This is a genomic window from Microcoleus sp. B3-D2 (genome assembly GCF_036705345.1).
Lineage (GTDB): Bacteria > Cyanobacteriota > Cyanobacteriia > Cyanobacteriales > Microcoleaceae > Microcoleus.
In genome coordinates this window covers 115,344-173,014 of record NZ_JAUBUG010000002.1, presented here as the reverse complement: position 1 = coordinate 173,014, position 57,671 = coordinate 115,344, and the positions used below count along the sequence as shown (strand labels likewise).

The 57,671-nt window shown below is 47.1% G+C and carries 33 protein-coding genes and 1 pseudogene (1 of these 34 only partly in view); 15 read left to right on the top strand and 19 right to left on the bottom strand.

Annotated features, from left to right (window positions below; translation table 11 throughout):
- The 3 genes from QUB14_RS01665 to QUB14_RS01655 all read right to left on the bottom strand — a co-directional run.
- A protein-coding gene (locus QUB14_RS01665; protein WP_333214446.1) for a PAS domain S-box protein crosses the window boundary here: on the bottom strand, positions 1–725 show its start. It extends 4,297 nt beyond the left edge of the window; 725 of the gene's 5,022 nt are visible here — the first part of the coding sequence; its start codon is at positions 723–725; its stop codon lies off the left edge, out of view.
- Between the two features lie 681 nt (positions 726–1,406).
- Positions 1,407–2,627, bottom strand: a complete 1,221-nt coding sequence (locus tag QUB14_RS01660) for a hybrid sensor histidine kinase/response regulator (RefSeq protein WP_333214444.1) — start codon at positions 2,625–2,627, stop codon at positions 1,407–1,409.
- A 251-nt stretch (positions 2,628–2,878) separates the two neighbouring features.
- Entirely contained in the window at positions 2,879–9,373 is a 6,495-nt protein-coding gene (locus tag QUB14_RS01655; protein WP_333214442.1) for a PAS domain S-box protein, read from the bottom strand.
- A 770-nt stretch (positions 9,374–10,143) separates the two neighbouring features.
- Here QUB14_RS01655 and ppsA point away from each other — a divergent pair.
- The 3 genes from ppsA (at position 10,144) to QUB14_RS01640 (ending at position 21,688) form a co-directional block, all read left to right on the top strand.
- A complete protein-coding gene (gene ppsA / locus QUB14_RS01650; RefSeq protein WP_333214440.1) occupies positions 10,144–12,621 on the top strand; it encodes a phosphoenolpyruvate synthase in 2,478 nt (825 codons plus the stop codon).
- Positions 12,622–13,066: 445 nt separating this feature from the next.
- A complete protein-coding gene (locus QUB14_RS01645) occupies positions 13,067–13,387 on the top strand; it encodes a DUF6464 family protein (protein ID WP_333214438.1) in 321 nt (106 codons plus the stop codon).
- A 1,302-nt stretch (positions 13,388–14,689) separates the two neighbouring features.
- The gene (locus QUB14_RS01640) at positions 14,690–21,688 is read left to right on the top strand and encodes a DUF4347 domain-containing protein (protein ID WP_333214436.1); all 6,999 of its coding nucleotides are present in this window, start codon (positions 14,690–14,692) and stop codon (positions 21,686–21,688) included.
- Positions 21,689–21,735: 47 nt separating this feature from the next.
- Here the strand turns inward: QUB14_RS01640 and QUB14_RS01635 are convergent, their stop codons facing one another.
- A complete protein-coding gene (locus QUB14_RS01635) occupies positions 21,736–22,293 on the bottom strand; it encodes an NUDIX hydrolase (protein ID WP_333214434.1) in 558 nt (185 codons plus the stop codon).
- A 90-nt stretch (positions 22,294–22,383) separates the two neighbouring features.
- Here QUB14_RS01635 and QUB14_RS01630 point away from each other — a divergent pair, with 90 nt between their 5' ends.
- On the top strand, positions 22,384–23,712 hold the full coding sequence (locus QUB14_RS01630; protein ID WP_333214432.1) for an AMIN domain-containing protein: 1,329 nt from the start codon (positions 22,384–22,386) through the stop codon (positions 23,710–23,712).
- 200 nt (positions 23,713–23,912) lie between these two features.
- Here the strand turns inward: QUB14_RS01630 and QUB14_RS01625 are convergent, their stop codons facing one another.
- On the bottom strand, positions 23,913–24,509 hold the full coding sequence (locus QUB14_RS01625; RefSeq protein WP_333214430.1) for a DUF3172 domain-containing protein: 597 nt from the start codon (positions 24,507–24,509) through the stop codon (positions 23,913–23,915).
- 288 nt (positions 24,510–24,797) lie between these two features.
- On the opposite strand from QUB14_RS01625, the gene clpS reads away from it, so the two are divergent.
- Positions 24,798–25,079, top strand: coding sequence for an ATP-dependent Clp protease adapter ClpS (clpS, locus tag QUB14_RS01620; protein ID WP_190658451.1), 282 nt, complete (start codon positions 24,798–24,800; stop codon positions 25,077–25,079).
- A 239-nt stretch (positions 25,080–25,318) separates the two neighbouring features.
- Here clpS and QUB14_RS01615 read toward each other — a convergent pair whose 3' ends face one another.
- Both QUB14_RS01615 and QUB14_RS01610 read right to left on the bottom strand, forming a co-directional pair.
- Entirely contained in the window at positions 25,319–25,651 is a 333-nt protein-coding gene (locus tag QUB14_RS01615) for an RNA recognition motif domain-containing protein (RefSeq protein ID WP_006635107.1), read from the bottom strand.
- A gap of 287 nt (positions 25,652–25,938) precedes the next feature.
- Positions 25,939–27,219, bottom strand: a complete 1,281-nt coding sequence (locus QUB14_RS01610; RefSeq protein WP_333214428.1) for a hypothetical protein — start codon at positions 27,217–27,219, stop codon at positions 25,939–25,941.
- Positions 27,220–27,627: 408 nt separating this feature from the next.
- On the opposite strand from QUB14_RS01610, the gene QUB14_RS01605 reads away from it, so the two are divergent.
- A complete protein-coding gene (locus QUB14_RS01605; protein WP_333214426.1) occupies positions 27,628–29,010 on the top strand; it encodes a UDP-N-acetylmuramoyl-tripeptide--D-alanyl-D-alanine ligase in 1,383 nt (460 codons plus the stop codon).
- 164 nt (positions 29,011–29,174) lie between these two features.
- On the opposite strand, the gene QUB14_RS01600 is transcribed toward QUB14_RS01605, so the two are convergent.
- From QUB14_RS01600 to rpsB, 7 genes are all read right to left on the bottom strand, one after another.
- The gene (locus tag QUB14_RS01600; RefSeq protein ID WP_333214424.1) at positions 29,175–29,819 is read right to left on the bottom strand and encodes a Uma2 family endonuclease; all 645 of its coding nucleotides are present in this window, start codon (positions 29,817–29,819) and stop codon (positions 29,175–29,177) included.
- Positions 29,820–30,120: 301 nt separating this feature from the next.
- The gene (gene fusA / locus QUB14_RS01595; protein ID WP_333214422.1) at positions 30,121–32,208 is read right to left on the bottom strand and encodes an elongation factor G; all 2,088 of its coding nucleotides are present in this window, start codon (positions 32,206–32,208) and stop codon (positions 30,121–30,123) included.
- Positions 32,209–32,762: 554 nt separating this feature from the next.
- A complete protein-coding gene (recG, locus tag QUB14_RS01590) occupies positions 32,763–35,276 on the bottom strand; it encodes an ATP-dependent DNA helicase RecG (RefSeq protein WP_333214420.1) in 2,514 nt (837 codons plus the stop codon).
- Between the two features lie 85 nt (positions 35,277–35,361).
- Positions 35,362–35,562, bottom strand: coding sequence for a hypothetical protein (locus tag QUB14_RS01585; protein ID WP_333214418.1), 201 nt, complete (start codon positions 35,560–35,562; stop codon positions 35,362–35,364).
- Positions 35,552–36,487: a hypothetical protein gene (locus QUB14_RS01580; protein ID WP_190658471.1), complete on the bottom strand. Its 936-nt coding sequence runs from the start codon at positions 36,485–36,487 to the stop codon at positions 35,552–35,554. The genes QUB14_RS01585 and QUB14_RS01580 overlap by 11 nt, the downstream gene beginning before the upstream one ends.
- Before the next feature lie 203 nt (positions 36,488–36,690).
- Positions 36,691–37,350: a translation elongation factor Ts gene (gene tsf / locus QUB14_RS01575; RefSeq protein WP_190658473.1), complete on the bottom strand. Its 660-nt coding sequence runs from the start codon at positions 37,348–37,350 to the stop codon at positions 36,691–36,693.
- 322 nt (positions 37,351–37,672) lie between these two features.
- Positions 37,673–38,503 (bottom strand): 30S ribosomal protein S2, encoded by an 831-nt coding sequence (gene rpsB, locus QUB14_RS01570; RefSeq protein WP_006635115.1) that lies wholly within the window; start codon positions 38,501–38,503, stop codon positions 37,673–37,675.
- A gap of 435 nt (positions 38,504–38,938) precedes the next feature.
- Here rpsB and QUB14_RS01565 point away from each other — a divergent pair, with 435 nt between their 5' ends.
- From QUB14_RS01565 to QUB14_RS01550, 4 genes are all read left to right on the top strand, one after another.
- Entirely contained in the window at positions 38,939–41,143 is a 2,205-nt protein-coding gene (locus QUB14_RS01565) for a cation:proton antiporter domain-containing protein (RefSeq protein WP_333214415.1), read from the top strand.
- A 134-nt stretch (positions 41,144–41,277) separates the two neighbouring features.
- Positions 41,278–41,784 carry a hypothetical protein gene (locus QUB14_RS01560; protein WP_333214413.1) on the top strand — a complete coding sequence of 169 codons (507 nt, stop codon included), beginning with the start codon at positions 41,278–41,280 and terminating at the stop codon, positions 41,782–41,784.
- 279 nt (positions 41,785–42,063) lie between these two features.
- Positions 42,064–42,690: a DUF3038 domain-containing protein gene (locus tag QUB14_RS01555; protein WP_333214411.1), complete on the top strand. Its 627-nt coding sequence runs from the start codon at positions 42,064–42,066 to the stop codon at positions 42,688–42,690.
- Between the two features lie 3 nt (positions 42,691–42,693).
- Positions 42,694–43,893: a DUF4335 domain-containing protein gene (locus tag QUB14_RS01550; protein ID WP_333214409.1), complete on the top strand. Its 1,200-nt coding sequence runs from the start codon at positions 42,694–42,696 to the stop codon at positions 43,891–43,893.
- 175 nt (positions 43,894–44,068) lie between these two features.
- Here the strand turns inward: QUB14_RS01550 and QUB14_RS01545 are convergent, their stop codons facing one another.
- The gene (locus QUB14_RS01545; RefSeq protein ID WP_333214407.1) at positions 44,069–46,108 is read right to left on the bottom strand and encodes an abortive infection protein; all 2,040 of its coding nucleotides are present in this window, start codon (positions 46,106–46,108) and stop codon (positions 44,069–44,071) included.
- Between the two features lie 44 nt (positions 46,109–46,152).
- Complete coding sequence (locus QUB14_RS01540; protein ID WP_190658483.1) at positions 46,153–46,824, bottom strand: hypothetical protein; 672 nt, start codon at positions 46,822–46,824, stop codon at positions 46,153–46,155.
- Between the two features lie 240 nt (positions 46,825–47,064).
- Here QUB14_RS01540 and QUB14_RS01535 point away from each other — a divergent pair, with 240 nt between their 5' ends.
- Positions 47,065–48,000: an OmpA family protein gene (locus QUB14_RS01535; protein WP_333214404.1), complete on the top strand. Its 936-nt coding sequence runs from the start codon at positions 47,065–47,067 to the stop codon at positions 47,998–48,000.
- A 435-nt stretch (positions 48,001–48,435) separates the two neighbouring features.
- On the opposite strand, the gene QUB14_RS01530 is transcribed toward QUB14_RS01535, so the two are convergent.
- Positions 48,436–49,548 carry an AI-2E family transporter gene (locus QUB14_RS01530; RefSeq protein WP_333214402.1) on the bottom strand — a complete coding sequence of 371 codons (1,113 nt, stop codon included), beginning with the start codon at positions 49,546–49,548 and terminating at the stop codon, positions 48,436–48,438.
- 143 nt (positions 49,549–49,691) lie between these two features.
- Here QUB14_RS01530 and QUB14_RS01525 point away from each other — a divergent pair, with 143 nt between their 5' ends.
- Entirely contained in the window at positions 49,692–50,642 is a 951-nt protein-coding gene (locus QUB14_RS01525; RefSeq protein WP_333214400.1) for an alpha/beta fold hydrolase, read from the top strand.
- Between the two features lie 91 nt (positions 50,643–50,733).
- Here QUB14_RS01525 and cysS read toward each other — a convergent pair whose 3' ends face one another.
- On the bottom strand, positions 50,734–52,329 hold the full coding sequence (gene cysS, locus QUB14_RS01520; protein WP_333214398.1) for a cysteine--tRNA ligase: 1,596 nt from the start codon (positions 52,327–52,329) through the stop codon (positions 50,734–50,736).
- Between the two features lie 71 nt (positions 52,330–52,400).
- Positions 52,401–52,563: pseudogene (locus tag QUB14_RS01515) on the bottom strand (Uma2 family endonuclease); the annotation flags it as partial.
- A 226-nt stretch (positions 52,564–52,789) separates the two neighbouring features.
- On the opposite strand from QUB14_RS01515, the gene QUB14_RS01510 reads away from it, so the two are divergent.
- The 3 genes from QUB14_RS01510 (at position 52,790) to QUB14_RS01500 (ending at position 57,625) form a co-directional block, all read left to right on the top strand.
- Positions 52,790–54,412, top strand: coding sequence for an HlyD family efflux transporter periplasmic adaptor subunit (locus QUB14_RS01510; RefSeq protein ID WP_333214396.1), 1,623 nt, complete (start codon positions 52,790–52,792; stop codon positions 54,410–54,412).
- A 73-nt stretch (positions 54,413–54,485) separates the two neighbouring features.
- Positions 54,486–55,658, top strand: coding sequence for an ABC transporter permease (locus QUB14_RS01505; RefSeq protein WP_333214394.1), 1,173 nt, complete (start codon positions 54,486–54,488; stop codon positions 55,656–55,658).
- Positions 55,659–55,711: 53 nt separating this feature from the next.
- Positions 55,712–57,625, top strand: coding sequence for a TolC family protein (locus QUB14_RS01500; RefSeq protein ID WP_333214392.1), 1,914 nt, complete (start codon positions 55,712–55,714; stop codon positions 57,623–57,625).
- Positions 57,626–57,671: the final 46 nt, after the last annotated feature.

The following is a 57,671-nucleotide window of genomic DNA, read 5'->3' as shown; positions in this document are numbered from 1 at the left end:
AAAAACTCTTGCACTTCCACCCACCGAATTTCGCCATGTTTGGTAACATATCGACTTTGATAACAACAGGGTGTTTCTTGATTTGGTCTCCGATCTCTAAACAAATTTAAATAGTGGTATTGATCCTCAGAATGAATGTAACTCAAACAGGAAGTTCCTAAGCTTTCATCAACGGTAAATCCGGTAATTTCCGTCCAAGCCGGATTGAGAAAAGTCCAATTGCCAGCAGTATTTGTTTCAAAAACGACTTCTTTGATATTGCCAACAACCTGCTGGTATTTTTCTTGACTTTTTTGCCATTCTGCTTGCCTTTTCTGGCGGGCGATCGCGCACCTGAGCGTCCGCACCAGCAGCCGGCTGTCTACCTGTCTTTTCACCAAATAATCTTGGGCGCCGGCGGCAATTAACTCGACAGCCAGTTCTTCGTCATCGGCCGCTGTCAGAAGGACGATCGGAGTATTTATACCGCAATCTTGCAGTCGGAAAAAAGTATTAAATTTTAGGCTGTCAGGAAGTGAAATATCTAATAAAATTACATCAAAAATTTTCTCGCTTAAAATTTCTATAGCTTCCCGGAGGCGAACTACATTGGTCAGATCAATTGACTTTCCTAGTTGGGGCTCAGACAGCAGTTCTTGAATGAGTTCTGCATCTTCTGCACAGTCTTCTACTAAAAGAATTTTCAAACAAGCAGGCGTTAAAGTTGACTCAAACACAGATGTCATACCATTTTATATTTTATATTTGAGATTGGAGATTTGGAATGACTGATGACTATCGCAGTTTGGTTCTTGCGTACAGTGGCATTTTTTTACTGCTATCCTTTTGCTATTTTTTAGTAATTATAAAATCTCAGCAGCGGATGCAGCTACCTAGCTGATGATTGGGGAACTTGAACCGCACGCTTGAGAGTGCGCTGTGTGCTTGCAGACCCCGCAGATTTATTTGTAGAATTGAGTTGTTCGCTGCAAGTTTTCCGCCTCACCCGAAACCTAGTGGCCCAAAATTATCATAGTCTTACCAATATTGCAACTAAACTCTATTTTAATTTACAACCTTTGGCAGGGGAATAGCAAGGGGAAAGGCAAAAGAGCGCAGAGTAATCAGAATTTGCATTGCTGATAGCCTTTGAAACTTTAGATTTTAAATAGCGATTTAAAGCTTGCCTAAAGTGGCATTATTTTTTCAAAATGGTATTACTACTAAGCTACGAGAATTACCGTTGATTTACAAAATACGAGCTGAGATTGTGTTCGGTTAATGACCCGCAATTAGCGCCTAGTTGTATTGAGCAATGCAAGTCCTCTCTCGCTCGATGAACCAAGACTTGTATTCCTTGCTACAAACCTAATTACCAACTTCATTACGGGTGTCTAACCGGACACAATTTAACTCAGTTGAGTCGCTCAATTTTTCTGCGGTTTGGGCAGCACAACTGTAAACACGCTGCCTTGGCCGACATTGCTGCTAATAGCAATCTCACCGTTAAAAGGTTTTAAAAGTTCGATACAAGTATAAAGTCCTAGACCAGTTCCTGTCGGTTCCCCTTCGGTTTTTTCCTCGCCTTTAGGCGGCTTGGATGTGTAAAAAGGGTCAAAAAGTTTTGGCAAATCTTCAGATGATATGCCGCATCCCGTATCTGCAATATCCATGTATATGTTCGACTCGTCTTGCCGAGTCACGATAGTTATTTCTCTGCTTTTCTTTTCCCACATAGCATCCATTGCATTATTGATTAAATTATAAAATACTTGAGAAAGATAGGAATAAATTAAGGGAATACTGGCAATTTCTTCGTCATAAAAGTATTTTTTCCTAATCTTATTTTTAAAATACAGGTTGCCTTCCAATAGCTGAATTTCTCGCTGCACTAAATCGTTGATATTCACAGGGTGCAAATCTTGCTTTTGCTCGTTTCGGCTTTTCATCATCAGAGTATCCATGATCTGATTGATTTTTGTGACAGCTTGAAATATATACTTAGTATAATTAAACAGAGAGTCTTCTTGAATTTGTGTGGCTTTTGTTTCAATCAAATCGACGCTAGTCTGGATCACTTGCAGGGGACTTTTGAGGTTGTGAACCATTCCCTGGGTCAAACGTCCGATGATGGCTGTTTTTTCCTGGTTTATTAATTGCTTGGTTTTTTGTTCAACAAGTCTTTCCAGGTTTTGGTTGAGGTGGGCAAGTTCGAGGTTTTTTTCTTCGAGTTTTTTTTGCAAGCTGCGGATTGTCAAGTGGGTTTGAATCCGGCTCAAAACTTCTTCGTGCTGGAAAGGCTTAGTGATGTAGTCAACTGCTCCTGTCTGAAAGCCTTTTACTTTATCAGGCGTATCGGAAAGGGCGCTCATGAATATGATGGGAATATCTTGCGTTGACGGGTCTGCTTTCAAACGCTGGCAAGTTTCAAAACCGTCAATTCCTGGCATCATGATATCCAAAAGAATCAAGTCTGGATGGATGTAGTCAATTTGCTCGATCGCACTTTCGCCGTCTAGAGCCACTAATACTTTAAACCCGTAATTCCTTAACAACTCGAAAAGTACGTCCAGATTTGTTTGGTTATCATCGACAATTAGTATGATGCTTCTTTCGGAATTCTTATCGTTCATATTCAAGGGAAACATTCAATTTTTTTACTTTTTAGTTGTGGGTTGTGAGTTTAAATCGGATTCAAGTGATTTTCTGCAGCTCTAGAAATCCGGTTGCTTCATAGATGCTTTTATTTCCAATCACTTTTTGAGGAGCCCGCTGCGAGTCAGGGCCGCCCAAGCAAATTAAGTTGTCGCTTCGCGGGAGGGGAGAGCCCCTGATTGAGAATGGTACTCAGCGCGCGAGATTTAACTGATTTTGAGTTGTCTGTTAGCTACCGTCAATTTTAGGACAAATGTTGCTTCAAAAAATCTCGAATTTGCTTGAGCTGAAATCCTTTAGCAAGTTGGCGCAGGTGATGAACGAAAGGCACTAATGTCGCGTCAGAATGTTCGAGTTTAGCAGTTTCTTCCAGAATAGCTTCAATATCGCCCATTGCAGCCAATCTTAACAACGCCAAGACTGACTCTGAGGCAGGAGACACCATCGTTGAGTCAGCAGCAGCAATCTCAGAACAGGCTTTTGCAGTTTGATCGCTCCGCTTTTTGCTTTGTGCTCTTTCTTCGTAAACCCATTCTAGTCTCAAATGCAGGCGCAATAATTCTAAAAGCTCGTTAGTTTGAATCGGCTTGGTGAGAAAATTATCGCAACCTGCAAGTATACTCTCTTGCTTGGTAGTCTCGTAAACGTTAGCGGACAAAGCGAGGATAACCGTATCTTTTAATTCCGGCAACTGTCGCAGCCGCCTGGTAGCTTCCCAACCGTTCATTACGGGCATCAGCAAATCCATTAAAATTATATCCGGTAGAAATTCCTGTGCTTTGTGCAAGCAGTCTTCGCCGTCTGTAGCTTCTGCAATTTCAAAGCCTAAATGAAAAAGCAGCCTGTGCAACATGGCGCGATTTACTTCGTGATCGTCCACTATTAGCACTTTCCGCTGGGCGCCGATAAAACCTACAAGCTGCCTTTTTTGTTGCCGGGAGGGGAGTTCCGAACAGTGGGCGACTGCTGGCAAGTCTAGATCCAACCAAAATATGCTGCCTTTGCCGGGGGTACTTTGGACGCGAATTTGGCTGCCCATCATTTTGACTAATTTTTGGCTGATGGAAAGTCCCAGTCCAGTACCTTCGACGAAATTGTTATGATCGCCCACTTGATGAAAAGGCAAAAATATTTCTTCTAATTTATTCTGCCCGATGCCAATGCCGGTATCTTCGATTTGAAAGCGAATTGTAGGCGTAGGGGCACGATCGCCGGTCTTATCTGCTGTTATCACCTCGCGCGCTTCTTTTGTTCCCAGCGGCGGGAGCGACATTTGCTGCGCGTCTAAATTCGCGGTCAAATCGATCCTTTGAGTGCCAATTTCCGCTGCCAAATTAGAAGTTTCGCAGTTGGTTTGAGGATAATTATCGGGGAAATTTGCTGCATAACCGACTTTGAATGTAACGCTGCCGCTGTTCGTAAACTTAACGGCATTGCTGAGCAAATTAATCAAAACTTGACGCAACCTTTTTTCGTCTGCCAAAATGCCCTCTGGGAGCGCTGAAACCTGCTCGTAATTAAAGGCAATTCCTTTTTGAGCAGAGCGCATCTTGAACAAATCAATAATACTTTTAACAAAACTGGAAAAATGCAGGTTGGTCAGCGACAGCTCCATTTTACTAGCTTCGATTTTTGAGAGGTCTAAAACATCATTAATCAGCATCAGCAGGTGATTGCCGCACTGGTGAATGTTGTTAAGACTTTCCTGCTGATCTGCGGTAAAGTTTTTATCGACTTTGAGCAGTTGAATGTATCCCAAAATCCCGTTCAAAGGCGTCCGCAATTCGTGGCTCATGTTGGCGAGAAAGTCGCTTTTAGCGCGGTTGGCGGATTCGGCGGCTTCTTTAGCTAATTGCAGGGCGGCTTCTGCAAGTTTGCGATCGGCAATTTCGGTTTGTGCTTGTTCAAATAGCGTCGATTGTTGAATGGCGATCGCCAACTGCACCCCCAATTGTTTTAGGCACTCTCCCTCGAATTGCTGCCAGGGACGCGGGCCCGTGCAGTGGTGGGCAATTAACAGCCCCCACAAGTTTTCGCCTTGCAAAATCGGCACTACCAGATTCGCTCTCACATCGAGCCGAGTCAACAAAGCCAAGTGGCAGTCGGCCAGGCCGGCATTGCAAACATCTTCTGTGGCTCTAATTCTGCCGTCTAGGTAAAGAGGAACGTAGGCTGCCCCAAAACAGGGGTCATAAATTTCCGTTCCTACAATTGGTCGGACATTTTCGGCAACCGACTCGACAGCGATAAATCCGCTCCACTCCGGATTGAATTGGTAAATAATAGTACGGTCTACTTGCAAAAACTGCCGCACTTCTTCGACACTTTTGGTAAGAATTTCTTCAAGATTGAGAGAAGATCTAATGCGTTCTAGCATGGCTACTACCAAGTGTTCCCGCCTTAACTTTTGGCGCAAAATTACTTCTGATTCTTTGCGTTTTGTGATATCAGTAATTACTCCAATTAAGCCGATGTAATTACCATTACTATCTTGAATACTGTCGGCTCGCACGAGAGCAGTTACTGCTTCGTAGCTCTTAGCTCGCATGGCCACTTCGCCACACCACGAGCGACCTTGGCGAAGGCTTTTATAAATTTGTTTGTAATTTTTATGCCGGACGTAAAGCGCGGTTATATCGCCAATATCATTGAGTTCTTCCACCGTGTAGCCGTAGCGCTGAATGAAGGCTTGATTGTGGTAAATAGATCGCCCTTTCAAGTCGGCGATCACGATCGCATCGCTGGTACTTTCGACGGCTTGAGTGACCTGCAGTAAAGCTAATTCTGCTGCTTTGCGATGGCTGATATCCGTCATCGAACCCACCATCCGCAGAGGGTTTCCGGCTTCGTCCCACACTGCTTGAGCGCGGGCGAGCACCCACTTATAGCTACCGTCTTTGCACTGCAAGCGGTATTCCGCGGCGTAATGGGGGGTTTGGCGATCGAGATAACCTTGGATCGCTGCTTGCACTCGTGAGCGATCGTCTGGATGGATGCGATCGATCCATGCGCTGTAGGTGCTGTCCATTTCGCCGTCTGTGTAACCGATAATTTCTTGCCAGCGGGCTGATCGAAAAGCTTCATTTGTTTGAAGATTCAGATCCCAAATTCCGTCTTGATTGCCTTTGAGAACTAACTGCCAGCGTTCTTCACTTTTACGCAATTCTTCTTCGGCTTGTTTGCGCTGAATATGATCGCCCAACTGAGTCGCTACAGCCTTAACCAACTCTACAATACGCGGTTCCATAATCGAGCGGTCGCGCTTGCAGAATACTAAAACTGCCAGCACCTTTGAGCTAGCGTGAATTGGCACTCCGAAACAAGCTTTCAATCCGACTGATGCCGCCATTTGCGATCGGGCAAAAAGATGATTTTTGGCTAAAGAAATATCTTCAATCCATTCTACATTTCTGGTTGACCAAATCCGTCCAGGTACTGACACTCCGGCGGCGAATCTAATTTTTCTACTTTCGCGGCCGAACGTATCTAAATCGCGATCGCTAGCGTACCAAGTTTCGCTGTGTTCCAAAAAAGTACCATTAGCAGTCGGTATCCAAGCTTCCGCAAAATTCCAGCCGATCGCATTGCACAGCAACCGCAGGATATGTGGGAGGGCGCTGTGAAAATCTGCAGACTGACTAATGGCTTGAGTTGCTGCCAGCAACAGCTTTATTTCATCTTCTGCTTGCTTGCTTTCTGTAATATCAGTTCCCGTGCCGAGAATTTGTTTTAACTTACCATCTGCTGTTTTTGCAAATACAGTATCTCGGCTGACAATCCAGCGCCAAAAACCATCCTTGTGCCTAATTCTGTATTCAATTTCAAAGATATCCCCTTCCGCACCAGTTTCGACTTGCTGTAAATAATCAGGTATTTTGATTGAATCTTCCGGGTGAATTAAAGTTGACATCATCCACGGCCCGATTGCCTGAATCTCCTCTACTGTATAGCCGAGAATGCGGTATATAGAAGCGTTCGCATAGATATTTTTTTGTTCTATTAAGTCATAAACATACAACATATTAGGACTTGCTCCAGCAATTTGTTGAGCGAACCGCTGGCTTTCCCGCAGTGCTGCTTCTGTTTTTTTTCTTTGGGAAATATCGCGAACAATGCAAATGATTTCCCCGGCGGGCAGCATTGTCAGCGAGACATCTATAGGGACTTCCGAGCGGTCGCGACGGCATCCTACTGCTTCGGTGCTGTAAGAACCTTTCTGCACTAAAGTCGGCAGGACTTCTTGCTCGAACCTTTGCAGCTCTGCACCTTGGTAGAATGTTTTCCAACTTTTACCTAAGATTTCTTCGAGAGAGTCGTAACCGTAGATTTTTACTCGGGCTGCGTTGCAATAAATCACCTCTTTGTCGGCACTGAATATGGCGATACCTTCGGAAGCTTGGGCCATGGCTGCTGCTTGCCTCTGGAGGACTGACTCAGAGCGTTTGCGTTGAGTGATATCGCGGACGATCGCGATAATTTCGTCCTCCGTGCAGAAGACAATTCTCGCTTCAAAATCGTACAGTTCACCATTAACTGGCATTTGATATTCTACGACTTGAAGCTCGCCATTGTCGCTCGCTTTTAGATTGCCAGACAATATTTTTTCAGCAAAAGCAGTCGGCAATATGTCTTGTGCTTTTTTACCAATCAGTGCTTTTTGTGGTAGGATATTCTCGAAATCTTTGGCAGGTTTGAAGTCTACAAAAGTGCCGTCTGCCCGACAGCGAAATATCATGTCTGGTATCGCATTTAAAAGAGCGCGGTTGGTGGCTTCGCTCTTACGCAATTCAGCTTCAGCTTGCTTGCTAAATGTAACGTCGCGAGCCACTGCATAAATCAAACCTTCTTCTGCAAACGGCGATGCTGTCCACGACAGCCACTTATAAGTACCATCTTGGCAAAGATAGCGGTTTTCTAAGCTAATAACAGGGTGGCTTTTTTTAAGTTTTTCTAATTCCGCTACAGTAAACTCTAGGTCTTCTGGATGGACGAATTCTATCAAAGGTTTGGCTAAGATTTCTTTACTGGTATAACCTAATAAATTCGACCAAGCGGGGTTTAAGCGTTTGAAATAGCCATCAAAACCTGCAATGCAAAGTAAATCAAGGGAGAGATTAAAAAATCGATCGCGGTCTTGCTGGGTTTGTTTTAATTCCGTAACATCCATCACCAAACCGTCCCAAACTATATCGCCGTTGGCTTGCTTTTCTGGCTGGGACGCGCCTTGCAGCCATTTCACTCGATCTCCCATAACTTGCCGCCATTGGTGTTGCCAAGCTTGCTGAGTCGCCGCTGAAGTTGCGATCGAACGCTGCAAGTCTGAGATGTCGTCTGGGTGAACTGTTGCAAAAGCCAAAGTGGCATTTTCTTCTATTTCTTCTGGTTTTAAATTATATATGTGCCAACTGCCCGAAGAAACGTAAGTAAAAGATGTTTTACCATTTGCATAAAGCCGATATTGATAAATCATTCCCGGCACGTTGTCGGTCATTATTTGAAATCGAGCTTCGCTTTCCTGCAACGCGATTTGCTGGCGTTTGTATTCGGTAACATCTCGCATTGTTCCGACCAACATTTTACGACCGTCCGCTTTGTTAAAAACGGTTTTTTTGGTAGATATAATGCGTTTGTTTCCCTGACTATCGGTAAAATTTTCTTCCGTTTCCTGAGAAATACTTCTTTGCAATACTTGCTCGTCTTGTTGCCAAAAAAAAGCCGCTTGAGCTGGGGGGAAAAAATCGTATCCTGACTTGCCAATCAGTTCCGATCGCCTTTTTCCTATCAAATTGCAAAAAGCATCGTTTAAAACGATCCATCTGTGCTGCTCATCTTTGACAAAAATCGGGTCAGGAGTAGAATTAATCGTGTGATTTAAAAACTCTTCTGATGCTTTTAATTGAGCTTCGTAACGGTAGCGATCGCTCACATCCAAGACTACTTTAATCATCCGGTCGATCGAGCCGTCCCGGCCGCGAATACAGCGCAGAGAAACTCTAGTGTAAACTGTTTCTCCGTCTTTTCGACGCCACCTTTTGTCTAAAACATAGCCTTCGCTTTCCCCGGCTAAAACTTTTTTTAACGGCTGTAAGCTAGCCTGCAAGTCATCAGGAAAACCCCACTGAGCCCAATTGTTGTGCAAAAACTCTTGGCGATCATACCCCAGCAACTCGCACAAAGCATCGTTAACTTCCAAGCACTTGCATTTTTCGGGTTCTGATGGGGAAATTGGAGGAGCAATAATGGCAATTCCGACGAGAGAATTCTCGACTACCGAGCGATATTTTTCTTCGCTTTTTCGCAAAGCTTCTTGGTTGTGCTGGCGCTCGACTGCGTAGCGGAGCGATCGAATTAACACTTCGCTGTCGATGTTTCGCTTGACTAGATAATCCTGAGCTCCGGCTTGAATTGACTGCACGGCAAGTTCTTCATCGTTGCGGGCCGTCAGTACGACAATCGGAGTATTTAGGCTGTATTCTTGTATTTTGACAATTGTACTTAAGTCTTGGCTGTCGGGCAGCGAAAGGTCTAGTAAAATCACATCAAAATGTTCGCCGACCAAAAGTTGTTGCGCTTTGCTGAGGCGGTCTGTACAGCTTACTGACAGCCTTTGAGGCTCGGCTCGGCTGATATTTGTTTCTAATAATAATTCTTCGATAAGATCGGCTTCGGCTTGATTGTCTTCGACGAGAAGAACTTTAAAGCCGTTTCGCTTTGCGCCGGGGCTCAAAACTGATATCATATACCTTGTTCTTTGTCATAAGGCAGTCGAGCTAACTATTATAGCATATAAATAATTCCCTCGCCCCAAATCCCGCCACTCCAAGTTAAAAACTCTTTGGTTCAACAATTACAATCCACTCTATGCCACTGTTTTTTTGCTCTAAGTAAATCCACGCAATCAGAGGCTAAAATTTTACGGTTTTTAGGATCTCGGTTTTAGGAAAAAACTAAGCTGCTGGGTGTTGTGTTTTTTTTGCTAGCACCCCGGTCAGTCGATTTTAGATTTTAGATTTTAGATTTAGTCCACAGATGAATCGGGGAAGTTGAACTAGAACCTAAAATTTTGGGTGACTCACGGCTGCTGTCGGAAAGTCAGTATCCGTTTTTGGGCGGAGTCAGCCGATCGCGCGATCGAACCCCACCCTTTGTTGCCCTTGGATTCCGCTACCAACACAATCCAAGCTATATCCCCACACCTATGAGCGCTCAACGCCAAAAAAGCCGTGGGAACTATCTTCGCTATTCATATTTTTACCACTTCTTTTATAATACCTTACATAAACTCATTACTGCAATTTCTTTACTTTTTGCAATCAAATAAAACATCTCCACAGGCCTTGCTATTTAGCCAAAAAGTGATAGTCTTGAAATAGAGGCAATCGAAAATTCGGTTGATACAGCCTAGGAAAAAAATTGAGAATTTTTGTAACAAAATTACAATTCCCAATAAACTGTCTTTTGTTTACTGTTTTTTGACCGAAATGAGCTGAAGTTGAGAGGAAAAAAGCAATGCTCGACAATTTAGCAATTGAACAAAAACCCGGTTTAATTCCCAAAGAAAAAGCCTTAGTATTGTTGTTTGATGAAGTCGGCATCGCCGACATCCCATTAGTAGGGGGAAAAAATGCTTCTTTGGGCGAAATGATTCAACAGTTAAGCCCCCAAGGAGTTAGAGTTCCCAACGGATTTGCAACTACAGCATACGCTTACCGGTACTTCATCCAGTCAGCGGGTTTAGAAGCTAAATTGCGCGAAATTTTTGCCGATTTAGACGTAGAAGATCTGCAGAACCTGCGACAAAAAGGCAAGCAAGCGCGGGCACTGATTCTCGACACACCATTTCCGCGAGAACTCCAAGCGGCGATCGCGGATGCTTACGAAAAATTGTGCGATCGCTACGGCGATAGTACAGACGTAGCAGTGCGTTCCTCCGCCACCGCCGAAGACTTACCCGACGCCAGTTTCGCGGGACAGCAAGAAACCTACCTCAACGTCCAAGCTTGCGCTGGCGTCCTCGAATGCTGTCACAAATGCTTTGCTTCCATATTCACAGATCGCGCGATTTCCTACCGCCAACAGCGGGGATTCGACCACTTTGAAGTCGCCCTATCAGTCGGCGTCCAAAAAATGGTGCGATCGGACTTAGCATCCTCCGGCGTCATGTTCAGCATCGACACCGAAACCGGATTCAAAAACGCCGTATTAGTAACCGCCGCCTACGGATTAGGCGAAAACGTCGTCCAAGGCACCGTCAACCCCGACGAATACTTCGTCTTTAAACCAACCTTAAAACAAGGTTTTCGTCCGATTTTAGACAAACGTCTCGGCAGCAAAACCCTCAAAATGGTGTACGATATCGGCGGTTCTAAATACACCAAAAACGTCTCCGTGATCGCAGCAGAAAAAAATAAATTTGCTATACAAGATGATGAAATTCTGCAACTAGCAAAATGGGCCGTATTGATCGAAGAACACTACTCTAAAGTGCGCGGAACTTATACCCCGATGGACATTGAGTGGGCAAAAGACGGCAATACGGGCGAATTGTTTATTGTGCAAGCGCGACCCGAAACAGTACAATCTCAAAAGTCTGCTAAAATTTTGCGAAACTACAAATTGCAAGGCACCAGTGCAGTTTTAGCAAAAGGACGCGCCGTTGGCGAATCAATCGGACAAGGCAAAGCCCGCGTGATTTTAGATGTGCACAGAATCGCTGAATTTCAATCAGGAGAAGTTTTAGTTACCAACAAAACAGACCCGGATTGGGAACCGATTATGAAAAAAGCAAGTGCGATCGTCACCAATTCCGGTGGCCGCACTTGTCACGCCGCCATCATCGCCAGAGAAATGGGAATTCCCGCCATTGTCGGCACTGGCGATGCCACCCAAATCTTAAAAAACGGGCAAGAAATCACTGTTTCTTGTTCGGAAGGAGACGAAGGCAAAGTTTATGCCGGTTTGCTTCCTTTTGAAATTCAAGAAACCGCGATCGAGAATTTACCCCGCACCCGCACTCAAATTTTAATGAATGTCGGGAACCCAGAAGAAGCGTTTGGTTTATCAGCGATTCCTTGCGACGGCGTAGGCTTAGCGCGGTTGGAATTCATCATTGCCAATCACATTAAAGCACACCCGCTGGCACTGATTCACTTTGACGAATTGGTGGATGAATCAGTCAAAGAAGAAATTGCAGAACTGACAGCACTTTACCAACACAAACCCGATTTCTTCACCGACAAACTCGCCCACGGGATTGCCACAATTGCCGCCGCATTTTATCCAAATCCAGTTATCGTGCGGATGAGCGATTTCAAGAGCAACGAATATGCTAATCTTTTGGGAGGGCGGCAGTTTGAACCCAAGGAAGAAAACCCGATGATCGGGTGGCGTGGCGCCTCTCGCTATTACGACCCAAATTACCGCGAAGCTTACGCTTTAGAATGCAAAGCATTAAAGCGAGTTCGCGACGAAATGGGCTTGACAAATGTGATTCCGATGATTCCATTTTGTCGCACCCCGGATGAAGGGCGAAAAGTGTTAGCCGAGATGGCAAAACACGGTTTAGTTAAGGGCGAGAACGGCTTGCAAGTTTATGTGATGTGCGAATTGCCGAGCAATGTCATATTTGCTGACGAATTTGCCCAAGTTTTTGACGGATTCTCGATCGGCTCTAACGATTTAACTCAGCTAACATTAGGATTAGACCGGGATTCTGCTTTAGTCGCGCACATTTTTGACGAACGGAATGAAGCTGTCAAGCGAATGGTAGAAATTGCTATTAAAGCCGCTAAGAAGTACGGCCGCAAGATTGGGATTTGCGGTCAAGCGCCCAGCGATTATCCTGAGTTTGCTCGTTTCTTAGTTGAGTTGGGAATTGATTCGATTAGTTTGAATCCCGATTCGGTTTTGAAGACTTTGTTAGATGTTGCTAAGGTGGAAGGTGCGGGTTCGTTGATGGATTTAGCGGGGGATGTTGCTAAGGTTTAACCGTTTGGGTTTTTGAGAGCAACCGGGTTTCTCAAAGAATAGCTGCCCCATGTTCTGACTTGGTTGTTTTTGAACTCGACCCGGTTTCTCATATCTAGTCCTGTAAAATAACCGATCTCGCGTTTGTAGTGATGAATCCAAGTCCTCTGATTTTTATCAGGACTTGCAGTCGTCACTACAAACCTATTCGATTGCGGCTAATTGACTGAACATAATATCACACCCTACCTGGGCTTCTGGCTTTGTTGGGCCGTGGCGATGCGCTTTACGGAGAAAGTGGCGCCAACAGCTCGCGCCCTCCTCACGAGCCAGCAAACGGTTAACGGTTTAATAGTTTGAGACTTGGCTCGGAACTTTTGTGATTTAAAACCGTCTTTTCGGGAATGATTTTCTCTTGCCGATCGCCTAAATTAAAACAAATATTCTCCACATAAGCTCTGAAAAAGTGCTAACTGCTCTCCTGATTATTTTCATAGGTTTAGCTCCCTCGCTGCTGTCTTTGTGGGTGATGCGCTCTGCCCAGGGACAAGCTCGCGACAGAATTGCAGCGGCCAGACTTGCGGTAGCCAATAGATCCCTGCGAACTCCACTAGCAACTGCCGATCGCACTTACATACAAGGTCTCGGTTATCCGATCGGCGATATCACTTGCGAGTATAACGCCCGCTCTAATTACATTCGCTGCGCTGTCAATCCTTCAGGGCCCTGTCAAGATTGTCGGTACTACCAAGCCAGAACACTTGACGTTCGCGGTGAAAAGATATAGCTTATATTGATGCTTGTCTCTATGCCTATTTGGGGATTTAATAATCAATGAGTTAATATATACTTACGTGTAATGATTCTTGTTGGAGCTTGTTTTGGACGACCCACGCCAAAACTAAGCCATTAAAACCTAATCGAGCATTATTGCTTGGTTACAGTTGCCATAACTGGCGGATTGCGATCGGTGTTTTTCTAGTTGAGGATTTACGATCAGAAACCAAGTTTAGATGATAAATTTTGGTTGGGGGGCGAGAAACCTAGAAATAAATTGGGTTTTTAGTCTTCGGGGGGTAACTCCTGCAGTTAAGAAAATTAGCCAACAAAAATCGTAAGTAGCTGAGGTGCAGATCTCCAAATCAGTTTCTCCAAAACATCATGAAAAATTCTGCACGAAACATTGTCCCGAGCATTTATCCTAAACAGAAACCAGCTCGAAGACTCTAAGTTGGCAACTTGAGAAGTTGCTTGTGGGCGGCACTAATCTGTTTTTGCGATCGTAGCGAAACAGTCTCAAACCTAGATTGCTATCTCCAGACTCCCAGTCATGAATTTTTAAGACGCTTCGTCGATACAGGGTATGCCAATTTCAATTGAATCTCATATGTTGCACCATTTTCAAGAATAGGCTTTCCGGCCTGTTTCACAACAAGTGAATTTTCTTATGGGCTGGGCAGGAGAACCCCCCATAGAAGGCTTATTGAGAATGGTACAAGATCTCAGTTGAATAACACTTCGGGCACGGCCGCCATAATTATGTCACGGCTATAACTCCCTAATTAATGTCTGGTTGCTATTGTGAACAGGGCTTGCACACCAAAACCAAAGAAACCTAGTTGTTTACCGGGAGCGAGGGCTGCAAAGAAGTCTTTTCGTCCCTCAAACCAGGTTTATACATCTAGAAATAGTGAATTTTCTCTGCAGATTAAAGTGCATTAGACGATGTACAGAAAACCTCATTAAGGCAATTTTTGAGAACTCGTGTTATTATCTACTGCGCTATGTAAGAGATAAGCGTGTAACAGATACACTCGCTAACAGAAAAGAAAAAAGCCGAAGGCAAAATATCACCCGATAGAGAGATTATGGGGATTTAACCCCCAAATCCTCAGCGCTTCTGCAGGCGATATTGGCAATGCTATCAAATATCAATATAGCACTGCTTTGTGCTGAGTAAAATTCGCTTTTTGCTCTTGCTCCGAGTCAAGCAGCAGAGCCTCTTACTCTGCAATTAAACCTTTTCAATAGGTGATAATGATCATCGGGAAATGGGTACATCATCTACAATCCGTGAGGCAATTTGACCATGCAAAGCATCTGCAACAAACCAATTTTTATCGCCCCCAAAATATGTGACTCCACCGCAAGGATTGCGGGCGCTAACTCCCAATCAACAGCAACTTATCATCAGAAAAAACCAATAAAACAAGTAAAAACAGAGGAGTGTTTCCTGTCCCAGAAACTTCGTGGCGACATCAGAATTGGGCATCCCCACAGAGAATTTTTGCGAGCAACCGAGTCTGTGGGCGCCCGGACTCTAAAAAATGTACTGTTCCTCGATGCCAGAGTACAGAACGGCGACAGCTTGGCAAGAGGATCAACAGCCGATACAGAGGTATTTGTACTGGACTCGACGCGGGATGGAGTCGAGCAAATTACTAGAATTTTGGCTAATTACAGCGATTTAGACAGCCTTCAGATAGTTTCTCACGGTCGAGAAGCGGGGGTGCAGCTAGGGTCGATCGAACTCTGCAACGACAACTTAGAAACCTACAGCCATTTGTTACACCAGTGGGGAAAAGCCCTCAGCGAGAGAGGAGATATCTTGTTATTCGGCTGCAGCGTCGCAGCGGGGGAAAGTGGCGAGGCCTTCGTGCGGCGGCTGAGCTTGATGGTCGGTGCAGATATTGCCGCTTCCGACAACTTGACGGGCAGTGCCGCACTCGGCGGCGACTGGCAATTAAAATTTGCGACCGGGGAAATAAAAGCGAGAATCGCCATTGGAAAAGAAGTGCTCGAAGCCTACCCTTACGCCCTCGGCACATTAGTTAACGAAACTTTCAAAAACTCCACAGTTAGGGGGCCTTGGATTTACGGGGGAAACAACGGGGCACTGTTCAATCCCACCAGCGGGGTTCCAGCAGCCAATCAACGTATCCCCGGCATTACCGGAGGCACAGTATCCGGCGTACTTCCGGCTTTGGGCGGTTCGAGTCCCGGCGATGGCGCTCTGCAATTAACTCCAGCAGTAAACCTTCGGGAAGCCTTTGTCATCTACAACAACCCCATTCCTTCAACAGACGGTCTCAGAGTCCAGTTTGATTTTTATTCTTACGGTTCAAGCCAGCAATTTAATGCTCAGGGCCCCTCTATTAGCCCTCAGCCAGGGGACGGGCTGGGTTTCTTCTTGATTGACGGCACTGTTAGCCCAACCAGGACTGGGGGTTATGGCGGTTCTCTGGCCTACGCTCCACGAACGAATATACCCGGTATTGAGGGAGGTTATTTAGGCATTGGGCTTGACGAGTTTGGCAATTTTTCAACATCCACAGAAGGGCGCTCCGGCCCGGAGCCACCTCCGATTCCCGGCTCCTCTATTGGTTCTTTCAGACCTGATTCAGTAACGGTTAGAGGAAATCAAGCAGAAGGTTATAAGTTTTTAACAAATGCGATCGTTCCCTTCGGCATCGATAACATTCCTACGAGCATTGACTTTAGTGGCCCTGAACCCGGCAGCAGTTTTAACTTCAGCAATACGTTCACGAGCGATCGCAATTTAGCCAAAAGATCCGTTCAAATTACGCTGAATCCATCTAACGATCCGGTGAATCCCTCTCGCCTCACCGTTGCTTTCGATGAAAATTTCGACGACATCTACGAAACTACATTGATCGACATCCCCAACTTGGCCACCGAAAACGGCCCAGTACCGCCACTTTTCAAATTTGGTTTTGGCAGTTCCACCGGAGGCGCCAACAACATTCACGAACTTCAAAACGTGGTAGTTGAAACTATCAATCCTCCCAGTATCGCCGCTGAGGTTGCCACTATCAAGACCGGCCCGCAGTTCGTCAAGTCCGAAGGCAGCATTACCTACACGATTACTACAGTAAACAAGGGGCCAGCGCCCGCTACAAACGTCCTGATTCAAGACGAAATACCTTTAGAACTGCTGCGTCCGGGCGGATTGCCGCCGATTCTCAGTGCCTCCAACAACGGCACTTACGTGAACCAAACCAAGGCTGTCACCTGGCCGTTAATTCCGGTTCTCAATGCCGGCGAGACTGTGACTTACACCCTGACAATTGAGTTGCCGCCCGGTTTAACCAGCGGTAGCAGTTTTGCCAACGTTGCATTCAGCACTAGCTCGACTTTCGACCCCGACCTCAGCAACAACAGCGGTGTACTCGCGCCAGGGCAAATCGAGGCGCCTGGTGTAGTCCTTACCACAGTTGTCGATACAGTCGCGGATTTAGTTACTACCAAAAGTGGCCCTGTGACCACCTCGGCCGGGTCAAGCGTCGCCTACACGCTGACTACGACTAACAGGGGGCCCGACCCCGCTGCCAACGTGACCATCACTGACAGCATTATTCCGGGTTTGACAGGAGTCACCGTCTCGGACGGCGGCACTTACGACGCAGTTTCCGGCATTGTCACCTTCCCAGCACTGACGGCGCTGGCAAATGCGGCTACTGCGACCCGCACCATCAGTTTCATCGCCCCAGCCACCCGTACCGACATCAGCAACACGGCCCGAAGTAGCGCCGCGACTTTCGATCCGATCCTCACTAACAACAACGGCTCGGCAACCAACAAAGACGGCACTCCCACTAACTCTACGGTTACGACCAGTATTGCACCCAACGCCGACCTCGCAACCACCAAAACCGGCTCTACGAGTGCTACTGCCGGTAGCTCGGTCAGCTATACGATCGCCACAGTCAACTTAGGGCCGAGTCCTGCAGAAGCTGTAACCATCACTGACAGTATAGTTCCCGGGTTAACCGGAGTCACGGCATCTAACGGCGGCGTTTACGATCCAGCGACAGGCATTGTCACCTTCGCCCCCGTGGCAATCGCCAATGCGGAGACTGTCACCCGGACGATCGGCTTCACAGTACCGCCCACCCTAACTTCCATCAGCAACACGGCAAGAAGTACCTCCATCACTCCCGACTCCACTCCGGCCAACAACAACGGTACAAACCCCAACGCCACCGTCACTACCTCGATCGATGCTGTGGCCGATGTTGTCACCCAAAAAACGGCTCCGCCCAGCATCAAGGTGGGCGACACGCTCCTTTATACAATTACTACTACCAACAACGGGCCGAGTCCCGCGACCAACGTAGTCATCACCGACAGCCTGATTCCCGGCTTAACGGGAGTCACCGTATCCGATGGCGGAACCTATAATCCAACCACAGGGGCGATCGAGTTCCCAGCGATCGCGACTTTAGCCAGCGGCAGCAGTGTCACCCGCCGCCTAATTTTTGTACCCCCGCCTACCCTGACGAGCATCACCAACATTGTATTAAGCCGGTCGGACACTCCAGACCCGGACTTAACGAACAACAACGGTTCGACAGTCGCAGTGCCCGGTGAGGCGGGGGGCCGAGTCACCACCTCGATCGATCCTGTGGCCGACCTGGTTACGTCCAAAAGCGGTCTCACATCTGCTCCTGCTGGTAGTTCCGTAACTTATACTATAACTACCGCCAACAATGGGCCGAATGCTGCTGAAAACGTAGTGATTACAGACAGCATCATTCCCGGTTTAACGGGAGTCAGCGCATCCGATAACGGCACTTACGACCCGGTGACAGGGGTTGTCACCTTCCCAACAATTCCCAGTTTGACTAGCGGCAGCAATATCAACCGCGAGGTAACAGTAGTCGTTCCAGCGACGGGTACCATTAGCAATACTTCCCAGAGCCGATCGACCACTTTTGACCCCGAACCCAGCAATAACAACGGTTCCGAGTCCAGAGCCACTGTCACCACCGCCATCAGCGCGCAGGCAACACCCAACAAACTTCCATCAGCCAACAGTAGCAACGCTGCGCTAGCGCCCAACAGCGTTGTCCAAATTAGCGGGCTCGGAGGCAGAGACTCAGACGGCACAGTGGTTACATTCACCATCAGCACCCTGCCGCCGGCAAATCAAGGCCTCTTGTTCTTGGGCGACCCCGCAACGGGGGGAGTCGCCGTCACGGCTGGTCAAACCCTGACAGCCGAGCAAATGACGCAGTTATTCTTCCAGTCGGCCGGCAATTTTACAGGGGCAAACTTTAGCTACACCAGCAAGGACAATCTCGGTGGCAGCAGTCCTGCTGCCACAGTTTCTCTGGTGTCGCTGGCGTTCAACTACCCGCCGGTACCCACAAACTTCAGCAAGACCCTGGCGCCAAACAGCACCGTCAACCTCACAGGGCTGACGGCCAAAGACCCCGACGACTCGATCGAATTCTTCACTATCAACACCCTGCCAGCGGCAAATCAAGGCGTCCTGTTCTTGGGCGACCCCAGCCAGGGAATCCGGGTCACGGCAGGTCAAAGACTCAGCACAGCTCAAATCAGCCAGCTATTCTTCCAAGCAACCAGCGAATTCGCAGCCACCAACTTTACCTACAGCGCCACAGACAGCCGGGGCGCCATCAGTCCAGTCCCTGCTACAGCCTCCCTGCTAGCACTATTACCTCCCACCGACCAGCCACCCATCGCCAACAACACCAGCGTCGCTGTGTTGCTGGGAAGAACCGTGAACATCCCCGGACTCGGAGGAACCGACCCCGACGGTACAGTGGTTTCCTTTACCGTAAACACCTTGCCGCCAGCCAATGAAGGCACGCTGTTCTTGGGCGACCCCAGCCAGGGAGTGCGGGTCACGGCAGGCCAAAGCCTGACAGCCGAGCAAATTACCGAGTTGTTCTTCCAGGCGTCCGGCAATTTCACAGGGGCAAACTTCACCTACAGCGCTACAGACAACCTCGGCGCCACCAGTGCCGCAGTCGCCACTGTCTCTCTCATTCCCCTTAAAGAATCGCTACCGACGCCGACACCCGCGCCGATACCGACACCCGCGCCAGAACCAACACCCGTCCCAGAACCGGAACCAACGCCGACGCCGACACCCGCGCCGACGCCGACACCCGCGCCAGAACCAACACCCGTCCCAGAACCGGAACCGATACCCGTCCCAGAACCGACGCCGACACCCGCGCCTACGCCGACACCCGCCCCGATACCGACACCCGTCCCAGAACCGGAACCGACACCCGTCCCAGAACCGGAACCGACACCCGCGCCGGAACCAATACCAACACCCGCGCCGGAACCAACTCCAACACCCGCGCCGGAACCAACACCAATACCAACACCCGCGCCGGAACCAACACCAATACCAACACCCGCGCCGGAACCAACACCCGCGCCGGAACCAACACCCGCGCCGGAACCAACACCAACACCCGCGCCAACACCAGCGCCGGAACCCGCCCCAGAACCACCCCCTATATTCAACCGAGTACCCGAACCCGATACCGGTTGCGGTTGCGACCCCTTGAAAGGGCCACCGAACTTCACATTTATCCAACCCCAGCCTTCGCCCATACTCAACTTCGACTCCAACGCCGCCCAACTCATCGACATCCAAAACACGATGAGAGGCACTCCCCGAAACGATTCCTTAACAGGAAACGAAACTAACCAACTGTTTCTCTCATTTCGCGGCGACGACACAGTGTTAGGTGAAGGCGGCAGCGATATCGTTTACGCCGACCAACAGCGAGACTTCATCGCCGCCGGTAGGGGCGACGACATCGTTTACGGCGGCAAAGACAACGATGCCGTATTTGGCGGCAAACAAGACGATCGCATTTTTGGCGATCGCAATGGAGACAGATTGTACGGCGATCGCGGTGCCGACACCATAGTCGGCGACAACGGCAACAACATCGACTTAACCGACAACGACGGCGACCTGATTTTCGGCGGGTCTTCAAGCGACGCCATTGCAGGCACTCAAGGCAATGACACGATTTACTCCGGCAAAGGCCCTGACATCGCCTACGGTGGCATCGACAACGACCTGATTTGGGGTGACAAGGGCCCGGACACCCTTTCCGGCGATAACGGAGACGACTCTTTGTTTGGTGGCGTACTCAACTCCCTAGACAGTGACCCCGACGGCTTCGATTTGCTGTTGGGAGGCAATGGCAACGACGTACTTAACAGCCAAGAACAAGACGACACCTTGCTGGGTGGCAACGGCCGGGATTTGGTGTTTTCCGGCAAAGGGGGCGATCGCATTTTTGGCGAAACTGACTCGGATACTCTCTACGGCAATCAAGGTTCCGACACCATACTCGGTGACTACGGCACTCAACAAGGCAGCACAATTGCCACCGAAGAAGCCGACTTAATTTTCGGCAACGACACCGGCGACATTATCGGCGGCGGCAGCGGTAACGACAGCATTTTTGCCGGCAAAGGTAATGACTTAATTTACGGTGGCAAAGACAGCGACCGGATTTGGGGCGAACTCGGTTCCGATACCATTGTCGGCGATGAGGGAGACGACTCGCTTTACGGTGGCTTGCAAAACCAGTTAGTGTGGGATGCCAACGGCCGCGACTTGCTGTTTGGGGGAGATGGCAATGACTTTCTCAATGGTGGTGAAAGTTCCGACTCTTTGAGTGGGGGTTCTGGTAACGATACCCTTCGTGGAGGCAAGGATGACGATGTAGTACAGGGAGATGCTGGCGATGACTCGATCTACGGCGACTCCGGCAGCGATATTTTGTGCGGCGATCAGGGTAACGATACCATTAGTGGCGATCGCGGGGAAAATCTGCGAGGCGCTGTGGGTGAAGACGGGCAGCAAGACTGCATCAACGGTGGCAGCGGCGATGACCTGTTATACGCCAATGAAGGTCAAGATACTCTCAACGGTGATGATGGTAATGACACGATTTACGGAGGGAAAGATAGCGATATTCTCAATGGGGGTGTTGGGGATGACTGGCTGTTTGGTGATGGGGGAGATGATACTTTGATTGGGGGTATGGGGAACGATCAGTTTGTGTTAAGCGCTAATAGCGGTATGGATACTGTGCTCAATTTTGATGTAGGAACTGATAAGTTTGTCCTGGCTGGTGGCTTTAGTTTTGAGGCTTTGCAAATTAACTTTACGGCGAATGCCACACTGCTGCAAGTTGCGGAGACTGGTCAGGTTTTGGCTCAGGTTTTTGGGGCTAATAATTCTCTGACTTCTCGGGATTTTCTGAGTCTTTCTCGTTAATACCAAAGCGCCGTAAACAGCGTGTAAGGTTTCATTCACACAGCACCTTACCGCTGTTTATTCAAAAAATCCAGTCCTAAAAAAATAGCTGCGATGCTTCCGGCTACACAAATTTCTCGGTTTTTTATTTTCCCCAAAAGTTCAGCAATGGGGACTAAAACTACTTCAATATCTTCTGTAATATCTAATTGTGTTTTGGTGGCAAGCTTGACCTTTTTAGCAAAGTATAGGTAGATAGAATTGGTGTCTTTTACAGGGTTATCATATAAGGTTGCTAGTTCCACAATTTCTTCAGCAACATATCCCGTTTCTTCGGCAAGTTCCCTGGTTGCTGCCGATTTCCCGCTCTCTTCAGCAGGGTTGAAAGATCCAGCAGGCAGTTCCAGCAAAATTTCGCCTACTCCGTGCCTGTATTGGCGCACTAATACAAGTTCTTGCTGCTCTGTCGTGGCAAATACGAGGGCGATATTGGGTCGGACATTAACAAAAAAGTCGTCTATAATTTGTCCGCTTGGCAATTCTATTTCATCTTGTCTAACCTGACACCACTGGTTGTTAAGAACGAAGCGCGATCGCAATAATTTCCATTTAGTTAAATTTTTCATATCGCCATAATGCTAAACTTTCAGCGTCATCCGAAGGCACAAATTTCCCATCCATAATCTATTTCCGATCAAAAACTTCACCCAGCCACCATGCCATATAAAAAATTACTCACCAGATTTGGGGAAGACTTACAAAAATTGACTGTTAATTCTCTACCAGCGGGATTGTTTGCGATCGAGTCACTGAGTCTGAGTCTAGCAGTGGTCGCCGCAGTTGCGACGGTGCCGGCAACACTGGAACCAGCAAATGCTTCTACACTCACAAGTTGGAAATTCGATCCGGCGACAAATCAGCTAGAAATTACTCTTCCAGAGGGAATGACGCCCCAGTATTCTCTACTAAATCCCAGTCAGATTGCTGTGGATTTGCCCAATACGGACATCGGAGTAGATGCAACTCAGCTATACCCAGAAGGCACAGTGCGTTCTGTGGGGGTTAGTCAAGTTCAACCGGGAAGGGCGAGAATTCTGGTCAATTTGGCTCCCGGAGTCGGTTTTAGCGGGGGGAAAGTTCAATTCCAAAGAATTGGGGTAGAAAATCGCTGGGTGTTACGCCCTTCGATCGAACCGACTCGGAGCGTGGAAACTCCCGGAACTCAACCCCAGCCTGCAATACAAGTACCGCAAAACCAGTCGCCGACAGATTCCAACTCAACTGCTGCCACAGAGGTCGATCGACCTGAATCTCCTATTTCCCGGAATCCCGCTACAAATTCTTCGCCGCCACCAACTCCAAATGACCAAATACGACCGCTAAGAGTGCCTTTAGTCAATGTTCGCCTTGAGGAACGCCGTCGAGTACAAGCTGCTGCTCTACCCCGCCTAGAGCCTCAAATAACCGCTGCTGCTGCAACCCAGCAGCGGACGCTTACCTTTGGTGAACCACTTCCTCGCGGACGATCGAATGCTCCTTTGCAGGCTGCGGCTGGGGCGAATGTCTTGTTGCCGGCGGGCACGGAGCTAAGTTTGCTATACCCGGGCGATCGGGCTTTGCGGCTGCAAGCGAAGCCCAGCCCACAGGAAGTGCTGCTGCTGCAAGGGGGAATTCTCGACAGTCGCGGTAATACGATCGTACCTGCTAATACGCCAGTCATCGGTCGGTTTGAAACAACCAACCTCGGCAGTCGATTTGTGGTCGAAGCTATTAGTCTCAACGGTCGCAATATTCCTCTCTTGGCTCGCTCGGAACCCGTGGGAGGCCGACGAGCTCAGCCTTCCGATCGCAGTTTGTTGCGAAATACTGGTATTGGTGGCTTAGCTTTGTTCTTGCTGAGCGGCTTTTCCGGCATCGGTTTGTTGGTTGGAGCAGCAGGTGGTGTTGCTACCACTTACGTGGCTGCTCCTCAACCGGCTACGATTCAACCCGGTCAAATTTTGCAAGTTCAGTTAACGGAAGATTTCCCCCAGTTTGGTTTTTGAAGGAAGAAGGAAGAGGGAAGAAGGAAGAGGGAAGAAGGAAGAAGGAAGAAGCAAGACTTTCTTCTTCGCTCGAACCTCTTCGTTCTATATTTACTTAGAGCAGTTTTCCATTCTCTGAAGTAAAGTAGGGACTTAAGCCAAGCCTAAGTCCCTACCCCATATCTGAAATTGACTCAACTGAAAACCGCTATATCGGCGATTTAGAAATTTTGACCTTCCGTGGTTGGAGCTATCGAACCCGGTTGGTTGAGGAACAGGTTTTTAGCGCCGTCGTTTTGGTAGATACAGTTAATTTCGGGTTGAGCTTCCAGCGGGCCGGTGAACCCAAAGGTGTTCATGCGATTTTTGCAATCCCGCACTTGGTCTTGGCTGATGAGTTTTCTTTGTTCCAGAATTGCCCAGTTATTGGTTCGCAGGACGCATCCGGGGCGCATACTCGGCTGCGAAATGTAGACGTTGAAGGGGTTGAGGGTGACGTAGAGGCGCATATCTGTCACCATCGCGCTTGCTCCAAACTGCACGCAAAGTTCTGGGTTCGGGGCGCTGCGATCGATAAATTCACGGGAGGCTACGTTCTCAGGACTAATTGTAGCTGTAGAGCTAAAGGCAATGCCAATCCCAATTCCCAGAATAAAGACGGCTGTTAAAATCCCTAGGGTGGCAGAATTGAGGAAAGAGGGTTTACCGGACTGAGGTTGACGCCGCGACTGTCCGCCAAATGAGCCGGAGTCTTCCTCTCCCCGGGATGGGTCGCCGCTGAATCTGTCGTCGTTGTAGGATTTAGGTTTGCGTTTCATATAAGGTTCCCTCAGTTCTGGAGACTCAACAGGTAGTAGTTTGTTATTTTTAACCGATATCGCCTTTCTAATATTATGGCGCTAGGAAGGTGGTTGCGGAGGGCCCAGGACGCCCCCTCTGGGTTTGGTGGTGCCGTTCACAACTCGCGATCGACCCAGGGGCTGCCTTGTCTGAATTTTCAGATTTCAATAAAATAGCTGAAAGTGACATACTCTTGCACAGCGGAGGAATCCGGCTCAAGATTGTTGACAAATTTTAACATTTTACAAGTCAGGAGGTATAGATTAGTGTCTGTCGAAATTATTCAAAAGCCTTCCACAGTCCGCAAGCTTGCACCGCGCTACCGCGTTCTGCTGCACAATGATGATTTCAATCCTATGGAGTACGTGGTGCAGACTTTGATGGCTACGGTACCGAGTCTGACTCAGCCACAGGCGGTAAATGTGATGATGGAAGCCCATACTAACGGGATGGGATTGGTGATTGTTTGCGCTCTCGAACACGCTGAGTTTTACGCTGAAACGCTCAATAACCACGGATTGAGCAGCACCATCGAACCTGACGATTAGAACCTGACGGTACTGCAACGGATTCGCCCAGTTGGTTTCCGGCTCATACCGTCAACCCTCATACCAAAAAGCCAAGGGTTCGGCCCTTGGCTTTTTGGTATATTTAATCCGGTAGATATGGAAATTTGAAGAGCATAGGTTTTTCGGAACGGCCGGAAGTGGTTCCGAGCTAGGTGAGCTCGATCGCCACTTTCAACTCTCCAATCTCAAATCTTTATCCGAAGAAACTAAAGAGGAAATTAATAACGTCCTCCTCCGCCTCCTCCTCCGCGAGCAAATTTTCCAGGACCGCCGCCGCCCCGGTTGCCGCCACCCCGGCCGCCTTCATCTTCGCGGGGCTTAGCTTTGTTAACTTTGAGGTCGCGACCCATCCACTCTGCTCCGTCGAGAGCACTAATGGCTGCATCTTCTTCTGCATCTGTGGACATTTCTACAAAACCGAAGCCGCGGGGGCGACTGGTTTCTCTGTCGGTAGGTAGATGTACTCGCTTAACGGTTCCGTATTCGGCGAAGACGGTGGTGATGTCTTCTTGGGTAACTTGGTAGGATAAGTTACCGACGTATATCGACATGAGGAATAACTCCAAAATTTAGACAGTGCGAAGATTTCAGTTTCGGAGAGTCCCCTGCCGATACAGAAGGGCAAGTTTTTAGACAATTCTGTAGCAATGAACAAAGCCTGCAACTGAATCTGATTCACACTTGGTACTTTAACATAGAATAGCGTCTTTTGAGTAGGTTTCAGCAGTTAATTAAGTCGTTCTAATTAAACGTAAAACTTTTAGGGTATTCATAAACCTGGTTTATCGGTGTGATGTTTTGCCTGCTGTGGAAGCAGAGAAAGTTATGCCGCCCGCTTTCACCGCAGGAAAGATACATCCACCTTGCCAAAGTTGGTACTCAAAGCTAGGTTTACGTTTTCCAGGGCTTTGACTAACCACACCACGCCTTCTCGGGTACTGCATTCGTAGTGACCGAACAAAATTGCCAGCCGCTTTTCTAGGTAGGGCTTGACTTTGCCGCAAATTAGTACGATTTTCAGCAGCAAACCAGTGGTTTGGGTCGGCCCGAGGTTTGAGATCAGGTCGATGAAGACAAAGTGGTTGGGCCGCACAGGACTCTCTACTACTAAAAAGTTCAATAACTGGCTGCAAGTTCTGATCATTAAAAATTCATTAAACTTTTGATCGTCGCTGTGGGGCAGGGTATTTTGTAGTTGCTTATACAATTTTTCGTTAAAGAGACGTTTGCCGTAGCGCTCATCGGTGACAGAAGAAATCAGGTATTCGTACAAGTCGTCTTTAAAGGAACGGTAGGACTGATGTGTGCTGGCGTTCGCCGTGAAACGGCCCGCTAGCTCTCTGTAGGTATCGGCTCCTTCTACTTTGCCGACAAATTGCTTGAGGGCAAAGAATAGTTCCGGGTCGGTCAACAGGGTCGGATTTTTTATAGGCTGTATATTTCGGCCGAAGGAAATGGAGGTTTCCCGACGCGCTATTTGAGCTTTTCTCACTTGGTGAGCAACATATTGTGAGAGGTTGATCTCAAATTGCTGCTGCTTTTGAGCTTGGATTTTTTTAATGATTTTTTGTTGTTCGTAGGTGCTGTCGTCGCTGAGGAGGCAGTGTTTGTAGAGGTAAGGGTAACGGGGAATTAAGGTTCCGAGGGCAAGGCTAGCAGGGGTTTTGCTGTTGCTGCTATCTTCATTGCTGTGAGTTATGACTTTGGCTAAGCGTTTGAGGGTGAGGTACTGTTCGCTTTCGATAAATTGATTTACTAATTTGGGGATGGAGCCTCGCCCCCCCGATCGATTGTATCCAAATAATATTTTGGGCGCTTCTTCAAACACAGCTATCAATTCAGGGATGGCGGCTTGCTTGCTGGGGTAAGTTTGCCAGCGGTTGATCAGGATGTGGCAGCAGCGGTTGAGGATGTATTTGAATTCTTGTTGAGCGTGTGCTGAGCGTGCTATTTTTTCGAGTGCGTCGGCGATCGAGCGATCGGGATATCCGACGCCCTCGATAAACAAAGTGCGAAAGCGGCCGATCAGTTCTGCCGGCTGCTCTCGTTGTACCAACTCCAGCCAGTGGTTGTAAAGTAGCTGTTCTTCTTCGTAACTCTGTCTATTGTAGTCGTTCACTGTGGATTAACCCTCCGAGGCTAGGGCAGGAGCTTTCAGCGCTCTTAGCTTAATGAATTGGCCAATGAATCCCAATAATTGAGTCAACCGAGCTGCTCGCCGGATGAGGCTTATGGGTAGAATCTGCCAGCAGCTACAGCAGATCGATATTTTTTGCTTAGTTAAACTAATTACCAACACCAGCATGACATGAATTGTTGGTAATTAGCAAGGCCTTAAATCACCATAGACTTTGTAAAGTATTGGTAAAGATTGTGAGGGGTACGGGAGAATTTCTTGGTTGCCTGACGATTTAATATTAGGATTGTCAAGGTCAATCCTGGTCGGCAGCCCCCAATCAGTTAAATGTGAGGTCGGGCGAGGTAGGATTAGCTATGAAAATAATTATTTGAAATGTGAGTGCTAGTTATGGTTTGTCGCGTAAGTATCGCCCAAATTGCTGAAATTTTAACTGTACCTTTGCCTGCTGTGTCTGAGGGCATTTTGACAGCTTTAGGGACAGGTATTGCCACCGATACGCGCACTCTTAAGGGGGGCGAAATATTTTTGGCGCTGCGGGGAGACAATTTTGACGGCCATCAATTTGTGGCAAAAGCCCGGGATTTGGGGGCAATTGCAGCGATTGTCGATCGAGAGTGGCAAGAGGAAGTGCCTAATTTTCCGCTGTTGCACGTTGACGATACTTTAAAAGCTTATCAGTCGATCGCCCGTTGGTGGCGCGACCAATTCAGTATACCTGTAGTTGCTGTTACTGGTTCTGTAGGTAAAACTACTGTTAAAGAGTTAATTGCGGCGGTTTTGTCAACGAAGGGAAATGTTCTTAAAACTCAATATAACTATAACAATGAAATTGGCGTACCAAAAACTCTGCTGGAGCTTTCACCTTCCCACAATTATGCTGTAATTGAAATGGGAATGCGCGGGAGTGGCGAAATTGCGCTGCTGTCGCAAATTGCTAGTCCTACTGTTGCGGTAATTACTAATGTAGGAACGGCACATATCGGACGCTTGGGATCGGAAGAGGCGATCGCCCAAGCTAAGTGCGAACTTTTAGCCGAAATGCCTACAGATAGCATTGCTATTCTAAATCACGATGGTGACAGATTAATCGCAACAGCAGCTAAAGTTTGGCAGGGAAAAACTTTTACTTACGGTTTAGAAGGCGGGGATTTATGTGGGGAATTCCTCAATCATGATACAATGTTAGTAGAAGGTGTGGAATTCCCCCTGCCACTGCCGGGACGCCACAATGCTGTAAATTATTTGGCCGCTTTAGCGGTAGGAAAAGTTTTAGGTATTGATTGGGAAGTTTTAAAGCAAGGTTTGTCTGTGCAGTTACCGGAGGGACGGGCGCGCCGCTACGATTTGCCGCAGGACATTGTGATTCTGGATGAGACTTACAATGCTGGTTTGGAGTCGATGTTGGCAGCCCTGAGACTGTTAGCAGATACTCCCGGAAAGCGCCGGATTGCGGTGTTGGGAACGATGAAGGAATTGGGCGATAGGGCGATCGAATTTCACCGACAAGTGGGAAGGGCCGCGCGAGATTTGCATCTGGATGCTTTGTTTGTTTTTGCTGATTTTGAGGAAGCGGCGGCGATGGCGGCTGGTGCGGCGGGTTTGCCTTTTGTGGAGGTAGAAGATATTGCGAGGGAGAATTCCCGCGAAGATTTAGCAAGGCATTTAATGGAGTTTGTCACACCGGGCGATCGTATTTTATTTAAGGCTTCTCATTCGGTGGAGTTAAATCGAGCTGTGGAGAAGTTTCGCGCTGATTTGGCTGGCGAATAATATCCTGTCCGGGTCAATAATTATAATTAAGTTCGTAGTGAGGACTAAAGTCTTCCTAAAACTCGCTCGGAGTGAACTCCTCGCTACAAACTCATGTTTTACACGATATGATATTATCTCCAAAGTGCCTGAAGCGGAGCTATTCCGAAGGGAATCGCCCTGCTTCACTCCCCTGACTGAATTTGACTCCTCACCCACTCCCGGAACAAGCGAATTAAAGCATTTTCTTTTGTAGTTCTCCTCAATTCCAAAAAGCGCAGCATCTCAACTTGCGACAAAAAAGGAAAAGTCGGAGACACATCTCTTTCTCTATATTCCTGTGCTTCCAACTGATAAATTATTAAACGATTTCCGTCGTAGCGCCAAACTTCCGGTACGCCTAAACTTGCATATAAAGAAAGTCGATCGATGGAACTGCTAGTTACGTCAATTTCCACAACTAAATCTGGCGGCGGATCTTGATTGAGATCGATTTGTTCTTTATCCCAAACCACATCCTCATTTTCGATATAGTAGCACTGATCCGGTTCCAAACCGCGAGCCAAATCCTCCCGCCTGCAAGTTAGAGAACCCAAACTGCAAATTTCAACATTCAATTCATCACTCACGCTTTCTACAAAACGTCCCAAGATTTTTTTGTACTTTTCGTGGGGTGCTGATGGAGTCATAATTTCTAAGTTTCCGCGATCGTAAGTCAGGCGAATTCCTCCCTGTTCGGCTAACTCATTCAGCAGGGATTCGTAAGTTTTCCAGCTAATGTTTTTCAGGAGAATTCCGCTACTTTGACTCGGGATCAGGGTGGCTGTCATGGCTACCTGCCTGGGTTTTAAATTATTGATTGTATATTAGGAAACATTATATTGATTGATGCGCGATCGCCCTTTTAGAGAGACTTTTGAAGGGAGCATCTCTTTTGGATAGTAAAAAGCATTTGTGAGGAGTGCGAGCGGGACGTTGGCTAGGTTGTATATCCCTAGCGAGTTCTCACAGCGAGCACTCCTGCGAAAATAAAATTGGGATACTTCTATTGACCAACGTTAAAAACTAGATTTACCTAGTTTTTAACGTTGGTGATTGACTGCGACGAATCTATTCGTCGCAGTCAATACATTACTTCGCGGCGGCTTGACGCTCTTTTGCCGCCTTAATCACTTCTTCAGCGATGTTATTCGGACAAGGAGCATAGTGCGAGAAGGACATTGAGAACTGTCCGCGCCCAGAGGTCATAGTACGCAAATCGCTAATGTAACCAAACATTTCGCTCAACGGTACATCTGCCTTGATCCGCGCTCCTGTTTGTCCTGTCTCCTGAGATTTCATCATCCCCCGGCGGCGGTTGAGGTCGCCGATCACGTCGCCCATGTAATCATCTGGTGTGAATACATCGACATTCATAATCGGTTCGAGCAACTGAGGCCCCGCTTTCGGCAAAGACTGCCGATAAGCCGCTTTGGCAGCAATTTCAAAGGCCATTGCTGACGAGTCAACGGGGTGGAAACCGCCTTCTAGAAGCGTGAATTTCAAGTCTAGGCAGGGGAATCCGGCCAAGACGCCTTTGTCGATGCAGCTTTCAAAGCCTTTTTCGACCGCTGGCCAATATTCTCTCGGCACGCTACCACCGGTCACTTTTGACTCAAACTGGAAGCCGCTTCCAACCTCACCAGGCTCGATCACATAGCCGATTTTGGCAAATTGACCGGAACCACCTGATTGCTTTTTGTGGGTGTATTCGTCTTCGAGGCGCTTGGTAATCGACTCGCGGTAGGCTACCTGTGGTTCGCCGACTTCTACTTCGATGCCGTGGGTGCGCTTGAGAATGTCTACTTTGATGTCGAGGTGTAACTCGCCCATCCCCTTGAGAATCGTTTCGCCGCTTTCTTGATCCGTCACCATGTGGAAGGATGGATCTTCTTGCACCATCTTGGTGAGGGCTGCTCCCATTTTTTCTTCGCCGCCTTTTTGTTTCGGTTTGACCGAAATCGAAATAACGGGATCTGGGAATACCATCGGCTCTAGGGTGGCGGGATTTTTGGGGTCGCAGATGGTGTGTCCGGTGCGGACGTTTTTCATACCGACGATCGCCACAATGTCTCCTGCTTGCGCGGATTCAATTTCTTCGCGAGAGTTGGCGTGCATCTCCACCAAACGGCTGACGCGCTCGGTTTTGCCCGTGGCGGTGTTGAGTATGGTGTCGCCCTTGGACAGAGTACCGGAGTACAGGCGAGTGAATGTTAGAGCACCGTAGCGATCGTCCATGATCTTAAACGCGAGTGCCCGCAGTGGCCTGTTGGGATCGACTATCGCAAACTCGCCGGTTTCCTCGCCCTCGAGATCGACTTCTGGCTGCGGTGTGACTTCCATCGGGTTTGGCAGGTAGTCAACTACGGCATCGAGAACCAACTGCACGCCTTTGTTTTTAAACGATGAGCCGCAGTATGTGGGGAAAAATGCCCGATCGCGAGTACCTTTGCGAATGCAGCGCTTGAGGTCTTCGAGGCTCGGCTCGTTGCCTTCGAGATACTGTTCCATCACAGTGTCGTCTTGCTCGACGGCCAGTTCGATCAACTTTTCGCGCCAAGTTTCGACATCATCGACCATATCGGCGGGGACATCTTTAATTGTATAGTTCATCGGATCGCCCGAGTCATCCCAGATCCAGGCTTTGCGGGTCAGCAAATCGACTACGCCGCAAAACTTTTCTTCTATGCCGATCGGCAATACCATCACCATCGGTTTAGCTCCGAGGATTTTATCAACTTGCTTGACAACGCGGTAAAAATCTGCACCGGTGCGATCGAGCTTATTGATGTAGATGACGCGAGCGACTTTGGAATCGTTAGCGTAGCGCCAGTTGGTTTCAGATTGCGGTTCAACTCCACCCGAACCGCAGAACACACCAATGCCACCATCGAGAACCTTCAAAGAACGGTAAACCTCGATCGTAAAATCGACGTGTCCCGGAGTATCAATGATGTTGAGTTGATGCTCGTTCCAGAAGCAGGTGGTAGCAGCGGACTGAATCGTAATACCGCGCTCTTGCTCCTGTTCCATGAAGTCAGTAGTCGCCGCGCCTTCGTGAACTTCACCAATTTTGTGGATTTTACCTGTCAGCTTCAGGATTCTTTCTGTTGTGGTGGTCTTGCCAGCATCTACGTGGGCGAAGATGCCGATATTTCGATAACGAGTGAGATCTTTCATAATTACTGTTGAGATTAAATGCGACGAACCGTCGGCGACCACCTGCAAGCGTAACCAGCGAGGAATCAATGTTGCCTTAGGCGCCAGTACAGGCTAGATTTCCTTTCCCCTGTTTCTGGCAGAACTATCTTAATTTTGACACTTCTTCGTCAATCCTGCGAAGGATTCTTGGTGGAATAACTACCCCAAGCCTGGCTCCTCATAAAAATAGCGTAGATTAAGGCCAAAATCCTCTCCTAAAGTAGTTTGGGTTGAGGCACTCGTTTCTAACAAACTCGTGTTTTTGACGTTTCGATCGAGCTGATATTTGGCAGCAGTCTCAGCAAAAAAGTATAAACCGCGTTTCCTGACAAAAAACCTAGGGTTTTACGTGAGTTTAGGGGAACAAAACCGGTTTCTGACATTAGTGACATTAAATAAGTAGCTGCAAATAAACCGCCCTATGGGGAGGAGGACGGGTGAGTGCAGCAATAAACTGGCGGCTTTGATATATCTTTGCTTAACCCGCCACTACAAAATATTATTAAAAACCCCGTTGCTGCGTCCAAAACTATCTAAGTCAAAATCGACCCGCTCATCATCCGCTGATATCTCCGCTCCAATTCATCCCGCACCACCGGCCACTGATTCAAACTTTCATCATTCTCAATTACCATTTGAGCCGCCGCCCTCGCCAACTCCAAAACCTCCTGATCCTCCACCAAACTCGCCAAAGCAAAATCCGGCAAACCAGACTGCCTAGTTCCCAAAACCTGACCAGGCCCGCGCAATCTCATGTCCATTTCCGCAATAAAAAAGCCATCTTGAGATTGTTCTAAAACCTTCATTCTCTGCATGGCTTCCGCCGTTTTGGAACCGGGCATTAACAAACAATAAGAACGGTTGCTGCCCCGACCGACTCGACCCCGCAACTGGTGCAGTTGCGAAAGTCCAAAACGCTCAGAATTTTCAATTAGCATTACCGTGGCATTCGGCACGTCTACTCCCACCTCGACCACAGTAGTAGATACTAAAATATCAGTTTCTTTGTCTCGAAACTTAGTAATTGCTTCATCTTTGTCGGCACTGCTCATCCTACCGTGGAGCAAACCCACCTTAAACTCAGGAAATACACTTTTTTCAAGTTTCTCTTTTTCCTCAATTGCCGATCGCACGTCCAACTTTTCCGACTCCTCCACTAGCGGCAGCACCACATAAACTTGACGCCCGCTAGCCACTTCCCGCCGAATCAAATCGTAAGCTTGAATGCGTTCTTTTGCAGACAGTACAGTGGTTTGAATTGCCTGCCTACCGGGGGGAAGTTCATCAATCTGACTCACATCTAAATCCCCGTGCAGCGTCAGCGCCAGCGTCCGGGGAATGGGAGTTGCAGTCATTGTCAAAACGTGAGGGGCTTCGCCTTTTTGCTGCAATTTAGCACGCTGCTGCACGCCGAATCTGTGCTGTTCATCAATTACCGCCAAGCCCAATTTATGGAAATTAACTGTATCTTGAATCAGCGCGTGAGTTCCCACTAAAACAGGCAATTCTCCGGTTTCTAATTGGTTGTGAATTTCCCGGCGCTTGGCTATTTTTGTGGAACCAGTTAACAGTTCCACAGACAAGTGCATCAAGTTAAACCAACCTACCAATTTGCGATAGTGCTGTTCTGCTAAAACTTCTGTCGGTGCCATTAAAGCGGCTTGATAGCCGGATTGAATTGCTGCTAGCATTGCCACGACGGCGACTACGGTTTTGCCGGCGCCCACATCGCCTTGAACTAATCTGTTCATCGGTTGCGACGAAGCTAAATCGTTGAGGATGTCGTTAATTACTCTTTCCTGAGCATTAGTCAAGGCAAAAGGCAAGATTTCATAAAAATGTTCGATCAATTTGCCAGTAGGAAGGATGACTGCACTAGCTTGAGCTTTCCTTTGGGTTTGGCGGCGCTTTAAAAGTCCTAATTGCAGGTAGAAAAATTCGTCAAAGACTAAGCGGCGGCGGGCGGCGGCCAAACAATCTCGATCGAGCGGAAAGTGAATATTAGTTACGGCATCGGCTAAACCCATTAAACCGTAACGCTCGCGCAAATCTTCCGGTAGGGATTCTGGCAACATTTTTGCCGCCGGCATTGCAGCCAAAATCGATCGCCTCACCGAACCAGCATCGACCCCCTCCGTCAGCGGATAAACTGGTATCAGGCGACCGACTTTCATCGATTCGATCGCACCGCCGGAGTCGTCTAATACTTCTAACTCAGGATTTTCTAAAGTAATTCCATATTTACCCTGCTTCACCAACCCAGAAGCTGCTAGCACCGCACCTGTACAATACTCGCGCTTCTTGAATTCTTGCCAACCGCGATTGCTGTAGCGAGGGCCTGCAAAAAAACGACTAATTTTTATTTCTCCGGTGCGGTCTTTTAAAATTACTTCTAATATGGTTAACTTCTTATTTTTCGGACTAGAAAAGCAATTGCAGCGCTTTACTTCAGCGATTAAAGTGACAGTTTCCCCGGCTACTAGCTCGCGAATTTGTACTTGCTTTGCATAGTCGATGTGGTTGCGGGGATAGTAGTAAAGCAAGTCATATACAGTGTATAAACCCAGTTTTGCCAAGCGGTTGCCGTTGGCGGGGCCGATGCCGGTGACGCGGGTTAACTGTTGGTCGAGAGTCAGGCTGGGCGGTGGGGGTGCTGTACTCAGGGGTACTGTTCGGGGAACGGAAACTGCTGGGGCGGTTGGTTCAGAAGCGTTAGCGTTTGCGGGTCTGACTTGTGCTGCTTGTTCTTGCTGGTGGCGAGTTTCTTGTTCCCAAACTTGCTCCATTTGCCTCAAAAAACTGACCGTAATGGCGATCGAATGTTGGCGCTGTTCGAGATCTTTCTGAGGGTAGGTGTCAAATTCAGCGGCTAGGTGTCTAGCTCGATCGCGCGAAGAAGCCGCCACCGAACCTGCCAACTGTCTCAAACTCATGCCCAGAAACTCGCTGAAGCGGTATTGACTGCCTTGGATGTCGTTAAATCCGCGATCGGCTTCTACTGAAAGAGCTTTTTGCAATCGCTGCCATTCGGGTCGATCGATAGTCATATCAATTTTAGATTTTAGATTTTAGATTTTAGATTTTAGATTTTAACTTTTTAAATTTTAACTTTTTAAATTTTAACTTTTTCTTTTAAGAAGCTTCCACCAAAAAAGTATAACACCGAGAAACCCGCTTTCTTAAAGAAACCGGGTTTCCCAATAGCCTAAAAGTTTTACGTTTTTCCTTCTTCCCTCTTCCTTCTTCCTTCTTCCCTCTTCCTTCTTCCTTCTTCCCTCTTCCTTCTTCCTTCTTCCCTCTTCCTTCTTCCTTCAACGTCCGATCAATCTTCAAACCAACTCGATCGCCAAGCCGACTCAGCCTCCACCACAGCGAGTTCCCGCTGCTTTTTCTGGTAATCGCGGCCCAGGGAGTTCAACTTTACAGACAGGTTACGAATTTGCTGGCGCCAAGCCGAGGTTCCCGCATCGGCAAACTCTATTTCCGACAGCCGCAGTTTAATCGCTGTAATGTGCAGCGCCCTACTACCCAAGGTTTCTGCCAATTTTTGCGATGCTGATGAGGCATCAGTTTCAATGATTAAGTTTAATAAGTTAGGCGGCCCGGCAACACTATCGCCGGAGGATTCAGCACCAGAAGCAGCTTCTAGAACCGGTTCTGGCAATTGACTCGGCAAGATTCCCGACTGTTGCAGCAAGCGGTTGGTGTCGCGAGAAAGCAGCTTGAGTATATGGACGATCGACTTTTCAATAATATTTTGCCAGCGTGCCAAACTTTCTGGGGAATTGGCACTTGGCAATTGATAATTTGCCAATGAAAATAGATAGTTAATCGCGGAAACTTGGTTTTTTTCCTTTTGGTCTTCTTCCTTTTCGTCTTCTTCGTCTTCCTCTTCTTCCTCTTCGTCTTTGTCGAAGTCGTCTTCCTCTTCCTCTTCCTCTTCCTCTTCCTCTTCCTCTTCCTCTTTCTCGGCTTCTGATTCAGTCACCAGCGATCGCAATTTTTCCTCCGACGCCGCAGCCAAAGCCCTTACAGACTGCTGCATTTTTTGCCTCCCCTCGAAGGACAATTTGAGAAACGACTCCGGTACTGCTTGAGTGCAAAGGTGATAGCAAGCCAAAATTAACTGCTGCCGCACCGCTTGTCCCAACGCAGTTAAATAACCTTCGTAGGTACTGCGAAACTCCAAAGTCAAGGCTGCTAAAGCCTCTTCGAGTCCTGCCAAATCTTGCTCTATTCGCTCTTTTGGTCGCACCATATCTCTCGTATAAAATTAAAAATAGGACTTACGCAAGTTTTAAAGTATTACAATTTTTACGCTATCTGTCTGTAGTAGCAAGGTTTGCAGTCTACCTCCTACAAATATAGTCTGTCCATACGTCCTGTAAAAATTAAAAATTAAAAATGCAAAAAATTGATTTTTCACATTTTTAATTTTTAATTTTTAATCTTAATTTGGGATTATTGAGCACCCATTTGGGCTGCCACTTCATCGGCAAAGTTAGCTTCTACCTTTTCAATGCCTTCGCCCAAGACAAAACGCACGAAGCGGCGCACTTGGACATTTTCTCCAATTTGGGCGATCGTTTGTTTCACCAACTCTTCCACCGAGATATTCTGATCTTTAATAAAAGGCTGATCCATTAAAGATAACTCTTTCATGCGCTTCTCAATCCGCCCTTGAACAATCTTTTCTTTGATGTTTTCCGGCTTGTTGCCCAAGTCATCTTTGCCCATTTCAATTGCCTTTTCTCTTTCGACAACTTCGGCGGGGATATCTTCAACTTTCACGTATTCCACATTCGGGCAAGCTGCAATTTGCATCGCAATATCCCGCACCAACTTTTGGAATTCTTCGCGACGTGCCACAAAATCTGTTTCGCAGTTAACTTCCACCAGCACTCCCACGCGGCCGCCGGTGTGAATGTAGCTGCCTACAAGTCCTTCTGAGGCGACTCGTCCACCTTTTTTACCTGCCGAAGCCAGACCTTTTTTCCGCAGCCACTCAATGGATGTTTCCATATTGCCTTCGTTTTCAACGAGGGCTTTTTTGCAGTCCATCATGCCCGCGCCAGTTTTTTCGCGCAGTTCTTTAACAAGTTTTGCAGATATGTCCGCCATCTTCTTTAAGTTCCCAATCAAAATTAGTTATTAGTCATTAGTCATCAGTCATTAGTCATCAGTCATTAGTCACTAATTTTAATGTTAATGATTAGACCAGAGTGAAGAAATACCCAGTCGATTTTAGTACCGACTTTGTAGGTGTAGCGCCAGAATTAATTCGGGCCCTGACACAATGAATGCTTTTGCCAGAACTCTACTAATGACTTAGACTCGTGCTATGTACAATTAAAAATTAAAAATATCCAACTAAAAATAATAATTATTTTTAATTTTCAATCTTTAATTTTTAATTGCCTGGTGTCAGATTCCGAGGGCAATACTAGCTCTCGGTTTCTTCGCCGTCAGCGTCAGCGGCGTCGTCGGGATCTACATAATCGGGGTCATCCAATTCTTCGATTTCGACATCATATTCCGCGCCTTCGTAGCCACCTTCGTAGTCGTAGTCTTCCTCAGAGTCACCGCCCTGCTGACCGTGACGACCTTCGTAGATGGCATCAGCCAACTTGCCGACAATCAGCTTGATCGATCGAATAGCATCGTCATTCGCCGGAATCGCAATGTCAACCAAATCCGGGTCGCAGTTGGTATCCAACAGAGAGACGATCGGAATTCCCAACTTTTGGCATTCCAACACCGCATTATACTCGCGGCGTTGGTCTACCAGCACCACTCCGTCGGGAATCTTCCGCATAGATTTAATCCCGCCCAGATATTTCTGGAGTTTTGCCATTTCTCGGCGCAGTACCGAAGCTTCTTTTTTCGGCAGCAAATCGAGGGCGCCGATTTCCTCGCGGCGCTCCAAATCCTTGAGGCGCTCCACGCGGGACTTAATCGTCGTCCAGTTGGTGAGCATTCCCCCCAGCCAGCGCTGGTTGACGTAATAAGCACCGCAGCGTTGAGCTTCTTGGGCTACAATCCCTGCAGCTTGGCGCTTCGTACCCACGAACAAAAACTTTTTGCCTTTTTCTGAGGCAACTCTCATGTACTCGTAGGCGTCTTCCATAAGCTGAGCGGTTTGCACGAGGTCGATGATGTGAACCCCGTTGCGCTCTGTAAAAATGTATGGAGACATTTTCGGGTTCCACCGACGGGTTTGGTGTCCGAAGTGAACCCCTGACTCTAACATTTGAGCCAAACTGACTACTGGCATTGTATTTTTAACTCCTGATTCGGGTTAATCCTCCACCCGGTCGTATTTCTGAAGGTTTGCGCCCTCGAAACACCCGAAAACCCGGATGTGCGAATTTAAACAACTTTTCTAGTTTATCACAGCGCGCGCTACTTTTTCTGAAAATTTGATATCCGTAGGGTTGGCTTGACACCCGGAGGTGAGATTGAGGGCGCGGGTTGGGTGCGGGGTGTGCAGGCTGCGGTTAAAGTTAGTTGCAAGCGCTTCTTAAAAACGAAAAATCCAGATGGGAGGTTGCCAAAGCCTTTGTTGGCTTGTGAGAGAATGGCGTTGTTGGTGCGCCTCTTGTGCCTTCTACCTTCGATCGAGCTGGTATCGATTTTTTTCGATCGGCAATTCAGTCAGCTTTAGTACACTGCCCTCTCGATCCGCAAAAATCCCCAAGCTAAAAACGCCATGCCCATACCCATTCTCGTCCTGCTTGAAGTTCTAATTGTCATCGCACTTTCGAGACTTGTAGGTTTAGGATTTCGAGCGATCAAACAACCTCAAGTCATTGGAGAAATTGTAGCAGGAATTATGCTTGGGCCTTCTCTGTTTGGCTTAGTTGCACCAGATTTAGCAACAGCACTTTTTCCAGCCGAAGCCGTTCCATTCCTCAACGTGCTATCTGAGGTGGGGCTAATATTTTTCATGTTTTTGATTGGTTTGGAACTGAATCCCAAGTATCTCAAAAGCAATTTAGATATAGCGATTTTAACTTCCCACGTCAGCATTCTAGTGCCGTTTTCCCTGGGAAGCTTGCTAGCGCTGCTGCTGTATCCCATAGTTTCAAATAATAGCGTTTCCTTTACCGCCTTTGCTTTGTTTTTGGGCGCTGCGATGTCTATTACGGCCTTTCCGGTACTGGCAAGAATTATTACAGAACACAATTTGCAGAATACCAAATTGGGGACGCTGGCCTTGACTTGCGCTGCGGTAGATGACGTAACGGCTTGGTGTTTGTTAGCGGTGGCGATCGCAGTTACTCGTACTAATTCCATGCTCGGTGCTTTGCCGACAATTATTGCATCTTTAATTTACATCGGTTTCATGCTGACTGTAGTCCGCTGGTTCTTGCAGCGGCTTTCCAAACACTACAACCGCACGGGTAGATTAACACAGTTAGTGCTGTCGGGAATTTACATGGGAGTTGTAGCTTCTGCCTTAATTACTGAATTGATCGGCATTCATTTAATTTTCGGTGCCTTTTTGCTGGGTGCTGCCATGCCTAAAAATGCGGGATTAACCAGAGAATTAGCCGAAAAAACCGAAGACTTTGTACTAATATTTCTGCTGCCAATCTTTTTTGCTTACAGCGGCTTGCGGACTCAAATCGGCTTGCTCAACAGCCCCGAATTGTGGCTGCTGTGCGCCGCAGTTTTAGGAGTAGCAATTGTCGGCAAATACGTCGGCACTTACGTGGCGGCCCGAGTCTGTGGCATCAGCAACCGCGAATCTTCAGCGCTGGGATGGCTGATGAATACTCGCGGTTTGACTGAACTAATTGTCCTGAATATCGGTCTTTCCCTAGGTGTAGTTTCGCCGCTGCTATTTACGATGTTAGTTATCATGGCTTTAGTGACAACTTTTATGACTTCGCCGCTGTTGGAGTGGACTTATCCAAAACGGTTAATTAGATTAGATATTTCAGAAGTTAACTCTGAGGATTCAGAATTAGAAGATTTACAAATTGGTGACAGCAGCGAAGAAGCTGCTAACAAATTGCTGCCCACTTATCGAATTTTAGTACCTGTTGCCAATCCCAGCACGCAGAAAGGTTTACTGCGACTAGCAGTAGCGCTGGCGCAGCCTGCTGCTGGTATGGGCGGTGATGATTTAAAGTCGGCGGCGGTTCATCCTCTGAGTTTGATAGAATTAAATGATGACTATGCCTTTGAAAGTACGCCTGTGGAAGCCGATCGCATTATTCAAGAGCGTCGCTCGAAATTATCAGAGTTGATTGATAGCTTGGAACTGCCCGAGGCGAGAAAATTCGTACATCCCATCATTCGCGTTACTAATGATGTAGCCCGGGAAACGGCGCAAATTGCGGAAATAGATCGCGCAGATTTGATTTTAGTAGGATGGCACAGGCCTACTTTTACCAGCAACCGTTTGGGAGGACGTGTCGGTCAAATTCTCAGCAACGCAAAGGTGGATGTAGCAATTTTTGTTGACAGAGGCCGGGACAAATTGAATAACTTGTTAGTACCTTACGCGGCAAACATTCACGATGATTTGGGGTTAGAATTGGCGCTGAGACTGTTAGTTAATAGCGAGGAACGCCGTTTGACGGTGCTGCGGGTGGCGGTTGACGGGGAATCTGGAAATGAGCTGAGTTACGAGTTTCAGCGGGTGATGGATCAGTTACCAGTTGAGGTGCGATCGCGCATTGAAACTCCGATTGTGGAGGCGGCTGAGCCAATTCAAGCACTGGTTGCGGCTTCTGCTAATGCTGATTTGACTATTGCGGGTACGAGTCGGGAGTGGGGAATTGAGCGCCAAACTTTGGGACAGTATACTGATGAATTGGCTGTGCAGTGTCATTCTTCGCTGCTGATTGCGCGGTGTTACGTTAAAGTGCGATCGCACTTGGCATCGGTACTTCCTCAAATGTAGTCAGTTGACTGTTGACTGTTGGCAGTTGTTATTAGTTATTGGTTATTGGTTATTTGTTAGTTAGTACCAATGCCCAATTCCCAAGGCCCAATTCCCAATTCCCAATTCCCAATTCCCAATTATTAATTACCAAGATGATGAATCATTTAAGCCTCAAATCGCTGGCATTTTACGGGGTTGCGATCGGCTCAGTTGCACTGCTGTTTAAAGTAGTAACTGCTTATGGGGAAGCAAATTTAAAGGCTCCTCCGGCAATTGCAGGAAATTATCGCTTCGATCCTAAAAGTTTGCCCGAATGTCTGGAATCTGATGTTTTGGTGTTGACAATCGAGCAATCGGGTGTTTATTTGAGCGGTAATTTGCGATCGGGGAGCAGCGAGGGCAGGGAAAAAACAGCCGAGGAGAAACCTTCTCTATTTGGTAAGTGGGAAACTCAAGGATTGAACTTGTCGGGTGCGGTTGCTAATTTAGCTGGTTGCAGCGACTCCACAGCAACCGGTCAAAACAGTTCTGTTAAAATGCGTGGAATTGTGGAGCAAGAAAGCCTCAAAGGAAAAATTAGTCTAACTGATAAGGCGGCGGCTACTGATTTTACGGCTCAAAGAGAAGCGGCGGTGCAACCCCAGAAGCAGGAACATTGATTGATCCCAATAGAGAATAAGAAATGGGAAATGGGTAATTATTTGTCGCTTTTCGACTCTCCCCTTCTCCCCTAACGAAGCAAGGAATCACAAAGCTCCGGCGACGTGGGTGGGGAGTGGCAGATCAAACTCCCGCTGGAGCTCGCCTGTGACGGTCGGTTGCTGCTAAATTAGAAAATATGCCTAAAAGTCAATGATAAAAATAAAGTATCCCAGAGAAGTTCTTGGTTGAGAATTTGTCTTGCTCAAGACCCCCCGTGCCCGTATAGTTTGTTTGGAATGGATGTTGCCGTGATATTAATGCCGTCAGAAACTTCGCTTACCCAGTCAAACCCGTTAATTTTAGACAGTTTGCCAGACTTGTCGCCTTCCGATGGGGGATGTCCCCGCCGAGCCAGATTACAAATTGACTTGATGTTGCTGGCGATCGAAGCCTTGTATCTCGGAGGTGCCGAAGAAATGCTGGCCGTGTCAAAGGAACTGGAATTGGAATCAATTATCAAAAATCGGGTTGCCCTTTGGCTGATGCGTAATACTAACCCGCTGAGACGCTACACGCAGCGCCGCTCGCTTACCATGGTGGAGGCAAAAGCGCTGGTGGCGATCGCCTGCAATATGGCGCGTAAGTTAACCGCCACAATTCGCCAGTTGCTGCTAGACTCGCAGCAGTTGCGATCGAGAAATATCCCCCTCAACCAGAACCTGGCACTGGCCGAGTATTTAGAACGCTTTCGAGCACACTTTCGATCGCGCATGAACCCCAAGCGATCGGTAGTTGCAGCTTACGATTCCGACGACAAGCTCAACGAACTAGCTTTGAACTTGTTGAGCAAACTGCTATTTTGTACAGGCACAGCCGGAATGCAGCGCTTCTGGGTTAGCCTGTTTGATGGAGAAGTTGAATAAAAAATGACTATTAGGCGTCAGTACAGTCTGCCAAATTGCACCCTAGTTCTAGAAGGGTTGAGCGATGGATCGGCAGCCAGCCAGTTAGATATACGGCCGGTGCTTTCCATACTAATGAGCGCTGAATGCTATGTGAAAGGTCTCGGCGAGCCCCTGACGGGGGGGCGGGAGTTTTTTGAAAGCTTGGTGAGGGCCGTCAGCAGCTACGCTCAAGAATTTATGAGCGGAGTGCATTATCCCGATCGCTACGGCCCGAATGTGGGTATGGTGCAGTTACACAGAATTGACGGGAATTTGCACCGATTGACCGTTCTACCCGCCTCCACAGGCAGCCCAACCCCAATCGATCAAAAAACAGAACTGTCGGCAAAAGTTGATTTGACGACGGTACAGCTATTTGACTTGGTAGAGGCGATCGATCAGTTTTTTGCCGACACGCAGACGCTGCCGGAATTGTCGCTGCAATTAACCCCAATTTCCAAGCGTTACGTCAAGTCGGCCGAACCTTTGGCGAAGCGGAGTTTGCCTGCTGTCGTGGGGGTGTCGAGTTTGGCTTTGGCTGCGATGGCGTTTTTCTTGGTGCCGGTGCCGGAAGTCCAGCGCCAGAGAGATCCGGTGCCACAGCCCAATCCAGCGGGCCAGAATCAAGGGACGCCGAATCCGGGCGGATCGGGTTCGCCTAATCCCAATCCCACGCCCCCTGCGGACGGTTTGGTGCCTGGGACTCAAACTCCGAACGCTGAATCGATTTCGCCGACTCCGAGTCCCGCGCCGCAGTCGGACGCTTCACCAAGCCCCACACCGCAGTCGGACGATTCACCTAGCGCCACACCGCAGTCGAACACTTCGCCGGAAAGCACGCCCAGTCCTGTTGCTGAAGGTTTGGCAAGCCCTGAGGCAGCAGCCGTGCCAATTACCGATTCAGGAGAAATTGAGCTGTTGAGGGGCAAACTTTCCCAGCAAATTGACGGAGCTGTGAAGAATCAGCCTCCGGATGCGGAGTTGGTTTATCGCGTGAGTGTGGCCCAAGACGGGGCGATTGTCGGTTACAAGCCGGAAAATTCGGCAGCAGTCGAGAGATCCGAAACGCCGTTGTCGGAGTTGCTTTACAAACCGGTTGGCACCAGGCCACCTGCGGAACCGCTGGCTGATTTCCGCGTAGTTTGGGCACCAGATGGCACTGTTCAAGTCACTCCTTGGTAATGGTTGATTGTTGACTGTTAACGGTTAACTGTTGACTGTTAACGGTTGACTGTTGACTGTTGACTGATACCAAATCCCGCTTAAATGCTCCCTCAATCTCTTAGTCTGCGGAGGCAGGCTTTGTTTTTCTAGTAGCGATTTCAATGGCCGAATCATCTACAAACCGATTGCTGATTCAAAGCCCTGTTGGTGCGATTGGCTCAATGTTTGGGTCAAACCCTCCAACTTGATTTGTGCGAATTATCCACAAAAATGCTCCCTGTTTTAAGAAAATTTTGGCTATTTCATCTTGGGTGCGCCTGGGCAGCATTGTTCGGTAACTAATAGCAGCTTTTATCAGGTTCACTATACCGACAAAAAAGGTTTTTTTCAGTTCCGCATCAATCCCCGCCAATCTTGCATTTTTCCGCCAATCTGGACGGACAATGCCGAGGGGCATTAATACTTTTTCTAAACTCTCTCCTAAAGCTACTAACTGGTGAAACCTTTGGGTTTGTGCGTCGGTGGGATGTGTTTTCAACCAGTCTTGAATCTGAGGATTTGACTCTATTTCGGAAGTAATTTTTTTAATTGTGGCGTAAATTGCCTGACTTGAATCTTGGACGCAAGAAGTTGCTGGGGTGACTAAACTTGCGCCGGTGCCGTCTCCGCTGCGGTAACGGGCCATCATGATATCTAGTTGCTGGTTTAATTCGGTTAAAGGCGACAAGGTGATGCCGTCAAAATCGTAGTCGCAACACACGCAATCTAATTTACAGATGATATCGCAAACCGGGCGATCGCCCAACCAGCCGCGCTGCAAGTCTCCCATGTAGCTTTGCCATTTGCTGGAACCGGCAACAATTCCGTCGGGATTATGGGCGTAAACTTGTTTGTATTCTATGTCAAAACGCAGTTCGCTGGTAAAGCGATCGCGCACTACTTTTGCTACTCCCAAAGCAAAATGTCCGGTGACAATCCCCAGCGGTGGCCGTTCGCCTTTTTTGCCGCCGATACCGCCGAAACTGTGAATCACTATCCCGATATCTCCTTCTTGCCAAGGAGAGATTGAATCGTTTTCTGTAGCCTCATTTGGGGTTAACAATACTCTTTTTGCTTGCCCTTTTTGGGCTGGTGTATTTTCCCAATTTTTGTAGTTTAAATAAGCGAGAGATTTTTTGAGGCCGAAATGTGTTTCATCTGGTGTTAATTGGGCAATTTTGCGGGGTTCGATTGCGTGCACTACAAATATACTGTCTTCGTCTCTTTCGCCGTAAATGTACCAGCCGTCTGGATTTAAGGGGGATTGGTCGATCAGGTGATTGGTAGACCTCGCTACGCCATTTTTGTCGGGTGGTACTTGGGGAATCCGAATAATTTCGGCGGCGCCGTCAAATTGTTGAGATGTTTTGTTGAAATGCCGGACAATAAATTTGTCGCTGTCGGGTTCTTTTCGCTGTAAAATTGATACTAAGGCGCAGAAACGTCCGATAATTTGTACTGGTTCGCGATCGATCGTGAGTTCCTGGCGATCGCTGCTGCTATAATTAATTGCAATCACCGGCCTGCGTAGCATCACAGTCACGCTGTCTTCGAGTCTGCTGCCTGCTAGAGTTTCTAAAGGGCTGACATTTCGCCAGCCGTTCAATCTATCTGGATGGATATTGCCAGATTTTTTACTATTTTTAGCCTGTTTTGTGAATTTGAGATCTTGGGTTACTGCGTGGACAAAAAACTGTACTTGGCGATTTGTACTCCATTTCAAAAAGGCTGTTTTGCCAATGAAATATTGATATTTTTTGGGTGCATTTATCACTTCAAAATACACTGAACCGTAGGGCTGGCGTTCTTCCTTTGACGGCAAAATTAAGCGCCCGTGCCAAAGAGCGATCGGCTTGTAGAGGTAGGCAACTGCTGCTGGATTTTCACAGATTATCTCCGGCTCAAGCGCTTCTGAAATATCGCTTTTGCCTCCAAAAATAGTAGCCGTTAAATTGCCGTCACTTTCTACGAATCGGGGTTCTAAAAAAACCTTTTCAGGTTGTGGAATATTAGCGGTTAAAGAGCCAGTATTTTTTTTAAACGAACGTCTAAAAAAAAGGCGAGTGTTTTCCAATTTTCCATGCAACCAATTGAGAAAAAGGCGAATAAAAATAAATGCTGTTAAACCAAAAACAACAGCTAAAATAATCAGCCCCAGGGTCAAAATGAATTGGTTTAAAGACTGACCTGACACTAAAAAAATTGTTGACCCGATCAAAGAGAATACCGCCATAATATCTAAAAACGAGTTTTAGGTTCGATCCAGTCTGTGCTGGCTTGACTGCCGAAAACTAGGGGTTTGTCCTCGGTGACTGCTACCGTTTGCCCTGTCATATCAACGGCACAAAGAGGCCAAGATCGATCGCCCAAATTGCCGGCGCGGAACAGAACTTTTCCGGGACAAACTTGACTCCAACCCAACAATACAGCATGAGTGTAAAGACTGCGAGCGGGAGCAACGGTATAAGTGTAATTATCATTTTTGTCCCAAATGACACCGTAGTCGGACATATCGGAAGAGTTGAAAAGTGCTTCAAATTCGCGGGCGAGAATGCGGGAACCGTCTTGATTCCAAGAAACAGGCACTAAAATGGCGATCGTCCCGGACATATCTGTATCATCGCTAGCATACATCCCACTTTCTGCCAGTGGCGAAGCAGCCGCCACTGTTTGCAGTTCCCCGGTTTTGAGATTTTCCACAAACATGACACTGCTAACCCGACACCGGGAGAATTCCGGCTGCACTTGCAACTCAATTCGACTGTAAGCTGCGTATTGGCCGTTAGTTGAAACTAGGGATGGACTGCGATAATAGCGGAGGCCTGTGCCGGCAGTGGAACTCACTTTAGCATGAGTGGCAGTAATCCATTCCCAAGGAACGGGATAAGGGCTATTTAAAGGGTCAGTCATCGGTTTTTTTTCCAAAAGTTTTACTGAATTATCCAACAGATTCAGGGTGGCACGCAACGGACTAGAAACCTGCTTTCTGCCTCGATGCTTCGCCACTAAACCCCAGATTTATAGAAACCGGGTTTCTTTTTTAGATCTTAGATGGGAGGGCACATCTCAAATCTCAAATCTCAAATTTCCAATCGGATAGGTAAGATAGTATCGAAATTAATCTGGTATGTACACCGAGAGGGATGAAATATGACGCGATCTTTTAAGCAAAAACCTTCAATCCCCCCCACTCGCGTCTCCAAGTCGCGGGGAAAAGGTTTGCTTGTACTGTCACTGATTTTTCGACTGCTGCTGCTGGGGGTGGGCAGCGGTTTTGCGTGGGTTTTGGGGATGACGATCGCTCAAATTTATCCGTCAGGCGCGACGGAGATGCCGCTGGCAGAGAGATTGCTGCGTGTAACTCAAAATTTGACCTCCAGCCCGAAACGCGCCCCAGCAACGCCAATTCCGGCGCTTCCGCCACCAAGCGCTACACCGACTCCCCAGTCCAAAGTCAGTCCTGCCCAGAGAGAGAAATTGCAGTCGGATTTGAGACAGTTGCAGGGTGAACTCAACGCGCTGATTGGTCGCACGGCGGCTTTGGAGAGTCAGTTGGGCAGCAGTCGCCCGACGGAAACTTTGGAAAAGCGTTTGCAGTTGATGTCGCGGGAATTGGCGGCGCCGGAAACGGCGGCAAGTCTGGCCCCTGCTTTACCTGCGATCGGCAGCAGCCCGAGTCTGAACCCTGAAACGGTGAATACTACGCCACAGAATGCCAATAATCCGGTGTTTGGGGGGGATGGGCTGATGGTGACTCTACCCAGCGATGTTTTGTTTGATACTGGCAGCATTTCTTTGCGCGCGGGAACTAATGCGATTTTGGACAATTTGGTGGCGGAGTTGGGCAATCACGAGGGGGCAACTGTGCGCGTTGCGGGCCACACTGACGACGCGGGGGAAGCGGGGGACAATCGCAATGTGTCGTTTGCGCGGGCTCAGGCTGTGGTGCAGTATTTGTCTGGTGTGCTAGGTCAGAAGTATCATTGGGTGGCGATCGGCTATGGGGAAAGTCGCCCTTCGGTGGATAATAGTTCTGATGCTAATCGGCAGCGCAACCGTCGCATTGAAGTGGCAATTAATCCTTAGTTTTTAGCGATCGGTAATCAGTCATCAGTCATTAGACTTATTGCATAAATATTTTGATTGAGAGGGGAACAGCAGAGGCAAAGCAGAAGCATTTCAAGATTGTTTGGGAAGGCTAAAATTCAAGTCTAGTCTTTAGTTAATAGTGCGAGATTAAGATATGGTGAGTGTTTTTTTTGCAATTTCTTAAGCTCGCACTGCACTTTCAAGCATATTATGCTGATGCCAACAGAAACGATATAAATTAAATATTTCAATTCCCCTCTCCCTATAGCCCCATTTCGGAAGCATTTCATATTTGTAAAAACACTTCTTCTGGCTCCTTCCTTCTGACTCCTTCCTTCTGACTCTTTCCTCCTGGCTCCTAACTCCTAACTCCAATTTGGGGCTTGGCTGCTTTCATTGAGATGCTCCCCCATTTCCCCATCTTCCCCGCTATCACGCCGAAGGTGTAAGAGGTGGCAAGTCAGAATTATTTTTAGCCCGATCTATTGCCTCTCGATGTTCGCTCCTAAGTTTTGGTTTTAAATACAAGTTTTCAATCAAAGCTGCCACTCCCGCAAACCAAGGCGGCACAATTACAGCTCCAATAATTCCTAATACTTGAACCCCTCCCAAGACAGACAGCAATTGATATAAAGGATGCACACCAACCGATGAACCAACCAGCAAAGGATCGAGTACGTAAGTTTCTAAATTCTGGATTATTACAAATAACAGTAATACCCACAAAAGTACCCAGCCACCTTTAGCTAATGCTACGATTAATGCTGGTACTGCTCCCAACACGGGGCCGATGAAGGGAATCAAGTTGGTAACACCTGCGATCGCACCCAAGCCTAAAGCAAATTCCGGCATTCCCAAAATGCTCAAACCTGTGGTAATAAATATCCCTAAAATGCCCGAAACTAACACTCGCCCGCGAATATAACTCCCCATTCTTTGACCGATTGGCGCGGCTTGTGCGGCTAATCTTGCGTCCCAAGGTTTTGGGAAAAACTGCACCAAACTTTTGATTAATGTGTCGCTGTCGGCAACCATGTAACCTGAAATAAATAATGCTAAAACTAGGCTGAAGACCCCGCCTAGGATGCCTCTCGTTAAACTGTACGATCGCAAAACCAGTTGTTGGCTCGATCGAATCAGCCAATTAGTCAGCGATTGAGTGTCCACCAACTGACCCACCAAGGTTGGGGCATCGTCGGTTAGGCGACTCAATAAATTAGTTGCCACAGTTCGCAAACTTTCGACATAAACTGGTAACTGCCGCAGCAGTAACTCTATTTGTTCGATGACCGTGGGCCCGATTAACACTACCGTCCCGCTAAATCCGCCGATGAGAGTTAAATAAACCATAATCACCGCCAGCCAGCGCGGAACCCGCATGGTTTGGGCCCAATTAACGATCGGGACGATCGAAGCAGCCAGCACGACTGATATCATTAGAATTACTAGCAGGCTCCGCAATTGCCACAGCAGCACTAGCAGCAACGACGATGCTACAATTAGCAGCAAGTTAGGTAAAGAAATGGTAATCCGCTGTTCTGACATGATTAAGTAATCAAGGTTTGTATTGGCGCTTATGTCATCCCGCAGGGCGGGTTTATTTATCTTCTCATTTACCAAATATATGTCGGGTAAAACCCGCACCTACTCATCTTATAATAAAAAGTAACATCGGTTCAAAAAATAATATGCAACCCCCATATTCAACCCAACATTTCTCCACTATTTCGTCTATAAAGTCACCAACGCTGTTTTACGAATGGCAAAATTATCGCTGTGCTTATGAAGTTTATAACCCAACTACTGCGACAGAAGATAGCATCCCTTTGTTATTAATTCATCCGATAGGAGTTGGCTTGTCAAGAATCTTTTGGCATAGATTTTGTGAGAGTTGGTACAAAGCAGGTAACACCAACCCGATTTACAATCCCGACCTTTTGGGCTGCGGCGATTGCGAAATGCCCGCTGTGGCTTGCTATCCAGACGATTGGGCCGCACAGTTGCAGTATTTCTTGGAAACTGTAGTCAAAAAACCTGCGATCGTACTCGTGCAAGGTGCTTTACTGTCTGTAGGCTTGGCTTTAGCAAAAATGCAGCAGGAAAGCGGCTCAAATTTAATTCGCGGCTTAGTCCTCGCGGGGCCTCCCGCTTGGGGGGTGATGAACAAACATTCGACAGAAAGACAGCAACGGATTGTCTGGAACTTGTTAAATTCTCCCTTGGGAAACGCTTTTTACCGCTACGCCAGACGCGCTGACTTTTTGCGTTCTTTTTCAGTGAAACAACTGTTTGGCGATGCGGCAAAAGTGGACAGCGAATGGTTGGATGCTTTGCAGGCTGGCGCGGCCAATCCTGACAGCAGACACGCGGTTTTCTCGTTTTTAGCGGGGTTTTGGCGCCAGGATTACAGCGGTACGATTCAAAAGTTCGATCGACCTGCACTCATTGTGATGGGAGAAAAAGCCTCAAGCATCAGTCAAGCGGGTAAAGAAGAGAAACCCGATGAAAGATTAGCGCAATATTTAGCTCATTTTCCCAATGCGGAAGGTTTATTAATGCCGGGGCGGAATGTTTTGCCCTATGAATCCACCGCAGAATTTGTCGTGGCTGTTGCGGAGTTTGTGAATGGGAGTTTTTAACCGCAGATATCAGCAGATGAACACAGATGAACGCGGATGGAATTTCATCGGTGTTCACCCGCGTTCATCTGCGGTTAAAAAACTCTAAATTTCAACTCCGGTGCCAGATGGTTGTACCATCTTTTTGATCGATCAAAGTAATGCCTCGATCCTTAAGTTCGTTGCGAATGCGATCGCCCTCAGCGAAATTCTTAGCTTTTCGGGCATCTTTCCGCTGCTGAATCATCACCTCAATCTCCTCATCAGTTAATCCCCTAATGATTTCAACTTTATTAATACTGAAAGATGCGGAAGGGATATTGATAGTCGCACTTAGCGGGACGAGATTGGGTTTTTTAAATCCTAAAACTTCGGCTAACTTAACAAGAGTCTGCCACTTTTGTTGCAACACTTCCGAAGGCATTTCCGTTTTTCCCCCATGCACAATTATATTCCTTTCGCGCCGCAATTCCTTCGCCAATTCAAACACAACAGCTAAAGCATTAGGAGTATTGAAATCATCATCCATCGCTGCTCTAAATTGCTGTACAGCCTCACTCTCCCCTATGGGCAATTTCTTGATTTTATCTAAATTCCAGCCCAATTGGGAACCGTGCAAATCACCAAAAAGTAGGCTTTCTTCAAGAGTATGCCAGCCATTTTTTGCAGAGGCGATCGCCTCTTCGGTAAAATCAATTTGACTGCGGTACTGCGCTGTTAACACAAACAGCCTCACCGCCATCGGTTCTACCGCTTTTGACTTCTCGCTTCCTTCATTCTTACTCCCCCCTTTACCAAGGGCGGGCTGGGGGGGGTTAGATTCCAAATCACCTGACCAATTCCCATCCAACAAATCGCGAATTGTAATAAAATTGTGCAAAGATTTCGACATCTTTTTGCCATTGACAGTCACAAAAGCATTGTGCATCCAATAATTAGCAAGTGACTTGCCAGTCGCGGCTTCAGATTGAGCAATTTCGTTTTCATGGTGCGGAAAAGTTAAATCGGAACCGCCGCAGTGAATGTCAATTGTTTCGCCCAAGCAATCGCGCAGCATCGCCGAACATTCGATGTGCCATCCGGGGCGACCTTTTCCCCAAGATGAATCCCAAGCAGGTTCTCCCGGTTTAGCACTTTTCCACAGGGCAAAATCAGAGGAATCTTGCTTTTTTTGAGCTTCTATTTCTGCGGTTTCTAATCTACCGCTAGCCCCGGCTTGCATTTCTTCCAACTTGCGGCCAGAAAGTTTTCCGTAATCTGGAAATTGCCTCACGTTGTAGTAAACGTCGCCGCCGGAAGCATAGGCATAACCTTTATTTTCTAATTCGTGAATCAGCCGTTTAATGCCGTCCATTGTATGGGTGGCGCGGGGATATTCATCAGCCCTGAGAATATTCAGCTTGTCCATATCTGCAAAATATTCCTCGATGAAGCGTTCCGCCACGGCTTCCATTGTGGAATTGGTTTCGCGGGCGCGGTTGAGAATTTTGTCGTCAATATCTGTAAAATTCTGCACGTAGCGCACATCGTATCCCCGCCACATCAGATAGCGGCGCACCATGTCCCAGACAATGTAAGCGCGGGCGTGGCCGACGTGGCAGTAATCGTATACCGTAACGCCGCAGCAGTACATCCGCACCTTTCCTGGTTCGAGGGGTTCAAAAGGTGATTCGCGACGGGTCAAGCTGTTGTAAAGCGTTAGGGGCATGGGATTTGAGATTTGAGATTAATGTACTGCTCTAATTTATTATATTGCTCTTGGCGAATCTTTCGGTGTCACTACCAAACATCTGTTAAATCTAAGACAAATCCCGGTAACATATCTTCCCCTGACAAAGTGTTGAGATTATCTAATATTGACATCCCGACTTTGCCGGTATATCTCAACTTTCTGGTTTTTGCGATCGATTAACCATCCCAAAATGGCTCCATTTGCGATGTATAGCGGTTCTCAAGAAAGTGAAATACACGGGCTAGTTCGATGCCCCATGCTTTTATGCCCGATGCCCAATCCCCAAGAGCACCTCATGTTACTGAGAAAGGCTATATTCCCGCATTTTTTCTCGCAATGGTTCCAGGTTGTCAGACTTAGAAAGCAATACAGATTCAGAAGAAATACCGACCTTAGAAGGGAAGAGAGAAAGTAGTACGTCAACAGATGCTAGAATATGTCAGCCCCAAAGTTGCCTTTTTTTATCCAAACAGTAACCAAAACGGTTAAAGGGCGATCGCGCACGCTTAACAGTTATTTACAGTTTGTAGGGGAGGAGTTGACAGTGAAATATAAAGAAAAAAATAGTTTCAACACAGGAGTCAAATGGCTACTGTGGTCTAGTTTTCTCACTCTAGGCATCGGCGGCGGCTTATTTGCCTACGGGTTATATCAAAATCGACCTCCCGAACCCATAGGAGTGCGCTTGATACCCGTCAAACTTGGCGATATTGAAGATACGCTTAATGAAAGCGGCACTATTGAATTGGCTGGTCAACAAACTCTTAAATCTCCCGTTAATGCTACTGTTGATGAAGTGTTAGTAAAAATCGGGCAAAATATCACATCTGGTCAGAACTTAATCACTCTTCGTAACCCCGAAAAACAAACAATTCTCAGCCAGCAAGAGTTGGAGATTCAAAAACAAAAACTCACTCTAGAAAGCTTCCGCCAAAAACTTGTCGCAGCCCAGGAAACGCTCAGTATCGCCCAAGGGAGACTTCAAAATTATAAATCCGGGCAAAATAACGAATTATTAGAAATTAAAAAACAGGAAATTGCCTTAGCAAAGAATCGCCAAAAAGTTGTTGACGCTGAGGTGGTTTTGGCTGCTGCTGAGCGGAAACTTACCGAGCAAAAAGCATTAGTTGAAAGAGGTTATATTCCGGCAGATAACGTGCGATCCCAAGAAGACGAAGTTCGCAAGGCTAAAGTCAGTTTACGAGAGGAACAGTCTCAAATCAACACCGATTTGCTCGACCTCAAAAGTCGGCAAATTCAGCGACAAAATAAAGAGCAAGATCTTCAGGAAAAAGTGATCGCTGCTGAGTCAGGAGTGCGACAAGCTCAGTTAGAAGTTGCTACACATAGCCCCACTCTCCAAAGCTCTCTGCTTGAGTACCGAAAAAAAGAACAGGAACTAAAAAACAATATGGTGACTGCATCTATTGATGGCAAGGTACTTAATATTCAAGTTAAAAATGGCGACGGAGTGCCGCAGGGAACAGAGCTTTTGACATTAGGTGACCCTTCACAAGAACTGGTAAAACTACAGCTTTCTACCCTCAATGCTGCTAAAGTTAGACCCAAGCAGTCCGTCCGTATCAGCATTATTGGGCCCAATCCTAAGCAGTTTTCAGGAAAAGTAGACAGCTTATATATTCTTGCTCAAAGTGGTAATAGTAAAGGAAATGACGACTCTAATCAAGGCAGTCAGCCAACGGTTCCTGCAACAGTAAGACTCGATGCTCCAACCCGGACTTTGATTCCAGGGAGTCAAGTGAATGTGGAGATAATTTTGCAGCAGCGCCAGAAGGTAGTAGTTTTAGATACAGAGGTAATTGTGCGATCGGAGTCTAAGCCTTTTGTGTGGATTCGTGACAGTCAAGGCAAAGCCCAGAAACGGTCAGTTACATTAGGTTTAGAAGGATTGACACAGGTAGAAATAACTTCTGGTTTGCGGCCAGGTGACAGTGCTGTGATACCCCCTCCTGAACCTTCCTTAAAGCCAGGAACTCCTATTCAGGAAGAAAAAACAACTAAAAAGAAAGAAAAAACAGAGGGTGACGATCTGGAATAAAAATTAAAGAGTAGGATCAAATTAGCTAATTTTATTAATGTACGAAATGTTGATTTTTGATTTTTAATTACTTATGAGCCTTTCTCCTTTAGACCTCCTCCGCCTTACTTGCATTTCCCTAAGTGGCAATCTTTTGCGCTCTGCCCTAACTACAGTCGGAGTTTTCATGGGTGTAGCTGCGGTCAGCGCAACGTTGCAAGTTGGCAACATTAGCCGCGCGGTGATTGCTGAACAACTAGCCAAGCGAGAAGCACCTCAATTTAGAATCACTATCTGGGATGGCTTAGGTTTGAAGTTAGAAGATATGGAATTTTTACGGAATCGGCTGAAAGGAATTCAGGCGATTAGCGCAGCAACTTGGTTTGTTTTTAACAAAAAAGTTATATTTCAGGCTGAAGAAGCGCAAACTAATATCTTCGCTGTTTCTCAAGATCATTTATTGACATCGGGGCGGCGATTAATTGAGGGGCGTTTTTTTTCCCATAATGATTTTACTAATTATCGACCTGTCGTGGTAATTGATGAAATGCTGGCGGCACAACTTTTTAAAGGTGGCACTAAACCTGTAGAGCAGCGCATTTATGCTGACCGCAGACCTTACATTGTTGTTGGCGTAATGGAGAGCAAGGAAGGCTTTTTTGGCAAACCCAAAGCGGAAATGTGGGTGTCGATGTCGGTTTACAAAGCGATGACAGGTAGTCAGAGAATTGACTCAATTTTGGTGCGACCTTATAATCTCAAAGATATTAAACGAATGGAAAAGCAGGCAAAAAAGGTTTTGAAGCAGCGCTTCCCCAAAGCAGAGGTTAATACTCGGAACAATGTTAAGCAAATTTTGGAGCAGCAGGAAATTCTGGAACTTGCTTCACAGGGACTATTGGCAGTGGGGGTAATTTCGCTATTGGTGGGAGGGGTTGGTATTGCTAATATTACGATCGCGGCGGTGATGGAACGTACCCCAGAAATTGGTTTGAGACGTGCGATAGGGGCTACTCAGAGAGATATAATGTTGCAGTTTATTCTAGAAGCAGTAATTCTGAGTTTAGCGGGCGGAATTGCTGCTATTGTGACGGTACACGGGTTAACGGTGGTGGTAGCGGATGTTTTTAAGTTGCCTTATAAATTTGACAGCAACACAGCAGCTTTGGCTTTAGGATCGGCATTAGCTGTGGGAGTGGGAGCTGGATTTCTCCCGGCTCTGCGAGCGAGTAAACTCGATCCTGTTAAAGCGCTGCGTCAAGGGTAGTCATCCCGTAGGAAATCGCCCTAGCATTACTTGCAGAAATAACTGGAGTTAGCATGACTGAGCAACCGCACGAAGATTATCTCCCAAATAGCGATTACCCTGCTCGCTACGAGATTCCTTGGATATTTCGTTTTAGCCTAGTTATGCTTGCAACCTGTGGGCTATTGGCGATATTTGCTGTTGCTTTTAAGTCTAGTTCAACAGTCAAAAGTGATGTTAGCTCTAAATCTGCGATCGCGCCCAAAATTCTGCCACTTACCACTAAAAAACATCTCCCACACATCCAAAATCTACCGCAAAATCAGGCGCTCATTAAACCCCAAAATCAGATAGAAACGCCAACTACCAACCAGAGAATAGTTATTCCTCAATTCCCCGGCGAAAATCCCACAAGTAAAATCAAACACTCACCAATTTCCCATTCCCAATCCCCAATCCCCAATTCCGAAGTATTAACAAAATCTACTCAAAAGAAACCTGTCCCACCAGAATCAATAGTAATTTATGAAGTTCCACCAAATCCAGAAATAACAGCAGAATCAATACCTGAAAATACCCAAAATCCAACTCTTCAACAGCAATCTATAGCGGATGAATTAGGGGTTGAACTGACACTCCAGGAAGTTGTATTTTTAGGCTTAGAAAACAACAGAGATATCAAAAATCAATACCTCAAACGCATCGTCCAAAAACAAGATTTAGCCGTAGAAGAAGGCTTATTTGTCCCTATTTTTACACCGACACTATCCGTGTCCTCAATTCGTTGGAGGAATGGGGGAAGAGTCGCCACTACTGGCGAAGTCGATTTATCTGCCCAGGTGAGTGTCAAAATTCCCACAGGAGGGAATATAAGTTTTGTTTGGAGTAGTAAACAAGGACAAGATGCGAATGGTTTTGGCATTAATAGTGAAGATTCTTTAAGTCAAAATCTCAGGTTAAATTTTACCCAACCTCTGTTAAGGGGAGCTGGAGTTGCTGTCAATCGAGCACCAATTGAGATTGCTCGCCTGAGTGAAAAAAGAAATATTCTGAGTTTGAAATCGAGGCTAATTGAGACAATTACTAAAGTAATTTTAACCTATCGAGAGTTGATTAAGGCTCAGGAACAAGTTAAAATTTCACAAAGTTCTCTGGAAAGTGCCCGTCAGCAATTGGAGATTAATCAGGTTTTGATTGAGGCAGGAAGGGTAGCAAAAGTTGAGATTTTTACAAGTGAAAAAGCTGTGGCAGATCGGGAAGGGACAGTATTAGCTAGTGAGGAGCAACTGAAGAAGGCAAGATTAGCACTGCTGCAAGTTCTAGACCTCGATCGCAATCTTAATATAATAGCAAGAGAAGATGCTGCCGTACAGACTAACCCTCTGGATTTCTCTAATATTCTACCATTAGCTCTGTCAAATAGTCCTGATTATTTACAAGGACAGCTCGACCGGGAAATCGCTAAATATCAATTGCTCGTAGCGGAAAATAAGCGCAAATGGAAATTGGATGTAAATGCAAGTTATAATAATAATGCTACTAATCTTTCAGACAGCAGCTCGGATTTGAGAGCGGGACTGGTTTTGACTCGCGAATTTGGAAATAGAGAAATTGAGCGAGATTTTCAGAATAGTCGTGTTAAGCTATTACAAGCTGAGAATAATTTAAAGGAGTACAATCAAAAGCTCGAAGTTGAGGTCAGAAATGCAATTCGAGATATAAATTTGAATCTTAAGCAAGTAGAACTAGCTCAAAAGTCAAGGGAGTTAGCGCAAAAGCAATTAGAAATAGAGCGAGGAAAAAGAAAATTGGGAGTGGAAAGTTCTCGGAGTATTATCGATATTGTGACTTTTCAGAAGGATTTAATAGAGGCTAAAAATGCAGAACTTAATGCGAGAATTGCCTATTTTAATGCTTTGACAAATCTTGATAAAATAATAGGTACTACTTTGGATACTTGGCAGGTGAGGATTGAAAATGAAGAATGATGTTAGTTAGTTGTTATCGGATTGAATGAGACTTGTCAGTAATTCC

Bases quoted from the DNA above. Each gene is read 5' to 3' on its own strand.
- QUB14_RS01560 (WP_333214413.1), top strand. From the start codon at position 41,278: ATGATGAATCATTTAAGCCTCAAATCGCTGGCATTTTACGGGGTTGCG.
- QUB14_RS01500 (WP_333214392.1), top strand. From the start codon at position 55,712: ATGACTGAGCAACCGCACGAAGATTATCTCCCAAATAGCGATTACCCT.
- QUB14_RS01540 (WP_190658483.1), bottom strand. From the start codon at position 46,824: ATGACTGACCCTTTAAATAGCCCTTATCCCGTTCCTTGGGAATGGATT.
- QUB14_RS01640 (WP_333214436.1), top strand. From the start codon at position 14,690: ATGCAAAGCATCTGCAACAAACCAATTTTTATCGCCCCCAAAATATGT.
- QUB14_RS01525 (WP_333214400.1), top strand. From the start codon at position 49,692: ATGCAACCCCCATATTCAACCCAACATTTCTCCACTATTTCGTCTATA.
- QUB14_RS01625 (WP_333214430.1), bottom strand. From the start codon at position 24,509: ATGAAACGCAAACCTAAATCCTACAACGACGACAGATTCAGCGGCGAC.
- QUB14_RS01580 (WP_190658471.1), bottom strand. From the start codon at position 36,487: ATGGTGCGACCAAAAGAGCGAATAGAGCAAGATTTGGCAGGACTCGAA.
- rpsB (WP_006635115.1), bottom strand. From the start codon at position 38,503: ATGCCAGTAGTCAGTTTGGCTCAAATGTTAGAGTCAGGGGTTCACTTC.
- QUB14_RS01555 (WP_333214411.1), top strand. From the start codon at position 42,064: ATGGATGTTGCCGTGATATTAATGCCGTCAGAAACTTCGCTTACCCAG.
- fusA (WP_333214422.1), bottom strand. From the start codon at position 32,208: ATGAAAGATCTCACTCGTTATCGAAATATCGGCATCTTCGCCCACGTA.
- tsf (WP_190658473.1), bottom strand. From the start codon at position 37,350: ATGGCGGACATATCTGCAAAACTTGTTAAAGAACTGCGCGAAAAAACT.
- QUB14_RS01615 (WP_006635107.1), bottom strand. From the start codon at position 25,651: ATGTCGATATACGTCGGTAACTTATCCTACCAAGTTACCCAAGAAGAC.
- QUB14_RS01605 (WP_333214426.1), top strand. From the start codon at position 27,628: ATGGTTTGTCGCGTAAGTATCGCCCAAATTGCTGAAATTTTAACTGTA.
- QUB14_RS01510 (WP_333214396.1), top strand. From the start codon at position 52,790: ATGTCAGCCCCAAAGTTGCCTTTTTTTATCCAAACAGTAACCAAAACG.
- QUB14_RS01505 (WP_333214394.1), top strand. From the start codon at position 54,486: ATGAGCCTTTCTCCTTTAGACCTCCTCCGCCTTACTTGCATTTCCCTA.
- QUB14_RS01530 (WP_333214402.1), bottom strand. From the start codon at position 49,548: ATGTCAGAACAGCGGATTACCATTTCTTTACCTAACTTGCTGCTAATT.
- ppsA (WP_333214440.1), top strand. From the start codon at position 10,144: ATGCTCGACAATTTAGCAATTGAACAAAAACCCGGTTTAATTCCCAAA.
- cysS (WP_333214398.1), bottom strand. From the start codon at position 52,329: ATGCCCCTAACGCTTTACAACAGCTTGACCCGTCGCGAATCACCTTTT.
- QUB14_RS01630 (WP_333214432.1), top strand. From the start codon at position 22,384: ATGCCATATAAAAAATTACTCACCAGATTTGGGGAAGACTTACAAAAA.
- recG (WP_333214420.1), bottom strand. From the start codon at position 35,276: ATGACTATCGATCGACCCGAATGGCAGCGATTGCAAAAAGCTCTTTCA.
- QUB14_RS01565 (WP_333214415.1), top strand. From the start codon at position 38,939: ATGCCCATACCCATTCTCGTCCTGCTTGAAGTTCTAATTGTCATCGCA.
- QUB14_RS01660 (WP_333214444.1), bottom strand. From the start codon at position 2,627: ATGTTTCCCTTGAATATGAACGATAAGAATTCCGAAAGAAGCATCATA.
- QUB14_RS01635 (WP_333214434.1), bottom strand. From the start codon at position 22,293: ATGAAAAATTTAACTAAATGGAAATTATTGCGATCGCGCTTCGTTCTT.
- QUB14_RS01655 (WP_333214442.1), bottom strand. From the start codon at position 9,373: ATGATATCAGTTTTGAGCCCCGGCGCAAAGCGAAACGGCTTTAAAGTT.
- QUB14_RS01535 (WP_333214404.1), top strand. From the start codon at position 47,065: ATGACGCGATCTTTTAAGCAAAAACCTTCAATCCCCCCCACTCGCGTC.
- QUB14_RS01600 (WP_333214424.1), bottom strand. From the start codon at position 29,819: ATGACAGCCACCCTGATCCCGAGTCAAAGTAGCGGAATTCTCCTGAAA.
- QUB14_RS01550 (WP_333214409.1), top strand. From the start codon at position 42,694: ATGACTATTAGGCGTCAGTACAGTCTGCCAAATTGCACCCTAGTTCTA.